48 protein-coding genes, 1 rRNA gene and 1 other annotated feature (1 of these 50 running past the window's edge) are annotated in these 57,671 nt (G+C 36.4%); of the genes, 8 read left to right on the plus strand and 41 right to left on the minus strand.

Annotated elements, in window-relative coordinates:
* Positions 1-173: 173 nt before the first annotated feature.
* Both DW114_RS05050 and DW114_RS05055 read right to left on the minus strand, forming a co-directional pair.
* Positions 174-1,713: ribosomal RNA gene (locus tag DW114_RS05050) — 16S ribosomal RNA — on the minus strand.
* Positions 1,714-1,958: 245 nt separating this feature from the next.
* The gene (locus DW114_RS05055) at positions 1,959-2,405 is read right to left on the minus strand and encodes a Spx/MgsR family RNA polymerase-binding regulatory protein (protein ID WP_117452703.1); all 447 of its coding nucleotides are present in this window, start codon (positions 2,403-2,405) and stop codon (positions 1,959-1,961) included.
* Positions 2,406-2,539: 134 nt separating this feature from the next.
* Positions 2,540-2,737, plus strand: a binding site (T-box leader).
* Between the two features lie 33 nt (positions 2,738-2,770).
* On the opposite strand from DW114_RS05055, the gene trpS reads away from it, so the two are divergent.
* Positions 2,771-3,757, plus strand: a complete 987-nt coding sequence (gene trpS / locus DW114_RS05060; RefSeq protein ID WP_117452704.1) for a tryptophan--tRNA ligase — start codon at positions 2,771-2,773, stop codon at positions 3,755-3,757.
* Between the two features lie 62 nt (positions 3,758-3,819).
* Here trpS and DW114_RS05065 read toward each other — a convergent pair whose 3' ends face one another.
* From DW114_RS05065 to DW114_RS05130, 14 genes are all read right to left on the minus strand, one after another.
* Positions 3,820-4,653 carry an undecaprenyl-diphosphate phosphatase gene (locus DW114_RS05065; RefSeq protein WP_117452705.1) on the minus strand — a complete coding sequence of 278 codons (834 nt, stop codon included), beginning with the start codon at positions 4,651-4,653 and terminating at the stop codon, positions 3,820-3,822.
* A 79-nt stretch (positions 4,654-4,732) separates the two neighbouring features.
* Positions 4,733-6,049 carry a UDP-N-acetylmuramoyl-L-alanine--D-glutamate ligase gene (murD, locus tag DW114_RS05070; RefSeq protein WP_117452706.1) on the minus strand — a complete coding sequence of 439 codons (1,317 nt, stop codon included), beginning with the start codon at positions 6,047-6,049 and terminating at the stop codon, positions 4,733-4,735.
* A gap of 1 nt (position 6,050) precedes the next feature.
* Positions 6,051-6,956 (minus strand): phospho-N-acetylmuramoyl-pentapeptide-transferase, encoded by a 906-nt coding sequence (mraY, locus tag DW114_RS05075; protein ID WP_394336419.1) that lies wholly within the window; start codon positions 6,954-6,956, stop codon positions 6,051-6,053.
* Between the two features lie 53 nt (positions 6,957-7,009).
* Entirely contained in the window at positions 7,010-8,428 is a 1,419-nt protein-coding gene (locus DW114_RS05080) for a UDP-N-acetylmuramoyl-L-alanyl-D-glutamate--2,6-diaminopimelate ligase (RefSeq protein WP_117452708.1), read from the minus strand.
* A complete protein-coding gene (locus DW114_RS05085; protein WP_117452709.1) occupies positions 8,412-10,328 on the minus strand; it encodes a penicillin-binding transpeptidase domain-containing protein in 1,917 nt (638 codons plus the stop codon). The genes DW114_RS05080 and DW114_RS05085 overlap by 17 nt, the downstream gene beginning before the upstream one ends.
* A 69-nt stretch (positions 10,329-10,397) precedes the next feature.
* The gene (locus DW114_RS05090; RefSeq protein ID WP_117452710.1) at positions 10,398-12,581 is read right to left on the minus strand and encodes a penicillin-binding protein; all 2,184 of its coding nucleotides are present in this window, start codon (positions 12,579-12,581) and stop codon (positions 10,398-10,400) included.
* A gap of 148 nt (positions 12,582-12,729) precedes the next feature.
* Positions 12,730-13,038 carry a cell division protein FtsL gene (locus DW114_RS05095; protein ID WP_117452711.1) on the minus strand — a complete coding sequence of 103 codons (309 nt, stop codon included), beginning with the start codon at positions 13,036-13,038 and terminating at the stop codon, positions 12,730-12,732.
* A gap of 12 nt (positions 13,039-13,050) precedes the next feature.
* Complete coding sequence (rsmH, locus tag DW114_RS05100) at positions 13,051-13,983, minus strand: 16S rRNA (cytosine(1402)-N(4))-methyltransferase RsmH (protein WP_117452712.1); 933 nt, start codon at positions 13,981-13,983, stop codon at positions 13,051-13,053.
* Between the two features lies 1 nt (position 13,984).
* Complete coding sequence (gene mraZ / locus DW114_RS05105; RefSeq protein WP_117452713.1) at positions 13,985-14,416, minus strand: division/cell wall cluster transcriptional repressor MraZ; 432 nt, start codon at positions 14,414-14,416, stop codon at positions 13,985-13,987.
* A 245-nt stretch (positions 14,417-14,661) separates the two neighbouring features.
* Positions 14,662-16,233, minus strand: a complete 1,572-nt coding sequence (locus tag DW114_RS05110; RefSeq protein ID WP_117452714.1) for a ClC family H(+)/Cl(-) exchange transporter — start codon at positions 16,231-16,233, stop codon at positions 14,662-14,664.
* Positions 16,234-16,338: 105 nt separating this feature from the next.
* A complete protein-coding gene (locus tag DW114_RS05115; protein WP_117452715.1) occupies positions 16,339-20,679 on the minus strand; it encodes a PolC-type DNA polymerase III in 4,341 nt (1,446 codons plus the stop codon).
* Positions 20,680-20,821: 142 nt separating this feature from the next.
* Positions 20,822-21,634: a DUF368 domain-containing protein gene (locus tag DW114_RS05120; RefSeq protein ID WP_117452716.1), complete on the minus strand. Its 813-nt coding sequence runs from the start codon at positions 21,632-21,634 to the stop codon at positions 20,822-20,824.
* A 164-nt stretch (positions 21,635-21,798) separates the two neighbouring features.
* Complete coding sequence (locus tag DW114_RS05125; RefSeq protein WP_117452717.1) at positions 21,799-22,758, minus strand: sodium:calcium antiporter; 960 nt, start codon at positions 22,756-22,758, stop codon at positions 21,799-21,801.
* Between the two features lie 15 nt (positions 22,759-22,773).
* Positions 22,774-23,952, minus strand: coding sequence for a MalY/PatB family protein (locus DW114_RS05130; RefSeq protein ID WP_117452718.1), 1,179 nt, complete (start codon positions 23,950-23,952; stop codon positions 22,774-22,776).
* Positions 23,953-24,126: 174 nt separating this feature from the next.
* Between DW114_RS05130 and DW114_RS05135 the strand changes: the two genes are divergently transcribed.
* Entirely contained in the window at positions 24,127-25,902 is a 1,776-nt protein-coding gene (locus DW114_RS05135; protein WP_117452719.1) for an EAL domain-containing protein, read from the plus strand.
* A 46-nt stretch (positions 25,903-25,948) separates the two neighbouring features.
* Here DW114_RS05135 and DW114_RS05140 read toward each other — a convergent pair whose 3' ends face one another.
* The 3 genes from DW114_RS05140 to recG all read right to left on the minus strand — a co-directional run bounded on the left by DW114_RS05140 (position 25,949) and on the right by recG (position 30,213).
* A complete protein-coding gene (locus DW114_RS05140; protein ID WP_117452720.1) occupies positions 25,949-27,271 on the minus strand; it encodes a 6-phospho-beta-glucosidase in 1,323 nt (440 codons plus the stop codon).
* Between the two features lie 214 nt (positions 27,272-27,485).
* Positions 27,486-28,169, minus strand: a complete 684-nt coding sequence (gene rnc / locus DW114_RS05145) for a ribonuclease III (RefSeq protein ID WP_117452721.1) — start codon at positions 28,167-28,169, stop codon at positions 27,486-27,488.
* Between the two features lie 34 nt (positions 28,170-28,203).
* Entirely contained in the window at positions 28,204-30,213 is a 2,010-nt protein-coding gene (gene recG, locus DW114_RS05150; RefSeq protein WP_117452722.1) for an ATP-dependent DNA helicase RecG, read from the minus strand.
* A gap of 543 nt (positions 30,214-30,756) precedes the next feature.
* Between recG and DW114_RS05155 the strand changes: the two genes are divergently transcribed.
* On the plus strand, positions 30,757-31,527 hold the full coding sequence (locus DW114_RS05155) for a C39 family peptidase (RefSeq protein ID WP_117452723.1): 771 nt from the start codon (positions 30,757-30,759) through the stop codon (positions 31,525-31,527).
* 50 nt (positions 31,528-31,577) lie between these two features.
* On the opposite strand, the gene rbr is transcribed toward DW114_RS05155, so the two are convergent.
* On the minus strand, positions 31,578-32,114 hold the full coding sequence (gene rbr / locus DW114_RS05160; protein ID WP_117452724.1) for a rubrerythrin: 537 nt from the start codon (positions 32,112-32,114) through the stop codon (positions 31,578-31,580).
* A 327-nt stretch (positions 32,115-32,441) separates the two neighbouring features.
* On the opposite strand from rbr, the gene DW114_RS05165 reads away from it, so the two are divergent.
* The 3 genes from DW114_RS05165 to DW114_RS05175 all read left to right on the plus strand — a co-directional run bounded on the left by DW114_RS05165 (position 32,442) and on the right by DW114_RS05175 (position 37,395).
* Positions 32,442-34,535: a glutamine synthetase III gene (locus DW114_RS05165; RefSeq protein ID WP_117452725.1), complete on the plus strand. Its 2,094-nt coding sequence runs from the start codon at positions 32,442-32,444 to the stop codon at positions 34,533-34,535.
* A gap of 174 nt (positions 34,536-34,709) precedes the next feature.
* On the plus strand, positions 34,710-36,383 hold the full coding sequence (locus tag DW114_RS05170) for a Na/Pi cotransporter family protein (RefSeq protein ID WP_117452726.1): 1,674 nt from the start codon (positions 34,710-34,712) through the stop codon (positions 36,381-36,383).
* Positions 36,384-36,450: 67 nt separating this feature from the next.
* Positions 36,451-37,395 carry an AEC family transporter gene (locus tag DW114_RS05175; protein ID WP_117452727.1) on the plus strand — a complete coding sequence of 315 codons (945 nt, stop codon included), beginning with the start codon at positions 36,451-36,453 and terminating at the stop codon, positions 37,393-37,395.
* A gap of 45 nt (positions 37,396-37,440) precedes the next feature.
* On the opposite strand, the gene DW114_RS05180 is transcribed toward DW114_RS05175, so the two are convergent.
* Positions 37,441-38,598 (minus strand): AI-2E family transporter, encoded by a 1,158-nt coding sequence (locus DW114_RS05180; protein WP_117452728.1) that lies wholly within the window; start codon positions 38,596-38,598, stop codon positions 37,441-37,443.
* 65 nt (positions 38,599-38,663) lie between these two features.
* Positions 38,664-40,313, minus strand: coding sequence for an NAD(+) synthase (gene nadE / locus DW114_RS05185; protein WP_117452729.1), 1,650 nt, complete (start codon positions 40,311-40,313; stop codon positions 38,664-38,666).
* 114 nt (positions 40,314-40,427) lie between these two features.
* On the opposite strand from nadE, the gene DW114_RS05190 reads away from it, so the two are divergent.
* Complete coding sequence (locus DW114_RS05190) at positions 40,428-41,162, plus strand: TrmH family RNA methyltransferase (RefSeq protein WP_117452730.1); 735 nt, start codon at positions 40,428-40,430, stop codon at positions 41,160-41,162.
* A gap of 299 nt (positions 41,163-41,461) precedes the next feature.
* Here DW114_RS05190 and DW114_RS05200 read toward each other — a convergent pair whose 3' ends face one another.
* The 8 genes from DW114_RS05200 to DW114_RS05235 all read right to left on the minus strand — a co-directional run bounded on the left by DW114_RS05200 (position 41,462) and on the right by DW114_RS05235 (position 45,400).
* A complete protein-coding gene (locus DW114_RS05200) occupies positions 41,462-41,788 on the minus strand; it encodes a MazG nucleotide pyrophosphohydrolase domain-containing protein (protein WP_053769005.1) in 327 nt (108 codons plus the stop codon).
* Between the two features lie 65 nt (positions 41,789-41,853).
* Positions 41,854-42,003 carry a SatD family protein gene (locus DW114_RS22170; RefSeq protein ID WP_117452731.1) on the minus strand — a complete coding sequence of 50 codons (150 nt, stop codon included), beginning with the start codon at positions 42,001-42,003 and terminating at the stop codon, positions 41,854-41,856.
* Positions 42,004-42,112: 109 nt separating this feature from the next.
* Positions 42,113-42,862: a tyrosine-protein phosphatase gene (locus DW114_RS05210; RefSeq protein ID WP_117452732.1), complete on the minus strand. Its 750-nt coding sequence runs from the start codon at positions 42,860-42,862 to the stop codon at positions 42,113-42,115.
* Positions 42,850-43,266, minus strand: coding sequence for a hypothetical protein (locus DW114_RS05215; protein WP_117452733.1), 417 nt, complete (start codon positions 43,264-43,266; stop codon positions 42,850-42,852). The genes DW114_RS05210 and DW114_RS05215 overlap by 13 nt, the downstream gene beginning before the upstream one ends.
* Complete coding sequence (locus DW114_RS05220) at positions 43,267-43,578, minus strand: rhodanese-like domain-containing protein (RefSeq protein WP_117452734.1); 312 nt, start codon at positions 43,576-43,578, stop codon at positions 43,267-43,269.
* Between the two features lie 9 nt (positions 43,579-43,587).
* Complete coding sequence (locus tag DW114_RS05225; RefSeq protein ID WP_117452735.1) at positions 43,588-43,938, minus strand: amino acid permease; 351 nt, start codon at positions 43,936-43,938, stop codon at positions 43,588-43,590.
* Positions 43,938-44,375, minus strand: coding sequence for a peptidylprolyl isomerase (locus tag DW114_RS05230; RefSeq protein ID WP_117452736.1), 438 nt, complete (start codon positions 44,373-44,375; stop codon positions 43,938-43,940). The genes DW114_RS05225 and DW114_RS05230 overlap by 1 nt, the downstream gene beginning before the upstream one ends.
* Before the next feature lie 62 nt (positions 44,376-44,437).
* Complete coding sequence (locus DW114_RS05235; RefSeq protein WP_117452863.1) at positions 44,438-45,400, minus strand: retropepsin-like aspartic protease; 963 nt, start codon at positions 45,398-45,400, stop codon at positions 44,438-44,440.
* A 94-nt stretch (positions 45,401-45,494) separates the two neighbouring features.
* Here DW114_RS05235 and DW114_RS05240 point away from each other — a divergent pair, with 94 nt between their 5' ends.
* Positions 45,495-46,355 (plus strand): DUF4438 domain-containing protein, encoded by an 861-nt coding sequence (locus DW114_RS05240; RefSeq protein ID WP_117452737.1) that lies wholly within the window; start codon positions 45,495-45,497, stop codon positions 46,353-46,355.
* A 26-nt stretch (positions 46,356-46,381) separates the two neighbouring features.
* Here DW114_RS05240 and DW114_RS05245 read toward each other — a convergent pair whose 3' ends face one another.
* The 11 genes from DW114_RS05245 to DW114_RS05295 form a co-directional block, all read right to left on the minus strand.
* Positions 46,382-47,125 carry a Bax inhibitor-1 family protein gene (locus DW114_RS05245; RefSeq protein WP_233509527.1) on the minus strand — a complete coding sequence of 248 codons (744 nt, stop codon included), beginning with the start codon at positions 47,123-47,125 and terminating at the stop codon, positions 46,382-46,384.
* Between the two features lie 71 nt (positions 47,126-47,196).
* Positions 47,197-47,934 (minus strand): N-acetylmuramoyl-L-alanine amidase family protein, encoded by a 738-nt coding sequence (locus DW114_RS05250; protein ID WP_117452738.1) that lies wholly within the window; start codon positions 47,932-47,934, stop codon positions 47,197-47,199.
* Positions 47,935-47,948: 14 nt separating this feature from the next.
* Complete coding sequence (locus tag DW114_RS05255) at positions 47,949-48,773, minus strand: hypothetical protein (protein WP_117452739.1); 825 nt, start codon at positions 48,771-48,773, stop codon at positions 47,949-47,951.
* 9 nt (positions 48,774-48,782) lie between these two features.
* Complete coding sequence (locus tag DW114_RS05260) at positions 48,783-49,217, minus strand: YaiI/YqxD family protein (RefSeq protein ID WP_117452740.1); 435 nt, start codon at positions 49,215-49,217, stop codon at positions 48,783-48,785.
* Positions 49,210-50,409 carry a threonine ammonia-lyase gene (gene ilvA, locus DW114_RS05265; RefSeq protein ID WP_117452741.1) on the minus strand — a complete coding sequence of 400 codons (1,200 nt, stop codon included), beginning with the start codon at positions 50,407-50,409 and terminating at the stop codon, positions 49,210-49,212. The genes DW114_RS05260 and ilvA overlap by 8 nt, the downstream gene beginning before the upstream one ends.
* Positions 50,410-50,568: 159 nt before the next feature.
* Entirely contained in the window at positions 50,569-51,636 is a 1,068-nt protein-coding gene (locus DW114_RS05270; protein ID WP_117452742.1) for a hypothetical protein, read from the minus strand.
* Positions 51,637-51,692: 56 nt separating this feature from the next.
* Positions 51,693-53,390, minus strand: coding sequence for a hypothetical protein (locus tag DW114_RS05275; protein ID WP_117452743.1), 1,698 nt, complete (start codon positions 53,388-53,390; stop codon positions 51,693-51,695).
* 260 nt (positions 53,391-53,650) lie between these two features.
* Entirely contained in the window at positions 53,651-55,342 is a 1,692-nt protein-coding gene (locus DW114_RS05280) for a proline--tRNA ligase (protein ID WP_117452744.1), read from the minus strand.
* Positions 55,343-55,388: 46 nt separating this feature from the next.
* Positions 55,389-56,615: a peptidase U32 family protein gene (locus DW114_RS05285; RefSeq protein ID WP_117452745.1), complete on the minus strand. Its 1,227-nt coding sequence runs from the start codon at positions 56,613-56,615 to the stop codon at positions 55,389-55,391.
* 1 nt (position 56,616) lies between these two features.
* Positions 56,617-57,516 carry a peptidase U32 family protein gene (locus tag DW114_RS05290; RefSeq protein WP_117452746.1) on the minus strand — a complete coding sequence of 300 codons (900 nt, stop codon included), beginning with the start codon at positions 57,514-57,516 and terminating at the stop codon, positions 56,617-56,619.
* Positions 57,517-57,622: 106 nt separating this feature from the next.
* Positions 57,623-57,671, minus strand: partial view of a hypothetical protein gene (locus tag DW114_RS05295; RefSeq protein ID WP_117452747.1) — the final stretch only. The gene runs 368 nt beyond the window's last position; only the last 49 of its 417 coding nucleotides appear in the window; its start codon lies off the right edge, out of view; it ends in the stop codon at positions 57,623-57,625.

The raw sequence follows: 57,671 nt of genomic DNA on the forward strand, positions 1-57,671 counted from the left end.
TTTTATTTAACTTTACTCGTGAATATCTATGTTTTTCTTACAACTTTCGTTATAGACCTTACATATGTCTTCTGTTATTCAGTTTTCAAAGATCGACTTCTCGGAAATCCTTCTCAGACTTCCAAAACTAAACAGGAAATATCTCTTACTTCTTTTTTGTACTTTCTCCTTAGAAAGGAGGTGATCCATCCCCACGTTCCCGTAGGGATACCTTGTTACGACTTAACCCCAGTCATCGGTCCTACCTTCGACGGCTCACTCCTTGCGGTTATGCCACCGGCTTCGGGTATTACCAACTCCCATGGTTTGACGGGCGGTGTGTACAAGGCCCGAGAACGTATTCACCGCAGCATGCTGATCTGCGATTACTAGCGATTCCGACTTCATGAAGTCGAGTTGCAGACTTCAATCCGAACTGAGACGTCCTTTATGAGATTTGCTTCACATCACTGTGTCGCTCCTCTTTGTAGACGCCATTGTAGTACGTGTGTAGCCCAGGCCATAAGGGGCATGATGATTTGACGTCATCCCCACCTTCCTCCGGTTTGTCACCGGCAGTCTCACATGAGTCCCCAACTGAATGCTGGTAACATGCGACAAGGGTTGCGCTCGTTGCGGGACTTAACCCAACATCTCACGACACGAGCTGACGACAACCATGCACCACCTGTGTGATATATAGCTATCTTTCTATCTCTAGAACATTTATATCCATGTCAAGGCCTGGTAAGGTTCTTCGCGTTGCTTCGAATTAAACCACATACTCCACCGCTTGTGCGGGCCCCCGTCAATTCCTTTGAGTTTCACACTTGCGTGCATACTCCCCAGGCGGAGAACTTATTGCGTTAACTGCAGCACTGAATCTCTCCAACACTTAGTTCTCATCGTTTACGGCGTGGACTACTAGGGTATCTAATCCTATTTGCTCCCCACGCTTTCGTGCCTCAGTGTCAGTTACAGGCCAGGCGACCGCCTTCGCCACTGGTGTTCCTCCATATATCTACGCATTTTACCGCTACACATGGAATTCCATCGCCCTCTCCTGCACTCTAGTACACCAGTTTCCAAAGCTTACAGCAGTTGAGCTGCTGGCTTTTACTTCAGACTTAATGCACCACCTACGCACCCTTTACGCCCAATCATTCCGGATAACGCTTGCCACCTACGTATTACCGCGGCTGCTGGCACGTAGTTAGCCGTGGCTTTCTGGTAAGATACCATCACTTGGACATCATTTCCTATATCCACCGTTTTTCTCTTACAACAGAGCTTTACGATCCGAAGACCTTCTTCACTCACGCGGCATTGCTCGTTCAGAGTTCCCTCCATTGACGAAAATTCCCTACTGCTGCCTCCCGTAGGAGTTTGGGCCGTGTCTCAGTCCCAATGTGGCCGTTCACCCTCTCAGGTCGGCTACGCATCGTTGCCTTGGTGGGCCGTTACCCCGCCAACTAGCTAATGCGCCGCAGGTCCATCCATGTTCAGAGCTAGCGCTCTTTTAATATGAGGCTCATGCGATCCTCATACCTATCCGGTTTTAGCAGACGTTTCCATCTGTTATCCCAGGCACATGGGCAGGTTCCCTACGTGTTACTCACCCGTTCGCCACTAAGTCTTTTTGAAAAGCAAGCTTTTCTAAAGACTTCGTTCGACTTGCATGTATTAGGCATGCCGCCAGCGTTCATCCTGAGCCAGGATCAAACTCTCCATTTGATATGACTCAAAACGTTACTAACGTTATGATTTTTGTTTTTCTGGTTCGTTTTATTTCTTTCGAAATTGACGTTTCCTGTTTAGTTTTCAAAGACCGAAATGTTTTTCGTTTCCTGCGCCTCGTTCAGCGCTCGTATATAATACCAAACATCCTTTCTCCTGTCAACGCTTTTTTTATCTTTTTTTCGTTTTTTTTCATAAAATTTTATGTAAATGCTTACATTGCCTTTTATAAAAAATGCAGCTTAGTTTGCTGCATTTTCACTATTTTCTCTTACTTTGCCACAGATTGGATAATTTGCACAGGATGGATTACATGCCTTAGCCGCAACAACTCTCAACTGTGGTGGTACCAAAGTTGTAATTTCGTCATCATCATATCCAACAACAAAGCTTTTTTCACTAATCATAATTGGTCGTTTCAGAATACTAGGATTTTTCTGAATCAATTCCACCAACTCTTTGATTGAGAAATCATCTAAACTGCGATTCAGTTCCTGGAATGCTTTAGAACGTGTACTGATTAAATCCTCAGTACCATTTTCACTTCGCTGTAAAAGATATTTGATTTCGTCTTCTTTTAATAAAGTTGTAAAAATATTCTTTTCAATGAATTTCATATCATTGTCTTTCAACCATTGTTTCGCCTTGCGACAGCTAGCACAACCCGGAGATGTATATAAAATGATCATATGAGAACCTCCTTCATTTCATCTATGTATATTATATAGGATAGTGGTATTGATTGAAAGTATTTTTTTTGGATTGGATGAATTTTCTTGAAAATGACTTGTCAATTGAAATTTGAAATAGTATGATAATAAAGGAAACCACGAGGATAAAGATTTAGTAGAAATATAAATGCTGGTATAGAGAGCTGATGGTTGGTGTAAATCAGTACGGTTTATATTTTGAATTGGGACTTTGGAGTGGATCGTATGATCGGTTACTCGCCGTTATCGAGAAGTGACTTTCTAAGGAAAGTAAGTTGGGTGGTACCACGTAAGAGAAAAGCGTCCCTTCGTTGGTGCTTTTTTTATTTATAAGGAGGAATACAATGAAACGTATGTTGAGCGGCATTAAGCCGACTGGTCGATTGACACTTGGTAATTATATCGGTGCAATTCGAAATTTTGTGAATTATCAGAATGATTATGAAATGTATATTTTTATCGCAAATATGCATGCCATCACAGTCCCACAGGAGAAAGCGGAATTAAAACGCAATACAAAAGATTTAATTGCTTTATACATCGCTTGTGGTTTAGATCCTGAACGTGTGACGATTTTCTTACAGAGTGATGTGCATGAACATGCAGAACTTGGATGGATCATGACATGTAATTCTTATATGGGAGAATTACAGCGTATGACGCAATATAAGGATAAAACTGCCAAAGGTGAAACGGGTATTACTGCCGGCTTGTTTACTTATCCTTCTTTAATGGCTGCGGATATTTTATTATATGATGCAGATTATGTACCTGTTGGTGTGGATCAGAAGCAGCATGTGGAATTAACACGTAATCTAGCTGAACGTTTTAATAATCGTTATGGAGATACCTTTGTGGTTCCTGAACCATTGGTTGAAAAAGTTGGTGCTAAGGTTTATTCTTTACAGGATCCTACTAAGAAAATGAGTAAATCTGACGCCAATCCTAAAGGAACGATTGATTTGTTAGACGAGCCTAGTGTAGCGCGTAAGAAAATCATGTCTGCTGTAACTGATTCCATTGGTATTATCCAATATGATCCTGAAAATCAGCCAGGTATTTCTAATCTTCTAACAATTTTATCAAGTTTAAGTGGTGAATCTATCGAAAGTATTGTTGCTCGTTATGATGGAAAAGGTTATGGCGACTTCAAAAAAGAAGTTGGACAGTGTGTATTTGATTTCTTAACAGAGCTTCAAAATAAGTATAAAGAAATCATTTCCAGTGGTCTGATTGAAAAAGTAATCAAAGAAGGCGATGAAAAAGCCAGATATATCGCTAGGAAAAAAGTAAATAAAGTAAAGAAAAAAGTTGGATTAGAAATTTTCTGATTTACGTATACAAAAAGCTTTCTGTCATATTGAAATAAATACAGAAAGCTTTTTTATAATCATTAAATAACATGAAAGAAGAAACAGCCAAGTACGATAATACCTAATACAATACGATACCATCCAAATACCTTGAAATCGTGTTTTTTAATATAGCTCATTAAGAAACGAATCACAAGAATAGAAACGATAAATGCTACGATCATACCTGTCAAAAGAATTGCAATTTCAGATCCTTTGAATGCCAATCCAAATTTTACTATTTTCAATAAACTAGCGCCAAACATTACTGGAATTGCCAAGAAGAATGTAAATTCTGCAGCGATTGTACGGCTGACACCAATCATCAATCCGCCTAAAATTGTAGCGCCACTTCTTGATGTTCCAGGAAATATCGCCGCAATCAATTGGAATGCGCCGATAATAATCGCATCTTTATAACTTAAATCCTGTAATGTCATAACTCTGGCACGCTTGTGCTTGTTTTTATTTTCGATAAACAAGAAGGCGATACCTACAAGTACCAGCATTGTTGCCACGGTAATCGAGTTATATAAATATTTTTCTAAAATATCGTCGAATAATATACCAACAATCGCAGCTGGTACACATGCGACAATGATTTTTCCCCATAAATTCATGATATCATAACGAATCAATGGACGATTTTTATTTTTGAAATTGAATGGAAATATTTTATTCCAGTATAATAAGACAACGGCCAAAATGGCACCTAATTGAATTACTACTAGAAATACATTCCAGAATTCCGGTGATACCTTCATAGGTAAAATTTCTTCAAATAAAATCATATGTCCTGTGGAGCTGACGGGCAGCCATTCTGTCACACCTTCCACAACACCATATAAGATAGCTTTTATAATTTCAAATAACATAATAGACTCCTTTTTTTGTTTTCTATACTATTCTATCCCAAAACTATACAAAGTACAATGCTAATTTCTAACGAATTCCTTACATTTTATCTAAGTATTCATGGACCATATCCTTAAACATGCGTCCCCTTACTTCATAATTTGGGAATTGGTCATAACTTGAACATGCCGGAGATAACAGGATAACATCGCCTTCCTGGGATAAGCGAATAGCTTCATCCAGTGCTTCTTTCATCGTTTCCTGTGTTATGACATGTTGAAATATTTCCTTGAATTTTTCTTTTGTTTCTCCAAAAGCAACACAGTATTTGACGCGTTCATCAAATTGTTTTAAATCATCAAAACTGATACCTTTATCATGCCCACCAGCTAGCAGGATAATATTTTTTTCAAAGGATGATAACGCTGCTGTTACTGCATGGGTATTAGTGGCTTTACTATCATTATAGAATCGGACACCATTTTTTTCTCCAATATATTCTAAACGATGCTCCACTGGCTGAAACTCACGAATCGTTTTTCTGATATTTTCAATGGATACACCCAGTTTATAAGCCATACAGCTGGCGACCATAGCATTGCTCAGGTTATAATCTCCAACGATTTTAAATTCTTTTTCTTCAAACAGCATTTCATCTTTCAAATAGACTTTTCCATCTTTTCGATATAAATCTACATCTTGTCTTGTTAATGAAAAATCAATCATGGTACAAAGAATATTTTGTGCATATTCCATTACTGTTGGATCATCTACATTGCGCAAAAACCAGTCATCTGCTTTACAATTTTCATAAATCCTCATTTTTGAAGCATAATAGGATTCTACACTTGGCATATAATCTAAATGATCTGGTGCCAGGTTACAGACAACACTTACTGTAGGCGCAAAGGTTTCTATACCTAATAACTGAAAATTACTCAATTCTAATGCGACATCTTTTTCTTCATCTTCATATTCATAAGCCAGTTCACTAAGTGGCCAGCCAATATTTCCTGCTACTATCGCCTTTTTATTATGCTGCAGCATTTCATACAGCATCGTCGTAATCGTTGTTTTTCCATTGGTGCCAGTTACAGCTCCATAATGGAATTTTTTTGCGTAACGATAGCCGATTTCTACTTCTGTCAGTATTTTAATCTTATGGTCCACAAAATATTTCACAAAAGGTACTGTATATTTGATTCCTGGGTTTTTTACTACAAACGCCCATTCTTCATTTTTCAAAGTATCCGGATGTCCATTCTCCCATACACTCATTCCCAATGCTTCTAATTCTTCTTTAGCCTCTATTTTTGACATATCTGTAATGGTTACATCATATCCATGGCGATGCAATAGTTTTGCGACTGCGACACCACTTTTTGCTGCACCAATGACAAGTACTTTTTCACTCATCTTAAATCACTCCCAACCATAATCCAATACATGCAAATATAAAACCAATACACCAAAACATCAAAACAACCTGTGTTTCTTTCATACCACACATCTCAAAATGATGATGAATAGGCGCCATTTTAAATACACGTTTTCTGGTCAATTTATAACTGGTAACCTGTATGACAACAGATAATACCTCCATTAAGAACACTCCGCCGATAATAATCAAAAGTAATTCTTCTTTTAATATCATGGCAGTTGCGGCCAACAGCCCACCAATTGCTAAAGAACCTGTATCTCCCATAAAGATTTTTGCAGGATGCAGATTGAATTTCAGATATCCAATCAGTGATCCGCATACCGCAAGTAAAAACATTGCTAAATCACTTTCTTTTTGCATTAGCGCAAAGATGATATAAGGTGCCATTGCGATCAAAGACGTTCCTGCACATAAGCCATCTAATCCATCGGTTAAATTCACTGCATTGCTTTCAGCCGTAAACATAATAAATATCAACACAAAGTATAAAAAGCCCAATTCAATACTTATATGCAAAACCGGTATATTTACACTTGTTTGGGCAATGCTTTGATAAATAAAATAAAATACCACTGCTAATACAGATTGCATTAGAAATTTTACAGATGGTTTTAACCCATCATTATTTTTCTTTACCACAATCAAAAAATCATCGATAAATCCAATGACTGCATAACCAAGATACGCAAATATTACAATCAGCATTTCCATAGAAGTGAATGCTTTCGGATTTAAAATCAGCATAATCAGAATTGGTACCAATACAAATACCATTCCACCCATCGTTGGTGTTCCACCTTTTGCTTTATGGCTGGCTAAGCCTTCTTCTCGTTCCACTTGTCCAAATTTGATCTTATGTAGAAACGGGATCAGCTTTGGCATCACCAGTAAGGTAACGATCAAAGAACACCCGAATGCCAGTATATAATTCAAGTTCAATGGTTTTCCTCCTCACATAATCGTTTCTTAACGATATCTCTATCCGAAAAAGGGTAGTAATGATGTTGTATCATTTGATAATCTTCGTTTCCTTTTCCAGCGATTATTATTATATCACTATTTCGTGCACATTTAACAGCATGTTTTATCGCAAAGCTACGATTTTCAAATATTTCTACATGTTCTCCTGCATTTGTGCACATATCGTACAGGATTTCATGTATTTCCTCTCCTCTTGGATTATCAGAAGTAAAGATTGCTATATCACTATACGTTCTTGCGATATCTGCCATAAATGCGCGTTTGGTTTTATCCCGGTCGCCGCCACATCCAATGATTGTGATGATATTTCTTCGCTTTACCGATTGAGCAAATTGTAAAAGATTCAATAATGCATCTGGTGTATGCGCAAAATCTATCCAGATATGATAGCCTTTTCCCTTTAATACTTCCATTCTTCCTGCAACTGCCTTTATTTGTTCACAGGCTTTCTGCATTAATGATACTTCGATATTTAGTCTTCTTCCTGCCGCAATGACACTTGCGATATTATATACATTAAACATTCCCAGCAGGTGGGTATGATAGGGTATATGATCAAAGATAAAAGCGGCATCATGATCACTTAACTGAATATTTTCTAACACCATATGTGCATCACGCATGCCAATGGTCAAACTGGCACCATGGTATAAATATGCGAAATCACGCATTTCTTTTAAATCCTTCTGATAGATAATCAAACCATCCGTTTTTAAATATCTCCTTAATTTGAACTTTGTGAAACGATAATGGGTTTTTGTCAGATGATAATCTAAATGGTCCTGTGTGATATTGGTATAGATAATGATATCATATTGAATGAAGTTAATCCGATTTTGATCTATCGCATGCGAGCTGACTTCCATAACGACTCCATCTAATCCTAACATGTTCGCGGTATGAAATAATTGTGCCAGTTCAAAACAATCAGGTGTTGTGTTTGAAATAGGAATGATCTGATCCAGAAAAGTTACCTGTCCCGTTCCAATACGCATAACTTCTTTTCCACAGATATGAAGCATTTGTGACAAGTAAGATGTGACACTGGTTTTCCCATTGGTACCACTGACGCCTGCCACAAAGATGTCTTTGCATAAATCACCATAATACAGCTCGATCAAAGCCTGTGCGATATCTTCAACACATTCACATACATAAATATCCTTACCTGGTTTTTCTTTATCACATAAAACTACCGCCCCTTTGGATAAGGCCTGTTTGATATAGGATTGTTTTTTTTCTTCCAACACACGCCAGCATACATAGATTTCATCTTTTTTCACATGTCCACTGTGATCACATATTCCAAGAATTTCTCGTTCATCTTCACAATCGATATGCAACATTCCCATAAGCTCACTTAATTTTGTCATTTCCAAGATAAATCCAGACCTCCCCTTGTTCACCCAGTGTGGTGCCGGCTTCCGGCATCTGTTCCATAACGGTATCACCTTCTCCAATAAAGGTGAAAGTAACACCTTCCTGTGTTACATCTTTCTTTTTCTTTCCCACAAAATCCTGAACTTTAATATTTTCTGTTTCTGGCCAAATCAGTTTCTTTGGTATCTGATCTTTGGTTTTCTTTACCCCCAGATAAGGAAGTATATCTTCGTAACATGCTTTCGCAATAGGCGCAATGACGGTACCACCATACAAAACATCATTTTTGGGACTGTCTGCGGCGATATATAATACGATTTTAGGATTATCAATTGGGGCAGCACTTAAAAAGGACAAGACATAATTGGTACTGGAATATACTCCGTTTTCTGCCTTTTGTGCTGTACCGGTTTTACCACCGATTTTATACCCTTCCATATAAGCTGGTTTACCTCCCCCATTGGCAACAACGCTTTCTAGTGCATAACGCATCTTCTTGCTGGTATCCTCACTGATAACACGCCGATTAACGGTTGGTTTTTGTTCCATGATGACTTCATTGGTGATGGGATCATTCACACTTTTTGTGATATATGGTTTATATAAGGTTCCCCCATTAACAATTGCAGAGAAGGCTGTAACCAGCTGGATGGGCGTCACACTTAACCCCTGTCCAAAGGCCACTGTTGCCTGTTCTACTTCTCCCATAGCTTCTTTTTTAAACATGATCCCACTGCTTTCCCCTGGTAAATCAATACCTGTTTTTTCCCCAAAGCCAAACTTTTTCACATATGCATACTCATTATCTAATCCCATTCTGCGTGATATTTCCACAAATCCCGGATTACTGGAATTCTCCAATACCTGAAGAAATGTCTGTAGCCCATGGCCGCCAGCTTTCCATGATTTGATTCGTGCACCGCCAACCATTTCATATCCTTTATCCATATACGTATCTTTATACATATCAAACAGATTCAGCTCTAATGCAGAAGAAAATATAACGGATTTAAAAGTAGAACCTGGCTCATAACTCATCCAGATTGGTAGATTTCGATTATATACATCACTGGAATAGTCCTGATAATGATTAGGATCAAAATCCGGTTTACTGACCATCGCAAGCACTTCTCCAGTATTCGGATCCATCGCTAGTGCCAATGCACTTTTTGGACTGTATTTTTTTACTAGATTATTAATTTCACGTTCTAATACATCCTGTATGTTAGAATCAATTGTTAATTTTACATTCATGCCTCTGCCAGGTGCTTCATAGTTTTCCTGATATAAGTCTACATTATGACCTTTGGCATCAAAAGGAATATGCAATGCCCCACTTTTTGCGGTCAAGATATCATTATATTGTAATTCTAAACCTGCAAGTCCCTGATTATCGATACCGGTAAATCCCAGCACCTGCGCCAAATAGTTATTGTTGGGGTAATTACGTAAACTATCCTGTACCAGATATACACCATCCAGATCCATCGCTTCCAGTTTTTTTGCTTTATCATCACTGATGAGTCGTCCTTCCGGCTGAATTTTCTGCGTAGATACATGCTTGCTAATCGTTGCCTTGATTTTAGCCTTATCCGCACCCAGAATTTCACTTAATTTTTCAGCTGTTGCATCTGGATCTTTGATCTGTGCAGGGACCACCATGACACTGGTACTTGGAATATCATGTGCCAAAACATTGCCATTCTTATCAAGAATAGAACCTCTTAATCCTGCAATTGTAAATTCACGTTCCCATAAAGATAATGCTTTTTCCATAATATCTTCATGATGGAATATTTGTTCATAGCCTAATTTTCCCAAGATACAACAAAAAATCATGATTGTACAAAGAAATATCAAACTGATTCTTTTCTTTACTTTTCCACGCAGCACATTATACACCTCATCCACATTGTATGTAGCATATCGAAAAAAAAGAAGTCATCCACAATAAGATGACCTCTATTTCAATTGTACTTTGATTTCACTATCGGCATTGATTGCCTGACCTTTTTTCACACTTTGTTTATATACACTGCCACTACCCTCCATCTGGATTTCAATACCTGTTAATTTCCAGAATGCGGTGATATCCTTCATAGTCCAACCACTCATATCCGGCATGGTAATTTTAGTGCCATCACTCATCAAAAAGATATTTTGATTACTGATGATTGATTCCCCACCATCTGGATATTGTGAAATAATATTGTCGCCATTGCCAATAATTACCTTTTCTACCTTCATACCTGATAATTTATTCTTCGCATAATCCAAACTATGATTTACCAAAGAAGGCATCGTATATTCTGCGTAATTATTTGTTTTCTTCGTGCTATTGGCATCATTAGAACTACCAGTAATACCCTGTGCAATCAATGCTTCACGCATAGCATCTTTAAAATATTCACGACTAAAGTTAGTGTAATCCCCACCTTCAAATGCATAATACATCATGATTTTTGGATCATCTGCAGGTGCTGCCGCCATTACAGACATTATCCATCTTCCATCCATATATCCTGTGGAAGTTGAGATTTGTCCTGTACCTGTTTTGGCGATGACATCCACATCATCCATCTTAAATACCTGACCTGTTCCATCAGGATCATTGACAACCAAACCCATCAATTTCTTTACATAATCGCTGGTTTCTTTTTTGATTGGCGTACCTACACTTTGTGGCTCATATTGTTCAATGACTTTATGAGAATTTCCATCTTCAATACGATCCACTACATATGGCCGCATCATTTTTCCATCATTAAATATGGCAGTATACGCCTGAACCATTTGTAAAGCCGTTACGTTGATACTTTGACCAAAACCGGTTGATAATTTTTCAATCGGATAATTAAAATTGATATTTCCCGCTTCATTTTTTACAAATGGGGTATCCACAGGTTTTAAAAATCCGAATTTATCAATGTATTCACGATAGATTTCTGGTGTAATATGATTGGTTAACAGCTCACAGATTGCGATATTACTAGATCTTGCGAATCCTTTATCAAAAGTAAGCGTACCCATTGAATGATGTTCAGCATCCCATATTGTCCCCAACGCATTTTCGGCTGAATTTACACGCACAATTTTTCCATCCTGTGTCGTTGAAAAATAGAATACATTGGCTGTATATTTCTGATTATATGGATATTTTCCTACATCCAAAACAGAGGAATAGGTGACACCCTTCATTACGGAACCTGGTTCATAAATGAATGTACTGTTATTGTCTATATATTGTTTTAAATCATTACGCGTATTTAAATCAAAGGAAGGATAACTTGACCATCCTAAAATCTTACCGGTTTCTACCTCCACTGCTAGTACCCACGCTTTATTTACTTTACCAGAGAATTTCATTGTCTTTTTCATCAGACTCTCTAATGCCAGCTGTACATTTTGATCAATGGTCAGATATACATCATTACCATCCTCTTTATAGGCTTCCACAAATGTGGTACCTGGCAACGTGTTTCCATTTTTATCTTTTTGACTCGTGGTTTTCCCATCCTTGCCAGTTAGATATTTATTTAATGTTTCTTCTAATCCCATGCGACCGGTAATCGCTTTTTGTTCCTCATCATATTGTGCATATCCAATGAGTGTACTAGCAAAATAACTGTTTGGATATTTTCGTTCTACCGTTTGTGTAAATTCAATACCTGGCAGCTGTAGCGCTTCAATACTTTCTTTGACACTGGCACTTAAATTTTTTCCTTTGGTGCCAAGTTCTGTTTGATAGGCACCTTTCGCCTTGGCATTTTCTAAGATTGTCTTGATATCTTCAGCTTTCATTCCCAGCTTTTCACTTAATAATTTTGATGTTTTATCAAAATCACTGACATAAGCTGGTGTTTCATTTAATCCTTTACGATCTTCATTCAGATATACGATGATAGAATAAGTATTTTCATCTGTGGCAATCACTTCTCCATTACGATCATAAATGGTTCCTCTACTTGCCTTTACCGTTGTTTCCTTTGTGCCATCATCGCCTTTATATGCCAGAATATCTTGACCACTTCTAAAATGGTTGTGGGTGATCATTGTATAGAACACATTCATGATAATGATTGTTGCCACAACCCCCATAATCATCGCAATGATCGTTAACGTACGATTACTTCTTCTTGTATTCATGTATCATCCCACCTTTACTGATCTTCGTAAAATTTGTTTATGCACTGTAAGAACATATATGTTTCATTATATCCCAAACATAGTAAAAAGGACATTGGTCACGATATCTACCGCAACAAGTCCCTCATGATCTATTTTGCCCTCTGTATTACTCTTTAGAATCCCCAATCAATGTAACGTTTTTTTGATTTGTTTTGATATTATCTTTTTCCGCTACACTTAAAACATGTTCACGGCTTTGTAAGTTGGTTACTTCAGATTGCAAATCTGCGACAGCCTGAGATAGTTCTTTGTTTTTCGCTTCAATCTGCGTTTTTTTCAAAGACAGAGAATAGTTATAACTTTGTAAACCATATTTTGCGCCTAAAAACAAACAGATTGCTAGCACCATCATCATGGATGCCAAACGATCAATACGTAATCTTTTTTTTCTTTTTACAAGTTTTGCCTTCGCCATTTTCTCATCACCCTATCTGACCCTTTCTATAATTCTAAGTTTTGCACTATGACTGCGATTATTTTCTTCCAGTTCTTCTTCACTTGCCAGAATTGGCTTGCGATTTACCAAACGATATGGTGCCTCTTCAATTTCATTTGGCAGTAAAGGAATTCGTTTATCAATTTTTGGTCCTTTGCTTCTTGAAGCAAAGGTATCTTTTACAATACGATCCTCTAATGATTGAAAACTGATGACTGCAAGTCTGCCACCAACTTCCAACATATCAAGTGCATCATCCAATACAATCTGTAGTTCCCTTAATTCATCATTTACCGCAATACGGATAGCCTGAAATATTTTTTTCGCAGGATGTCCTTTTTTATTTAAAACCTTTGCCGGTAATGCTGACTTGATGATGTCAACCAGTTCAAATGTTGTATCAATTGGCTTTTGTTCTCTTGCTTGTTCAATTTTTCTTGCAATTTGTTTAGAAAAAGAATCCTCACCATATTGATAGAAGATTCTGACCAATTCATGATAATCCCATGTATTGACGATCGTCCATGCATCCAGCGCCTGTGTCTGGTCCATACGCATGTCGAGTGGCGCATCAAATCGATAAGAGAATCCTCGCTTCGCTTCATCAAACTGTGGACTGGAAACGCCTAAATCAAGTACCATACCCGAAATAGCCGTTATATCATACTGTGCCAGTTCGTTTTTCATCTGGGAAAAACGATTATGTATTAATGTGAAGTTATCTGATATTTCAGATAATCTTGTCCTGGATTCTTCAATTGCACTTGCATCACGGTCAAACGCATACAAATGTCCTTTTGGAATCCGTTTTAGTATTTCTGAACTATGACCGCCTCTACCAAGCGTACCATCGACATAAATACCATCTTCTCTGATTTTTAAACCTTCAATGCTTTCCATTAATAATACGCTATAGTGTTTCATATCACATCAAGAACTCCGTTAAATTTTCTGCGATTTCTTCAAAGGATTCGCTTCCTTCTTCTTCCATAGGCTCCCATGATTCTTTTGCCCATATTTCTACATGATTTGCAGCACCAATGATGCAGCATTCTTTTTGTATAGAGGCAATTTTGATTAATGAGGCCGGTAATAGTATTCTGCCCTGATTGTCAATATCACATTCAGCGGCCTTGCTCGTCATCATACGTACAAATACACGAGCATCCTTCTTAGTAGATGGCAGTTTCATCAGCTGTTCATAGATAATTTCCCATTGCTTGGTTGTATAAAGTGCAAGGCATCCATCTAAGCCGCGTGTTACGATGACATGTTCTCCAAGTTCTTCCCGAAATTTTGCAGGAATGATGATACGCCCTTTTTTATCAATATTATGTGCGTACTCACCAATGAACATGTTAATCGCCCCACTTTCTACCACTTTCCGCTACTAACTGCCACTATTATACCTCTTTTACCTATCTTTGTACATGGAAAAAGTGAAATTTTTGATTTCACATATTTCATCAAAATACCCTACATTAATCTGTTTTCGCCCTAAAAAAGCGAAGATTCCACATTCTTCGCCTTTTCATTTTATGATATCATCTTATTTCCCAGTTTTTACCTATATAAAAAGCGAAGACATTTGACATCTTCGTTTTAATCCCAATTATGGGTACAGCATTTTTCTAATTCATGTTGGATATATGGTGCATCTTCATCATTTAATAACGCAATTAATGTATCACCAGTATGCAAAATCGTATTACCTCGCGGTATGATTTCTTTTCCTTGACGATCAATGCTGATAATCAAACACTTGCTTGGCCATTTGATATCCTTGATTGCCTGATCACACACAGGAGAACCAAGCTCCACAACTACCTGTACAATATGTTTTTCCCCACCAAATGCAGAAAGATCCACACCGTTTTTCACAAGCAGATTATGCAGTAAACTTTCATAAATCGGTTCACAGTTTAATAAAGAAGCACACAGATAAGCCACCAAAGAAACTAGTGCCAATGGTAATAAATGTGTTAATGTTCCTGACATTTCCGCAATCAGTATGATACCTGTAATCGGTGCACGAACAATCGCCGCAAAGGTGCCTGCCATTGCCATAATAATAAAATTGGATAAATACATATCTGGAAAATCAAACATCTGAATCGCGATACTGCCAAAAATTGCGCCGACAAAGCTTCCAAGAACCAGTAATGGGAAGAAAATACCACCAGGTGCTCCAGAACCAAAGCTGATTAATGAAAATGCAAATTTACATACCAGCAGCATCAGCAATGTCTGAATTACAAAAGTATGATTATTGCTTAGCATTTCGATCATGCGATGTCCACTGCCTAATACATCTGGTAAAACAAGTGCCAGTACCCCTGCGACAAGTAATGGCACAATGACACCATAAGCTGAAAAACGACTGTTTGAAAATAACTGCTGCACCTTCATGGTTGATTTATTATAAAGCACACCACCAATTCCACATAAGATGCCTAGTAATAAGATCATTCCATAATATTGAAGTGGCAGGGTTTCTTCTACCACGAAATGGAAAGCTGGAGATAAACCAAATACATTACGCGAAATAAAATCCCCTGTAACGGATGCACACATCACAGAAATCAAAACGGATACATTAAAGTTTTTATGAATTTCTTCTAAAGCAAACATAACTCCCGCAAGTGGTGCATTGAATGCCGCAGATAAGCCGGCTGCCGCCCCACATGTTAAAAGCAGGCGTTCTTCCATTTTCACTTTATGAAATATTTTAGATATACCCTTTCCTGCCATGGCACCTAATTGAATACTTGGACCTTCTCGGCCTAAAGAAAGACCACCAAATGCACATAAAACACCACCTGTGATTTTTGCCAATAATACTTTATACCACTTTTGATCGATGAAAGACATCATTTCTCCTTCCACCTGTGGAATTCCACTGCCACTGATGAGTGGTTCGTATTTTAATAGTCTGGATACGATTACACCTATTATAATCAATACCACAAACCAGCCTAAGATATAAATCGCATGCTGTTGCAGTGTATTTGATACAAAACTGACAAATTCTTCTGCATAACCCAATATGATACGATAAATTACCGCAATGACCCCAGCAACAAGACCTGTCGCTAATCCCTCCAGTATCAACATATATTTAAAATTACTGGCGGAATCAATCACATGAATCGTTGAACCTTTTTTTGCTTTCATAATATCCCTCTTTCATTTGCAGTAAAATTATAGCACAGCTATACATAATCTCAAATCTTCAAAAAAATACCATTCTCTGATTTATTCAGAAAATGGTATGTTTGCTTAGAATAAAGACATTTGGTTTTCATCCTGCAGGCCATCTAATACACCCATGGCTTCCAGCTTTTTAATTAGCGTTCCACTTAAAGATGTACGACGTTGTAAATCCTCTTTGGATAAGAAAGGTCCACTTTTTCTAGCTTCTATTACGGTATCCGCAACACTTTCTCCAAGACCATCAATACTGGTAAATGGTGGAATAATGCGGTTTGGTTCATCAGGATCCACAATAAATTCTTTTGATGATGATTTCATCAGGTTGATATTTTCAAAATAATAACCACGTAATACCATTTCCAAGGCTAGTTCTAAGGTATTGTAGGTATCTTTATCTTTCTTTGTGACCTGATTTTTGTAATCGTTGTTTTTCATCATTTCATTGATCTGTGACATACGCTGGCGAATAGCATTTTCCCCTTTGATCATCGTTTCAATATCATAAGCATCACAACGAATGGAAAAGAACATGCAATAGTAGTATAGAGGCTGATGTACCTTAAACCACGCAATACGAATCGCCATCATAACATAGGCAACGGCATGGGCTTTTGGGAACATATATTTGATCTTCTTACAAGATTCGATATACCAGTCTTCTACCCCATTGGCTTTCATCTCTGGTATCCATTCATCCTTTAAGCCTTTTCCTTTACGTACAGATTCCATGATGGTAAAGGCAAGTTTTGGACGAAGGCCTTTATGAAGCAGATATACCATGATGTCGTCACGACATCCGATAACACTTTTTAAAGTACAAATGCCTTCATCAATCAGGTCCTTGGCATTTCCTAACCATACATCTGTACCATGACTCAATCCAGAAATCTTTAATAATTCATCAAAGGTCGTTGGTCTAGTTAGTTCTAGTATGCCACGTACAAATGGTGTACCAAACTCTGGCAGACCAGCAGCACCTGTCACTTCATCATAACGGGATGTATCAATATGCAAGGCATCCACACTGGAGAATAAACTCATGGTTGCTGGATCATTCATTGGAATTGTACGAACATCGATGCCACTCATTCGCTCTAGCATTTTCATTGCTGTAGGATCAACATGTCCTAAAATATCAAATTTCAGGATATTATCATGAATCTGATGGAAATCGAAGTGGGTGGTTTTCCATTCTGCATAAGGGTTGTTGGCAGGAAATTGTACCGGCGTAAAATCATGTACATCCATATCTAGTGGTACCACGACAATACCGCCAGGATGCTGTCCGGTTGTACGTTTGACCCCTTCACAGCCTTTTGCTAAACGTAAGACCTGGGCATTTCGCATGCTGCCTTCAATACCCATTTCTTCTTCATAACCTTTGACATAACCAAAGGCTGTCTGTGTCGCAACAGTACCAATGGTTCCTGCACGATATACATGGCTTTCACCGAAAACTTCTTTGGTATAGGCGTGAGCGTTAGGCTGATAATCACCGGAGAAGTTCAAGTCGATATCGGGAACTTTATCTCCCTCGAATCCAAGGAAGGTTTCAAATGGGATATCATGACCATCCCCACGGATGATTTCTCCACAATTTGGACATTCAATATCTGGTAAGTCATATCCATTTAATACACTGCCATCTGTAAAGAAATTTACATAATGACATTTTGGACATACATAGTGAGGAGATAATGGATTAACCTCTGTGATTTCCGACATGGTCGCAACAAAACTGGAACCAACGGAGCCTCGACTTCCTACCAGATATCCATCATTTAATGATTTTTTTACTAGCAGATGGGAGATATAGTAGACTACGTAATATCCTGCGCCAATGATACTGTCTAATTCTCTTACTAGTCGTTTTTCAACGATTTCTGGTAATACCGGACCATATTTTTTATGTGCATTTTCAAAACAGATTTCTCTTAGTTTTTGATCAGAGCCTTCGATATCCGGTGGATACAAAGCATCTTTAACTGGGCGTATAATCGCAATCTGATCCGCAATTGCACGCGTATTTTTTACCACGAATTCATAAGCGCGCTGTCTTCCCAGCCATTCAAATTCATCCAGCATTTCTTTTGTGGTACGAAGATGCTGATCCGGGCTTTTAAAACGACGGCGTTTTTCCTGATCATATAGATACAATGGATGACGTCCACCACCAATCGCCTGTGAATTGATATAGATATCCCGTGTCATCTTTTCCTGAGGATCTACATAGTGGGCATCACTGGTTGCGACGATTGGTTTTCCTAGTTTATCTGCCATATCCACGATTGCCTGTACGACTTCCTTTAATCGTTCTTCACTCTCAATAGAGTTTTGATCAATTAGGAAGCGATAGTTAGCAAGTGGCTGTAATTCGATATAATCATAGAACTGCATCACACGCTCTAAATCATCTTCACTACCGGTTCTCGCCATATCAAACACTTCACCATTGACACAACTAGAACCAATCAACAAGTTACCATTCACTCTGCGTTTTTCAATTTCCTTACGTATGATTCTAGGCTCTGCGACAACATTCGCCGTACTTTTATGGTTATAGCTTAAATATTCTGTATGGGATAAGGTAATCAACTCAAACAGCTCTTTTAACCCTGCCATATTTTTAACCAATATCGTCACATGTTTATCTCTTACTTTATTAAAGCACTGTTCATCCTGCATATCCTGTAAATCTTTTAAGGTAGCGATGTGTTTTAATTCATTCATCATATGCATGAAAACCTGTGCTAGAACATTGGCATCATAATCTGCGCGGTGCGCTCCACCGCCTTCTTCATATGGAATACCATACTGTCGGGCTAAATTACCCAATCGATATGCTTTACGATCTAACATACTACGTGCCAAATCCAGCGTATCCACAACCGGATTCATAAGCGGCTTGCGTCCAATTCGTTTTAATGATTCATTCAAGAAGCCATAGTCGAATGTCGCATTATGTGCAACCAAGATACGATCGCCGATAAAATCTAAAATCTCATCTACACACTCTTCAAATGGTTTGGCATTTCGTACATTATCTTCTGTGATACTGGTTAGTTCTGTTGTAAATGCACTTAACTGTACAGGTGGTTTGATAAACAGCTGTAAAGACTTGATACATTCACGGTTCTTTACAATCTGTCCACCAAATTCTATGATATGATCAAATCTAGGTGATAACCCTGTGGTTTCCAAGTCGAATACACAATATTCTCCTTCCTCTAGTTTGGTATCATCTGCATTACGAACGATTCGCAGAATTGGATCGACCATATTCATTTCTACACCATATAAAATCTTCATTGGATGTTCTGGATCTCGTTTTTTATTGATGCCATCCACACACGTTTGTGCGGTAGGAAATGCCTGTACTACACGATGATCAGTCAAAGCTATGGCATCCATTCCCCATTCATCTGCAGTTTTGATATATTCTGTAATATCACATACCCCATCCATTTCGGATAGTTTGGTATGCACGTGTAACTCTACACGTTTTTCTTCTTCCTCATCACAGCGTTTTACTTCAGCGATTTTATCAATCACATGTGGCATAAAAACAAGTTCACGAGAATATGTATCGTATTCTACATTACCATATGCAATGACGCAATCTCCTACTTTGATTTCTCCTAATACTTCTTTGGTAACTGCCCCACGCTCAAAACGTTTCATAATAATTGCATCGTCATCATCCGCAATCCAAAGCGTCTGTATGTCTTTTCCATTACGAAGCGTTCGTGTTTCTGTTTCAAAGATCTTTCCTCTGATTTTTACACCATGGCATTCTTCATTGATATCATGAATCGTAAAAGGCACATAACTGTCTAATCCTTTTTTGCCTTTTGGTTTAAAGTTATAATTTTTCTTTTCTTCAAATGTTTGTACCGGTTTTGGATGATCATCTTTTACCTTGATGGTAGGAATGCTTTGATTCAAAACCATTTCTTCTACATGTATCTCTAATTGTAGACCAACACTTTCCAAAAACTCCTGAACCAGATGTTTATTTTGAATTGCGATATCACGTTGCGCTTCATCAGCGATATGATAAATCAAATATGTTTTTTCAAGAGATGGCAGACTATCTGAAAAAATACGAAGGCCTGGATGGCGTTCTACATAATTACGGATATAATCCGCAATATTTACTAAGTCACTGGTTTTATCTTCTGCACTGATCATTACTTCTACCTGACATCTTGTTATTTTGGCAAGACGCATACAAAAAACATTCCATACATCAAACGGCAGTACAGAAGGCAAAGAAAGTTCCATATGAATACGATGTGTTTGTTTATAATACACCGGTTTCATCACAAAAGAACCTTTTTCAAAATATTGTAAATCAGGATTGTCCTGTTCCATTTTTCTTACTAAATCCACAAGTTTTAGTTCCATAAGATTCCTCATTTCCACTCACAATATGATACCATTTTTCAAGGATAAAAAAAAGGATAAAACTAAGTTTTTTCATATCCTTCTCTCATCATTTATACATGCAGGAAATTAATTACACAGTGGTGAAAAAAAGAAGGAACGCTTAACATTCCTCCTTATCGAATTTTAAAATCATCATGATGATACAAAAGCCTGCCAATAACGCAAATGCACAAATCCAAAGTTCTTGTATGGATGGAAAGCCTGGAAGTATCTCAAATACAGAGCCTGCCACAAATCCTAAAATCACCAGATACGTACTTTGTGTATAACGATTCATCAAAGTTTCCAACAGCTTCGTTGTGGATATAATTCCCAAGATCACACCAATCCCTAAAGGAATCAGATATGGAAGATATAACCTAGATATCGCCTGCATGGTGGTATCATACATCCCAAGCAGCAATAACATATAAGAAACACTGATACCTGGTAATACAAGTGCTATTGCACTGATAAAACCTGCCACAAGCAGCAAACATATATGCAGAATATCATTTTGTGAAGATGTAACATCCATCCCCGGCAGCATTCCTAATAACACGACGACAACAATGCCAATGATAAAATATATAATATAAGTAAACTGGAATGTTTTCAGCTGGGCTTTTTTCACCATTAAGGGAATCCCACCTGCGACAATACCAATAAAGAAATACAGCATAGGTTTTTCCCAGCGATTGATTGCGGCAAGAATCGGTCTTGCGAATGCTACCATACCAATGATTGCGCCTATGGAAAAGATAAGCAAAAATAATAAGCTGGCTTTTTTCTGTTTACGAAAACTGCTTACTGCATGAATCAAACGATCATATACGCCTAAAATCATCGCCATACTTCCACCACTGACACCTGGCACCAGCATGGTGCTTCCTACAAACAAACCTTTGATCCCTATCATGAAACGATCTTTCATATCATCACTCCACTTCTACTTTATGAAAAAGATGTCTGCATTATACAGGAAGTTGCTGGCAATCACAATAACCTTTCTAAATCGTTAACAATAACTTTACAATCAAATTTTTTAAAATTAAAAAAAAACAGGATTTTGATATCCTGATTTTCGATTATAAATAATTACATACTCAAAGCAATACTGGTAACATAAGATACCAGAATCAATATACCGCAAACTCTTGTAATGGCTGGTTTCTTTTTGAAATAGATCAATCCTAATGTACAAACCATAGAGAAGATGCCAAAACATAACAAATTCATAACCTGTGATTCATTCACATAGATGCCGCCTTTGACATACAATACATCCGCAAAGCATAGAATGATGAAGTTAAATAGATTACTACCAACAATATTTCCAAAAGATGCGTTAAAGTTTCCGATACGTACTAAATTCACGGAAGCACTCAATTCTGGAAGACTTGTTGCTACACCTAAGAAAATAGCACCGGCTACGGTTGCACCTAAATTTAATTCAGTCGCAATTTTATCTGTTACCTGGGTTAACAGGATACTTACGATTACAAGTCCAACACTGAACAGTAGAAAACGAATCATAATCTGTTTCACAGTAAGGGCAATGTACACTTCATCATCTTCTTGTGCGCCTGAAGTATCTTCCCCCATGGTTTTCACATTAAAGATATAAACTAGTAAAATCGCAATTGACATCAGATTCACCTTAAAGAAGCCAGCACCGATTTCTATTGGTTTTAAAATCGCAAACAAAACCAGTAAATACATCACGATACCAAAAATCAATGTGTTTTTATGTGAGTTGGCAATACTTGCGTCTTTATAACGTTTGGCTGTAAATAACACCAATCCACCGATAACACACAAATTGAAAATATTGCTGCCAAGAACATTTCCTTGAACTAAGTCAGGCTGATCTAATGCCAAAACAGCAGTTAAGGAAGTAAATAATTCTGGCAATGAAGTCACAGCTGCCAGCATGACGCCACCAATAAATGCTCCTGATAAATTTGTCTTTTTATCAAGACAATCTACATAGTACGATAAACGTACCGACAAATAAACAACCAATACAGCTAAAATTAAATATTCAAAATAAATCATTTTTCTAATCCTTTCTTATTTATGTAATGCATCGCACAAGCGTTTTACACATGTTTCTACGATACTTCTTGGACAGGCTAAGTTAATTCTTTCAAAGCCTTTTCCTGCTTCACCAAACAGATACCCTTCATCCAGAATCAAACCTTCTTTCAACATGGTTTCTTCCAGTTGTTTTTCATCTTCACAATAAGCACGCACATCTACCCATAACAAATAGGTTCCCTGTCTTGGGGATATAATTGCTTCTGGTAAATATTGTTGGATACATGCTCTTGCAAATGCATCGTTTTCATCTACATAAGCATTGACATCCGCTAACCACTGTTCACTATCTTCTTTGGTATACGCTGCAATGGTAGCCGCAATCGCAAAGCTGTTAGGACCGTTTAATGATAAGCGCTCCATTACATAAGATGTCCATTTTTTCTGCCATTTTTCATTACAGATGATAATATTGCTGTTTTGCAGACCAGCTAAATTAAAGCTTTTTGATGGTGCTGTACAAACCACAATACGATCCTTTGCTTCTGGGGCAAGCTTCAATAATGGCTGATGTTCATAATCTTTTTGTACAAGATCACAATGAATTTCATCGCTGATGATCCATTTATCATATTTTTTCGCAAGTGTTACAATTTTTAACAGTTCTTCCTTTGTCCAGATACGTCCTACTGGATTATGTGGGGAACACAAGATCATTCCTTTCACATCATTTCGTGCCATTTTTGCCTCTAAATCATCAAAATCAATACGATACATGCCATGTTCGTTGATTAATGGATTCTCCACAACCACACGTTTTGTCGCCTCAATCTTTTTACGGAATGGATAATACACTGGTGTAGAGATGATAACACCATCCCCTTCTTCACTCATGATTTCCAAAAGATAGGCAATTGCTGGCACAACGCCGCCTGCATAAAAAATTGTATCAGGATCTATTTCCCAATCAAATCGTTTTGAAAACCATCCACATACCGCCTGACGATATGCTGGTGTAAATCCTGTGTTGTAGCCATAAATCTGCTCGTCAACTTTTTCCTTTAGTGCCTGCTGTATTGCTTCTGCACATGGAAAATCCATATCCGCTACCCAAAGAGGCAGAATATCCTTATCGCATGCAGGAAATGCCTTATCCCATTTCACACATCCTGTATTTTTTCGATTAATCAATTCATCAAAATGATATTTCATACAACACCCTCCTACTCAGCTTAGTTATTATAATACATATGAAAGGAAAATGACAATAAAACTTATAAAAAAGACAGATAAACCATTAAAAGAAAACTTTTTTAAAAACCTTTGTGATATAATTGTGATAAGGGTTTCATTACGTACGATTGAATATCAATCAGGGAGGCATCTATGAAAAAATATAATATCATTGTCCCTGTGCTGACTTGGCTGGTAGCCATTTTGATTTTAATCTTTTCGCTGTTCCAGCTACAGGGTGATGCAAGAACAATAAACTATACTGGTTTTGTTCGTGGAGGTACACAGCGTTTAATAAAAAAAGAATTAGAAGGCCATCCAGATGATGAATTACTGAATCGCATGGATATCGTTCTTTACGAATTAGAAACAGGAAAAGGACCCGATAATTTAAAGAAAAATACTGATCCTTATTTTCAAGAGCATCTGGAAAAGATGCGTAAACAATGGGATGAAATTGTAGAAAACATTTATGAAGTACGGGAAGGAAAAAATAATGATTTGTATGCATTAAGTGAGGATTTTTTTAACTATGCAAATGAAACAGTTGATTTGGCTGAGCGCTTATCTTCTCAAAAGCTTTTGTTGTCGGTGTTCATTCTTGTGGCATATCTGATTATTTCCACCACACTGATCATTTATTTCAGTAAAAAGCGACAGGAAACATATAAAAACCTGTATTATATTGACACTTTAACCGGCATCTACAATCTTGTGGCTTTTAAAGAAAAGCTGATTGTTTTACTGACCCGGGAACTACATTCTTATGCCATCATTTATTTTGATATTGATAATCTGAAATATATTAATGATACATATGGTTATCAATTTGGTGATGAAGTGCTGCAAATCATTGCACAGACACTAGAACAGAATTATTCACTTGCTGCCCATGTGAATGCCGATAACTTCATTCTTGCATGTGAGCCAGGAGATCAGGTTGATCAATTAAGGGCAACCCTGCATAAGAGTATTGAAAATCAGCTTGGAAAAGCAATCGCTGATTGTTTAACCTATTCCGTTGGTATCTATGTGACAAATCCAAGTACTACTTTACAAATCAACAGCATCATTGATAAAGCCAATATTGCTCATAAACAATGCCGTGATATTGGAAAATCTGCCACAGCCTACTATGATCATGACTTAGTCGCAAAACTGGATAGAGAAAATCAGATGCAAAAAGAAATGGATGATGCGATAAAAAACGAAGAATTTAAGGTTTATCTTCAGCCAAAGTTTTATATTCATGATACGACCTTGATGGGTGCTGAAGCACTTGTTCGCTGGCAATCAAAATCTTTAGGTTTTATGCCACCAGACTGCTTTATTCCATTCTTTGAGAAAAACGGACGTATTTTACATTTGGATTTTTATATGCTGAAACATGTCTGTATGTTATTAAAAGATTTATTAAAAGATGATCAGGCTTTTCCAATCGCAGTAAATTTCTCCAGAGTGACCATGAATAATGAACACTTCTATGATGCATTTCATCATATCGTAGACAATTATCAGATTCCTTATCAATATATCGAAATAGAAGTTATAGAAAGTGCCTTCAATGAGATAAGTGAACGTGTCACTGTCATGCTTCAAACATTACGAAAAGAAGGCTTTAAAATCACCATGGATGATTTTGGCTCCGGCTATTCCAGTTTAAATCATTTAAGTTCTTTACCATTAGATGTAATAAAAATTGACAGGGATTTCTTGAATACCGACAAAAAGCTAGATCAGATACGCAATATTATTTTATGTGTTGTGGAATTATCCCATATCATGAATTTAAAAGTTGTTTGTGAAGGTGTAGAAACCCCTGAACATGTGCAATTATTGAAAGAGGTCCATTGTGATTATGCTCAAGGCTATTTCTTTGAAAAGCCTATTCCCGTCGATGCTTTTGTGGAAAAATATTGTAAAAAATAAGAAAAAAATCCCAGAGGACAGCTTGTGTTCCCTGGGATTTTATTTGTTATTTAAAGAACTGTGGTAAATATTCTTTGTGTGCTTCTAATAATTCATCCACTACAACATTGGCAAGTGTATCACTTGGGCATAATGGATTCATATTCAATGCAGTAACTGCCAAATCACGATTTCCTGTCACAGCTGCTTCACATACCAGACGTTCAAATGTTTTAATTGTCTGAATGGTACCATTGATCTGTGGTTTTAATTCCCCAGTTGCGATTGGTTTAGGGCCATCTGCAGTTATGTAACAAGCTACTTCAACAGCACTGTCTTCTGGCAGATTGGTAATTGTACCATTGTTTCTAACATCTACATACTGAATATCACCTTTATTAGCATAGATAGACGCAATCAGATTACAAGCAGCATCGCTGTATTTTGCGCCTCCACGCTGTTCCAATTGTTTTGGCTTTTCCGCAAGTTCTTCATTCTTATATAATTCAAATAATTCTTCTTCCACTTTACTGACAACTTCTCCACGAACGGTACCTGTCTTAAACTGTTCCAGTTCTTCTTCAAGCTGTTCTTTTGTAAAGAAGTAATAGTTATGATAAGGACAAGGAATCGCATGTAGCCCACGAATAAAGCTTGGAGAATAAGGCAATGATACAAAGTTTTTCATTGCGATCGTATCTTCTGCGTCAATATTCGCATAACGTTCCACAACTTCATCAATCACACTCACACCGTCCACAAATGCATCTGTCGCAAAGATGTGGTGGTTAACACCCTGCAATTCCATTGTAACACGTTCTTCTTCTACACCCATGATTTTTGCGATACCTGCGACCATATTCACAGGAACATTGCATAAACCAATGACTTTCTTGAAATCTGTATAACGAAGTACTGCTTCTGTTACCATACCTGCTGGATTTGTAAAGTTGATCATCCATGCATCAGGGCATAATTCCTGCATATCTTTTACGATATCTAAAATTACTGGAATGGTACGAAATGCTTTAAACATGCCACCTGCACCATTTGTTTCCTGTCCAATCATTCCATGTGATAAAGGAATTCTTTCATCCAATACACGAGCTGGCAAACGACCAATACGCATCTGTGTAGTGACAAAATCTGCATCTTTCAAAGCTTCTCTTCTATCATATGACAAAATCACCTTCATTGGTAATCCTGCTTTTTTTACCATTCGTTGCGCCAATGCACCAACAATTTCTAATTTTTCTCTACCTGCTTCAATATCAACTAACCATAATTCAGAAACTGGCAATTCCTCATAACGTTTGATAAACCCTTCTACAAGTTCAGGAGTATAAGATGAACCTCCACCAATTGTCACGATTTTTACACTTTTTTTCATGTTGTTCCTCCCGTGGTATATACCACCATACACATTCATTATACCGGCTTCTTTTTGAAAAAGCAACCATAATGTTAAGGGTTTCAAAAAACGGTTACATTTTCGTGTGACAAAAAAGGGATGGAGTTTTTACATTCCATCCCATGTGTTATTTCGTTACTTTCTGTTTCTGACACTTTCCATATGTCCATAAAAATAAGCTGGACATACCAGCTTACTTCACCATCTTTTCAAATGCATCTTTTGCGGCCATCTGTTCCGCACGTTTTTTAGAATAACCTTTGCCTTTACCAAGCACGATTTCATCTAATAACACAACGACCTCAAACTCAGGTTTATTACTTGGACCACTGACATTCACGGTCTGATAATGAACTGTCTTTCGAGAATCACTTTGTATGTATTCCTGAAGCTTTGTCTTATAATCAATTACCTTTTCACTCTTTGGCTGGGTAATGGCTGGTGTTAACACCTGATCCAATATAATATCTACAGCGTGCATTCCCTGATCTAAAAAGACTGCGCCAAGTAGTGCTTCAAACATATCCGCTAAAATTGAATCACGTTCTCTGCCACCTGTTTTTTCCTCGCCAACACCAAGCTTTAAATATTTACCTAAGCCAAGCTTACGATTATATTGTGCCAAAGCCTCCTCACAGACAAGCTGTGCACGAAGGGTTGTCATCTGACCTTCACTTAATGGAGGGTTCAGACGAAATAATTTGTTTGTGGACCATAACTGTAATACCGCATCACCCATAAACTCCAATCGTTCATTATCATGTGGATAGCTTTTATGCTCATTCACATAGGAAGAATGAACCAGTGCAGTTTCAATCAACGTTTTGTCGTGATATGCGATATGCATACGATCTAACCAATCAAAAATAGTATCCATATATCATTTTCTCCTTAATGTTTCTATTATACCACTAATCCAGATAAGTTCCACTGGATAATGTATCATTTATATAACTTTTGAGTGATGTATATCTATCTTCCTCCATATGTTTTAACACATAGGCAGCATCATCTCTTGCGACTTCTAAAATATTGGCATCCTGAATCACATCTCCCAAGATAAATCCAGGCACCCCACTTTGTCTAGTTCCTAATATATCTCCAGGACCTCTCAGCTTTAAATCTTCTCTGGCGATTTCAAAACCATCACTTGTTTTTTCACAGATTTTTAATCGTTTCATCGTATCAGGATCACTTGTATTACTCAACAGGTAACAATATCCAGGTTTTTGTCCACGTCCAACCCGACCTCTTAGCTGATGAATCTGACTTAAGCCAAAACGATTGGCATCGTAAATCACCATAATATTGGCATTCTTTACATCGACACCTACTTCTATTACAGTAGTAGAAATCAGAATCTGAATCTTGCCATCCACAAAATCCTGCATCACAGCATCTTTTTCCTGTGTATTCATCTTGCCATGTAGTAAACCAATGGAATACATTCTGCCTATTGTTTTTTTCATGCCATCATAGATATCATTCACATTTTTGATATCATAATCTTCATTTTTTTCTATGGCAGGACATACAACATAGCACTGGTTTCCTTCATCTATTTTTTCCAGCACTTCTTCAAGTATGGGACCCATAGATCTGCTTTTCACAAGTTTTGTGGTAATTGGCATTCTTCCCTTTGGCAGATGTTGAATCGTGGAAACATCCATATCTCCATATAAACTTATCGCTAAAGTTCTGGGAATCGGTGTGGCGCTCATAAACAAAAAGTCTACCTTATCACCTTTTTCTAACATCTTTCTTCGTTGTGATACCCCAAAACGATGCTGCTCATCCGCAACCACCATACCTAAATCATGAAAATCCACATCATCCTGAAATAATGCGTGGGTTCCTACAAGGATATCAGTTTCATTATTTTTTAATCGTTGTAAAACAGCTTTTTTATCCGCTGGTTTTAAGGAAGAATATAATACATCTATCTGTACATCCACATCTTTAAATGTTTCTAACAGATTCTTATAATGTTGTTTTGCTAAGATTTCCGTAGGTGCTAGAAATGCTGCCTGTTTATGCGATAAAACACATGCATAAAGCCCAAATGCCGCAACCAGTGTCTTTCCACATCCAACATCTCCCTGCACCATACGATACATCACTTTTTCACTTGCTAAATCTTCTAATATCTCCTCAATAACTTTCTCCTGATCATCTGTTAAAGAGAACGTTAATGAGTTTTTTAATTCCATGACATCTTCTACATCAAAGTGTTTTTCACATCCCTTGACGACCTCTTTTTCCTGCGATTTAATTGCCTGCATGGCTAATTGAAACTTGAAGAATTCTTCATATTTTAAATGGCGCAGACTTTGTCGCAATGCTTCACTTTTACCTGGATGATGGATAAAGTATAGAGCTTGTTTTTTAGGAATCAATCGATATTTTTCTAGGATATCCTTTGGCAAGAAATCTTCTACCTGATCTTGAAGTACATTCCATGCCTTTTCAATATACTTAATAATATCTTTTTGGGTAATCCCCTCTCTTATATTATAGACTGGAAAAATACCCAGTTGTTCCTTTAATGGTTTAAAATTATAAGTCATGGCTGTAATACGGCTGCCACCTTCATATTTTCCAAAGATACTGATTGTTTTTCCAACTTCAAAAGCTGATACCCATGGCCGATTAAATATTGACACGTCAAACTCTTCTTCTTCAAATACTACTTTAAATCGTGTAATACTTTGTTTTCCACGAAAGCGAATAACTTTCGCATGTGTTATGATCATTGCCTCCATGCTGATTTTCATATCCTTCTGCCAATCTTTTCGTGGTATAAATTCGCTTACCTCATAACGAAAAGGATAATATGTCAATAAATCCTCTGCCTGAAAGATATTCATATTATTTAAAATTTCAATTTTTTTATCTGATATCCGTAATGCTTTCAGTTCCATATCATCCCAACTTTCTTACCTGTCTATTATACCTTAGCTGAAATAGTTTCTCAAATTTTCTTATGAAATCAACCTATGTATAAGAAAGTTCTGACTTATCTTCATACTGGTGTTTCTTACATGTGTAGTCTTACCTCTTTATCTCTTCATTTAGAATGTATAATATCTATCTAATTAACCTATTTATAACATTGTACTTTTTATAAACATTCTTTATAATACCTCTTAAGAAAAGGAGGGATGTGTCTAAGTTTATAAACATATACACAGGTAACTGTGATTTGACCCTAGAAAAAAGGCCATACGGACAGCCAGGTCAAATGCCGAAGATATAGACAATATCTGTCTTATTGTGGTTAGAAGCCAAGTTTTATAAGCAAGTGTGCTTGTGAGATCAGTAAGAGTAGTAAAGGCATTTTATGTTGTATAGACTCAAGACAATATCCTGATAATCATATTTTATGGGAGTAAACTATCAAAATTAAATAATGAAACGATCATAAGCAAGTACCCTTTGCGATTATTTTGTAAAGGAGAGAAAAAATGAAAAAATTATGTTGTTTTTTATGTATTGCAGTATTATTAACGGGTTGTGCCAAAAATGAAAAAAAAGCGAATTATCAAGATGATATGAAAATCGAACATACTGTGGATTTGTCAAAAGAGGATGGTGCTGATAGTGTAGAACGTGATGGTGATCATCAGGATTCTATATATTTTGCACATCCTAATGTATATCATATGAAATCTAATGATACCCTTACAATTTTAGAGCATTTTCCTACGATTCAACAAAGTAGTGAATGGAGTTGTGGTGTAGATGCTGCCCTCATGGTTTTAAAATATTACGACGCATTAGGCGATTATGATGAAAAAAGCCTTGCTGAATTTCGTACAAATAAATTAGAACCAGAAGCAACCTCATTGAAATCAATGATTCAGATTTTTCAAGGTGTTGGCGGTTTTTCTATAAAATCAACTTATGATTATAAGGAAAGTGAATATGATCAAATTTCTTTAGAAATGATTCAGGATTATCTAAAGAAAGGCATTCCAGTGATGGTTGCATGGAATGATTGGGGCGGACACTGGCAGGTCATTATCGGCTATGATACCATGGGCACTGAAACTACACAGGATGATGTCATCATTGTAGCTGATTCATATGATACAACAGATCATAATCAGGATGGCTATGGCATTTATGGAGCTGAACGTTTTTTCTATAATTGGACAATGTATGATTTCTTTGAAAAAAATTATGGACTTCCTGAACGTGATAAGCTATTTATTGCGGTAGAACCTTTAAAATAATAAGGAAAAGCTAAAAAAAACCTATCAATTCTGATAGGTTTTTCAACTTTTTAGTAGTTTTCTTCGCGAACTTCAAAGTAAGCTCTTGGATGATTACATACAGGGCAAACTTCTGGAGCTGTTTTACCACGGTGTAAGTGTCCACAGTTTAAGCATTCCCAAACAGTTTCTTCGCTCTTTTCAAATACTGTACCATCTTCAATGTTGTTTAATAAAGCAACATAGCGTTCTTCATGTGTTTTTTCAATAGCAAGTACGCCTTCCATTGTTTCAGCAATATCATCAAAGCCTTCTTCACGAGCTTCTTTTGCCATACGAGCATACATGTCTGTCCATTCAAAGTTTTCACCAGCTGCAGCATCTTTTAAGTTCGTTACTGTATCAGGCATACCATCATGCAATAATTTAAACCAAAGTTTTGCATGTTCTTTTTCGTTGTTAGCAGTCTGTTCAAAGATATTGGCAATCTGTACATAGCCATCTTTCTTTGCTTTGCTAGCATAGTAGGTATATTTGTTTCTAGCCATGGATTCTCCGGCAAATGCTTCATTCAAATTCTTTTCTGTTTTTGTTCCTTTTAAGTTCATGTTAAATTCCTCCTTATAAAGTATATGAACATTACTTTTTCATATATACATTGTACCTCATAATTTTATAAAAATCATCTCTTTTGCGCATAAATTTTAAAATTTGTAAGCGTTTAATGATTTTTGTAACGAATTTGTGACGAATATATAACATCTAACTCATTATATAATCAGGCAAGTTTTTAACTATCTTGCTATTTTTCTGTTTTTTTATTCAGATTTTTCAAAATATTTTTTAATTTTTATAGATTTTTTTAATTTTTATTTGAGATTTCCTATACTTTTTTTGTGAAATAAGGTAAAATCTTGATAAAGGAGGATTTTAAAATGACAAACAAACACCCTTTTGATGATTTTGGCATCAATTTATTTAGTGAAAACGTAATGAAAGAATGCCTTCCTCATCCTGTTTATCAGAAATGGAAAACAGCAACACGTAAAGAAGATGCATTGGATCGCCCAACAGCGGATGCGATTGCACATGCGATGAAGATATGGGCTATGGAAAAAGGTGCAACACATTTTACGCACTGGTTTCAGCCATTGACCGGATCAACTGCCGAAAAGCATGACAGCTTTATTGAGCCAGGTGATCACAATCAGGCAATATCCCGTTTTAGTGGTAAAAGCCTGATCAAAGGTGAAGGCGATGCTTCCAGCTTTCCAAGTGGAGGACTTCGTGCTACTTTCGAGGCAAGAGGATATACCTATTGGGATTGTACCTCTCCTGCATTTATCCGTGACAATGTTTTATGTATTCCAACGATCTTTGTTTCCTATAATGGAGAAACACTGGATAAGAAAGCTCCTTTATTGAAATCTGCAGAAGCAATCAGTAAACAGGCAACCAGAATCGTTAACTTATTTAAAGATAAAGATATCAAGCATGTCAATGCCATGGTAGGCTTAGAACAGGAATATTTTTTGGTGGATAAAGAAATGTACCTGAAACGTAAAGACTTAGTACATACTGGTAGAACATTATTTGGCTCTATGCCTCCTAAATCAATGGATCTGCGAGGACATTATTTTGGTAGTATTCCTGCCCGTGTACAGGCTTTTATGGAGGAAGTCGATGAAGAATTATGGAAGCTTGGTATTTATGCCAAAACAGAACATAATGAAGTCGCACCATGTCAATTTGAAATCGCACCATTATTTATTGATGCGAATGTCGCAGTTGATCAAAACCTGATCATCATGGACGTATTAAAGAAAAAAGCCGATAAGCATGGACTTGCCTGCCTGCTTCATGAAAAACCTTTCCAGGGAGTGAACGGCAGTGGCAAACACAATAACTGGAGTCTTGTGACTGATGATGGACAAAACCTGTTAGAACCAGGAGATCGCCCACACGAAAACATTCGTTTCCTTTTATTTGTATGTGCAATCATTGAGGCTGTGGATACGTATCCGGAAATGCTTCGTATGGCAGCAAGCAGTTATGGAAATGATTATCGATTAGGTGCAGATGAGGCACCTCCAGCTGTTGTATCGATCTGTATGGGTGAAGATTTGGAAATCGTTTTAGAAAAGATTCGTTTAGGTGAAAATGAAATTGATGATGTTGTAGAACCAAAAGCATATGCGATTGCCAATCTAAGCTATGTGCCAAAAGATACTAGTGATCGTAATCGTACATCTCCATTTGCTTTTACCGGAAATAAATTTGAATTCCGTATGGTTGGCAGCAGCCGCAGCGCTTCCACAACCAATATTATATTGAATTCTATCGTAGCTGATAGTTTATGTAAAATCGCTGATAAATTACAGGGTATCAAATATATTGATGAAGTGCGTAAGAAATCTTTGGATATCTGTCGTGATATCCTGCAGAAACACCACCGCATTCTTTTCTCAGGTGATGGCTATTCTTCTGACTGGCTGGATGAAGCAGAAAAACGTGGCTTGCCAAATATCAAATGTTACTTAGACTCTATTTCTTCTTTATCTTCTGAAAAAGCTGTTGCGATGTTTGATCGTATGAAGGTTTATAATCGTGCTGAGCTGGAAGCACGTGTGGATATCTTGACAGAAGAATATCGTAAGAGTGTAAAAGTAGAAGTTTTAACATTATTAGATATGAGCAAGAAAGAAATCCTTCCTGCCCTGGTACGTGAAATCAAGTTCTATAGTGATGCGCAAAATTCACTGGGCTTTGAAAATAGTTATTATCAGCGCAAGATCAAACATCTGGTATCTTTACTGGATAACTTTGATAAACAGTATCATGATTTAAAACAAAAAATGGAAAATCGCCAGCAATATCCTGATAATATGGCGAAAGCACAATATTTAAATACTGTGGTTGTGCCTGCAATGACTGATTTACGTTCTGTCATTGATCAAATTGAAGATGCTATTTCTTCTGATAATTATCCATATCCAACTTATGATGATATGTTTGTCAGTATGCAATAATATCCTAAGTGACCCTTAAGGTCACTTTTTTACATATCTTTTACATTCCCCTGATTGTAAGCGGTTTTCATCAATACATTGTGAATTATTAACAGAATTTTTACAATAGCTTTACAATTATTTTGTATACTTGAGATGTAATAAAGAATGACTTTTTTCAGGAGGATATAAAGGATGACATTTGAAAACATTTTGGCGTTGCTGGGAGGTTTGGCGCTATTTCTATACGGCATGCATATGATGAGTGATGGGCTGGAAGCTGCTGCCGGAGATCGAATGAAAACGATTTTAGAAAAATTAACAAGCAATCGTTTTTTAGGCATACTGGTAGGCGCATTGATTACTGCGGTCATACAAAGCTCTAGTGCGACGACTGTTATGGTCGTTGGATTTGTAAATTCACAGCTGATGACATTAAATCAGGCTGTATGGATTATCATGGGTGCCAATATTGGTACAACGATCACTGGTCAGTTAATTGCATTAGATGCCAGTAAGATTGCCCCATTGGTCGCAATTATTGGTGTTGTGTTTGTAACATTCTTCAAGAATAAAAAATTAAATGCTATTGGAGAAATCATGGCAGGTCTGGGTATTTTGTTCATTGGTATGGATATGATGAAAAATGCGATGGTGCCACTACAGAGTAGTGAAGCATTTATTTCCGCAATGACAACAATCAAAAATCCATTATTAGCAATTTTACTAGGTGCTGGTTTCACCGCTTTAATTCAAAGTTCTTCAGCATCTGTTGGTATTTTGCAGGCACTTGCATTAAGTGGTCTTGTTGGACTAGATACTTCCATTTATATTATTTTTGGTCAGAATATTGGTACATGTATCACTGCAGTACTTGCATCTCTTGGTGCAAATCGAAATGCAAAACGTACAACCATTATTCACTTGTCCTTTAATATTATTGGTACAGCCATCTTCTTTATCGTAGTACATTTAATACCATTTGTGGGCTGGATGGAAGCCATCACATCCAATCCTGCTGCACAGATTGCCAATGCACATACGATTTTCAATATTGCGACAACCTTGTTGCTGATTCCATTTGGTAATAAACTGGCAAAACTGGCACAGATCATTATGCCAATCAAACCAGAAGAAATCGAAGAAAACAAAGGATACAACATTCCACTTACATTTGTGGATACGGATAACATTGGTACAGTAACAATTGCAGTTTCCTCTTTACGTAAGGAAGCGGTGGCAATGTTACAATTAGCACAACAGAATCTAAGTGATTCTATCAAGGGTATCACAACCAAAGAATGTGATGCTGAAAAAATCAACAAGCGTGAAAAACGTATCGATTATATCAATTATGAAATTACCAATTATATGACGAAAGTTTCTTCTTTACATATGAGTGAAAAAGAAAGTACAACTGTCAATGCCTTATTCAAGTGCTTTGCGGACATTGAACGCATTGGCGATCATGCCATTAACATCTTGCAATATACAAAGCATAATGAATTATCATTAGATGATTCTCACATGGTCACAGAGGAATTAACTACCCTGCACGATCTATTGATGAAAAGCTTCTCCTTATTATTCGCTTATGATTTCGATAGTGATAATGATTGTTACGAAAAGATTGAGCGCATTGAAGATCGCATTGATGAGTTAACTGAAAATTATCGACAGCTTCAAATCAACCGTATGAAAGACAAGAGTGTTGACGCAAAAGATTGTGTCATCTATTCTGAAATCCTTACTGATATTGAACGTGTAAGCGATCATATCATGAATATCATTCAGGAATGCCGCCGCTGCAGTTTTACACTTACAGAGGATGCATTTAACGAAAATATACAGTTGAATCCTGCAATTTAAAACATATCCATAGTGATATGTTTTTTTGTGGTATAATGGAATGCGAATAAAATGAAAGGTGGATTTTATGAATGATTTAATTTTTTGTTTAAATGTTACCATACCGGTATTTTTAACGATGATCTTAGGGATGATCTTTCGTTATTTGCATATATTTACAGATGAATTTGTTAAACGAATGAATGCATTTGTATTCTCCTGTGCCCTGCCCGTCTTGTTATTTAATGATTTATCAAGAGTAGATTTCTTTTCTGTCTGGGATACCCGCTTTGTCTTATTTTGTTTCTTTGCTACCTTGATTTCCATTATCTTTTCCTATCTGGTTTCAACTCGACTACACAATAAAGCAATACAGGGAGAATTTGTACAAGCAAGTTATCGCAGTTCTGCGGCTATCCTGGGTATCGCTTTAATTGAGAATATCTATGGACACTCCACGATTGCACCATTAATGATTTTCGCCAGTGTTCCTTTATATAATGTCATGGCTGTCATCGTACTTTCTGTATTAAAAAGAGAACGTACCAAAATGGGAAAGGAAGTTCTCATCAAAACAATCAAAGGAATTGCAAGCAATCCAATCATTTTAGGAATTATAGCTGGTTTTCTTTGGTCAATATCCGGAATCAAGCAGCCTGTAATCATGCAGAAAACATTAAACAATCTTTCTGTGCTGGCAACACCTCTTGGTCTTATGGCCATGGGAGCATCCTTCCAATTACAGAATGCCAAAGGATTATGGAAGCCGGCAATCCTTTGTACCTTTATCAAATTAATTGTCTTTGTGGCAATATTTCTGCCCATCGCCATATGGATGGGATTCACATCAGAAAAACTGGTTGCCATCCTGATTATGTTAGGCAGTGCCACAACTGTCAGCTGTTTCATCATGGCCAAGAATATGGGACATGATGGAACACTATCTAGTACCGTTGTCATGCTAACGACCCTGTGTAGTGCGTTTACCTTAACCATGTGGCTATTCATCTTAAAAACTTTATCTTATATCTAAAAACAAGCGTTAGACTTATGGAATACACCAAAGCCTAACGCTTTTTTACTCATCTTTATATGTTAAATCTTTTAGCTCCAGTTCTTTCTTATGTAAACGATAATTCACAAATTCACGAACCGCTGTATAGAATACCGCAAAGCATGGGACTCCAATAAACATACCAATGACGCCAAATAATCCACCGCCAACAACAACGGAGAACAAGATACCAATACTTGGCAAACCCAGTTTATCTCCCAGAATCAATGGTCCTAAAATATTTCCATCAAACTGTTGAAGTACAAAGATAAACAAAGCAAAGTATAACGCTGTAATTGGATGAATAATAAATAGAATGAATATACCTGGCACAGCACCAATAAAAGGTCCAAATACCGGAATCATGTTTGTCACACCAACAAATACCGATAAAAGTAATGCATATGGAAACTGAAAAATCAATGAACCAATATAACATAGGGTTCCAATGATCAAGGAATCAATCGCTTTACCTACAATAAAATTATTGAAAATATCTGCACTGGCGATTGCCATACGATGTAAATATTCACTTGCTTGTGTTGGGAAAATCGCATAATTTATTTTCTTAACATATCTCATCAAACGTTCTTTATCCATCAACATATAAATCGCTGACATGATACCTAAAAGCACATCCAGCAGGGTACTGCCAAATTGAAAAGTCATCTTCAACATCTGAGGCAATGCCGTGGTGACCATATTCGTAATTTTATTAAAGAAATCACTTTTCTGTATATAATCACTCACATGTTCTGCATTGATTGCATGTTCTGACATATAACTTTCCGCAAACTTTTGGAATTCTTCAACATATCCAGGGAATGCCTTTACAAGTGAAAATACACTGTCCACAAGCTGTGGTATCAATAAAGCCATAAAGCATCCTACAATGATGATTGCTAAAACCATCGTGATAATCGTAGAAAGATTTCGTTTTGTCTGTTTTTTTAATCTTGTTTTCCCTAAAACCTTCGTTTCTATCAATTCCATTGGTCGATTCAATAAGAATGCAATCGCAAACCCCAAAATAAATGGCATCATCAAACTGGTAACTGTATTAAAAACCCCCACCAATACATCAATTTTATAATATGCGAAATAGATTGTAATCCCCACTGCAACAACAATGATTGCCGCAATGATCTTATGACGCATATCTTCACTTACTTTAAACTTCATGCATTTACCTCCATTACCGCTATTGTACCATGACTTCGACTAAGAAAACGAAAAGTTACAAAATTTTAAGAAATCTTCATGATTTTCTTAAGCATGCCCTCATCATCCTTGCCATATCCACCCTGTGTACTGATACGTCCAGTAATGGTTTTCGCATGTAAAGTGATACAAGGAGGCAGTTGCAGACGTTTGAAGGCATTGCGTTTCATTGTGGACAATAGCCAGTCTAAATCCTGTAAGAACGTTTCTTCTGTATCAATTTGATAATACTGCATCCATTCTCCCAGCTCATTTTGAAGTGTTTTTTTGCGATACTCCAATAGTAAAGAAGCTTTTGTTGCACCTAATCGAATTTTATTCAATAATGCATCATGATAAAACCATTTCATTGGATCCTTTTGTGCATCTTTTAATTCAGCACTTGGCATCATATCCCAAATCATTTCGCCGTCTTTAAATTTTGGCAGCAGATTTTCAGGGACAACTTCTTTTCCCATACGAGCGTTGATTTCATGTGCGATTTCAAACAGTGTTACCTTATCCAAATCACCAATTAAAGAAAGTGCACCAATACTATCACCATATAATGTACAATATCCAAGACTTGCTTCTACCATATTGGCATTATTCACTACAACACCACCCAGCATACTGGATATTCCATTTAACACAAAACCACGAATCCTTGCCTGTAAATTCTCCTGTACAAGAGATGGCATGCCATTTACATCAAATCCAAATGATTCCATGAACTGATCTTTCATATCATCTACCATCTTTTGAATACTGCCTTTATGATAAGCAATTTTCAAAGCAGTTGCTTCTTTTTCCGCATTATCAATGGTTTTCGTACTGTTATAGCCAGTTGGCATATTATAGCCATAAATCCGCTTATTCCCCAGTGCCATTGTTAATAATGCAGCTGTGACACTACTATCAAGTCCTCCACTCAATCCAACAACCCAAGGCATGGAAGATGGAAATACAGATGCATCAAAAGATTTGATCCCCATTAATAAGGCATCTAATATATGTTTTTCTTTAGGTATATCTTTTGTATCATGTATATCCACAATGTCCATCGTATCAGTGAAATACGCTGCCTGATAAACTAATTCATGATTGCGATAGATATAACTTCCACCTTCCATCACCTTTACCTGTTTTCCACTGTTTTGTGCGCCACAAACATTGGCGTATATAATATTTCCATGATAAGTGCTTTCTTCATCCATATCATAAGGATGTGCATCCAGATTGATATTCATATCCGCTAATTGAAGTTCCTTCCCAAAATTAAGCGCAAACACCATATCTTTAAATTCAATAGCACTATTGATGTCACTTTCTTCAAAATACATAGCATCATCTACATATTCTGTCGTTTCATTTTTCTTTACACGCATATGCGTATTGCCCTGATACGCAAAAAAAGCGGCATTGAAACGTCGTTTATTGCGATAACGAATATTTCCCCATACAATAGCGATATCATCGCTCATTGCGATTAATTGCTCGTTAAAGCTGTCCACATAGCGACACCATGCATCATCCATCCAGTCTTCACTTAACAGATATCCACTGATGGCATTCTGTCCAAATACGATCATATCTGCCTGTGCTTTTTTGGCTTCTTCAATTCTTTGCTTCATATAAACAAAATTTTCTTCACATTTTTTTGGTTTGACCATCATGGTCACGATTGCTATCTTCATATCAAAACCTCACTTTTTCCTATAGTTTACCACAGAACACGTATAATGAAAACAAAAGTATTTCTAAATTTTCCTAAGGCATGCTATAATACCTTTGATTGAGAGGTAACCGAAATGGAAGACTATATTTTAGAAGGTAATATCAGCGTTAAAGCTGCCCTTTTGGCGAATAAACGCTGCATTCATAAGATTTATGTAGATAAAAAGAAAAAAGACCGCGACACGGCTTTTATCATCCGTAAAGCAAAAGAAAAAAAGATACCGATAGAAACACACACACGAGAAGAAATAGATGAATATGCGCAAGGCAAAACCCATGGGGGTATGATTGCATTTTGTGGAGAACGAAGTTATCAAAAACTATCCGATTGTATCATGAATGATGATTGCTTCTTATGTATCCTGGAAGGCATTGAAGATCCATTTAATTTTGGTCATGTCCTTCGTTCCCTGTATGCTGCAGGCTGTGATGGTGTCATCATTCCACCAAGAAACTGGACAACTGCCGCAGGTGTTGTCGCAAAATCCAGTGCTGGTGCCAGTGAATATTTATCCATGATCATCGCTGATGATATGGAAGCATTACTTACTGAAATGAAAAACAACGATATACATTTAATCGCCGCAGAGCGAAAAGATGCAGTGAATCTTTATGAATATACATTTCCAAAACGTGTCTGTATCGCCATTGGTGGTGAAATGCGTGGCTTAAGTAAAATCGTAGCACAGGCTTGTGATCAAAATGTCTTCATACCTTATGCGAATGATTTTAAAAATGCAATGAGTGCCAGCAGCAGTGCTACCATATTCGCTTTTGAATTATTAAGACAGCGGATGATCAAAAAATAGTAAAAGGCTTCAAAATAAGCCTTTTTTCTTTTAGTTATAATTGATAGTTATTTCAATATTTTTCTGCCTCTCTCACATTATCTTTTTTACAGAACACATGTCTTAGGCTGCGGGGCGTTATCTTCGGTAATGGCGTTTTCTCATGGCTCTTGTTATATTTCTTTATAACACCGTTCAACACCGATTTATAACAGCCCTCCTGCATAGGGTGTTAATTACGCCATCTTTTTTATATACATAACATCAATAATTGAAAGCATTAGAAGCACTATATAACAATTCATCAAACATATTCTTATTTACCAACGCTTCATATTCTTTTCAAACTTATTAACATATGCAGATTTTAATTCTTCGGATGAAATATCGTAACATAATAAAACATCATTGTAATACATCAGAACATCTGCTAATTCTTCAATCAAATCCTTTCTCAAATCTTCATCTTGACTGGCTTTTAATCCGCTATGTTTTTTTACAATATCAATTACTTCGCCAATTTCTCCAACCATCCATAGTAATTTGTTTTGCCCTACTTCAGCAGAAATACCTTCCCATTTATCTTTGTATTTTTCTTGTAGTATTTTTTGCATTTCTTTCATTTCATTTATTGTAAATTCACTCATATAAATATCTCCTATAAATTTCAATTTGTCTTTACCTGCATTATACCATGCAGTTATAAGCATTGTCATTTCTTTTCTGCTTTTGAAAAGCTATTAATTAGCCTATACTTTAAGTCCTGTACTAATCCTTGAAATTCATCTCCTAGACTTATTTGAAATTTTGCGGCTAACGATTTTTTATAAATAGAATTGATTTTTTCTAAAACTTGTTTCAACTGATACTATTATATCATCAATTTGATTCCTTATATAAGGAATCACTCCCCTTTTTCTATATAAAAAAACAGAAATCATATTAGATTTTCTGTTTCTTGATATATTTATTTAGCGAGAAGTGATGAAATGCTCTTTGATGATTTCCAGACTTTCTTTAGAAACACCTATGGATAACAGATATGCTTCACAACCACCACTTGTTTCCAGTTTATCTAAAAGAGGTTCCATCATATCCGGCGTACTTTCAAATAAAGCACGAATTTGTGGTACCTGCATAAGTTCCTTTGGTAACATTTGATTGACACCTAATGTGTTATACGTTGCACTTACCTGATAATCCGCAAGGATATCATAACGGTCAACCCCAATTAAAGACAATAACAAGACACTCAACATGCCTGTACGATCTTTTCCAGCAGTACAATGAAACAATACTGCTTCATGACGTGATAAAGCATTAGCAATCACATCAAATACTTTTATAATTTGTTCAGGCACATCTTCAATCATCTCATCATATTTTAATTTCATGCTTTCCATAAACTGTTCTCTGGCTTCATCATCCAGCAGTTCTTTAGGACTTTTGTCCTCTTTCATGAATGGTAATGAAACTTTCGTCATGCCATGAGCAGCTGCATCATAACCCATTTGCTGTTGTTCACTGTCACTACGTAAATCGATGATCCATTTAATATTGCAATTTGCCAGATATTGCCAGTCATGTTCATCCAGTTTTTCCAAAGAATCACTGCGATACAGCATATGCCAGCTGCTCATACAATGTTCATCTATGGCATAGCCACCTAAATCTCTTACATTGCAAGCATGATGTAATGGTAATCTTCTTACTTTTTGCATTTCTTCTTTTTCCCCCTGGCTTTACTTTCCTGCAGTTCTTTACGCATTTTTTCAATTCGTTCCCGTTCTTCCAGTTCCTGTGTTCTACTTCTTACTTTATATAAAAAACCATCACCAAAAATAAATCGCAGCAACATTGTTAAAAAAATGCATATGGCAGACAACACAATAAATACAATCAGATAACGTAAAAAGCCTTGTAGATTGATCTGATCAAAATATACAAAAATCGTATCTGTCACAAATAATAAAACGATAGCAATGATCAAGTATGGAAATATCTTATTTTCTATATATAAAGATTCCTTACAGTGATCGCATTGTACACGTGGTGAAAATTTATTTTTCATATAATGAAAAGAAAATTCCTGCCCGCACTTTGGACAAATCAGTTTCTTTTTCATTTACGCACCAGTTTCTACTTCATAAGGCCAGCTGATAATTCCACCAACGTTATATACTTCTTCAAAACCCATTTCTAATAATTTACGTTTTGCGGTAGTACTACGCTGTCCACTACGACAGTATACATACAGTTTTTTATCCTTTGGCAACATGATTTCTGCACTTTGGTCTAATTCACTCAAAGGTACATTGATTGCATCTGGAATGTGACCATTCGCAAATTCATCAATCTCTCTTACATCGACAAGCAGGACATCGTCATCCTGCATATCCGCTCGTACTTCTTCCATTGTTTTATCAAAATTGAACATAGTTCCTCCTTAATCGACAAACAGATATCCACAAAAGATATACAGCATATTAATATAAAAAGCACCCATTCCAAGATAAGCCATCCAGTCACTGACATATGGGATACGAAAATATCCAAGCTGTGTAAACAGCAGCAGGACTACGACAACAACCGCAAATACCTTACGGAAAATTGCATTGCTTTTCTTTTTTCTGTTTCTATTCAGAGATACCCCAAACATAAATAATGCGGATACCGTGACGATAATCAGCAATGTAGAAACAAAAGCACCTGTTAAATAGGTTTCAATCAGTTTTGTTAATACCGCTGAAACAACAATGACCAATACAGGAAAGCCTAAACGCTTTACATCATCCATTATGCTTCCTCAATTTCAACCATATCCATAACATCGCCATTACGCATAGATGTTACAGCTTTCATGTTATCCGTTACTTTTCCAAATACGGTATGAACACCATCCAAATGTGGCTGTGGTTCATGACAGATAAAGAACTGACAACATCCTGTATCTTTCCCACGATGTGCCATAGATAAGCTTCCAGTTACATGACGATTTGGGTTATGCATGGTTTCACATGGAATTGTATAACCTAAATCTCCAGCACCTGTTCCATAAGGGCATCCACCCTGTGATACGAAGTGTGGAATTACACGATGGAATGTTTTGCCATTGTAGTAGCCTTCCTTGATTAATTTCACAAAATTTTCTACTGTGATTGGGGCATCATCCGGATATAATTCAAATGGGATGACTTCCCCATTGTGCATTGTAATTTTACCTTTGATAATCATAATTGATACCATCCTTTCGCTTTTACCTTATATACTATACACGAAATTGAAAGAAAAAACAATCATGCAATCAGAACCATTGCTTTACTGTTCACAAATCTTATTCTTCTTCCTTTAAATATTTCATTTCCTAAAACACCATCAAAACAAAATTCAGGAAATAGCTGTACTCTACCTGTTCCTACATGTTTCAAATGGATATGTGCCTTATATAAATATAATTCTACTGATGATAATACTTTCACATCCAATTCTTCCAAGCCATGCACGCCAAATCCTAATGTCTTTCCTTCATCTGCGATCTGATATTGAAATTTATCAATCGCATGTTCTCCTATCCAGCTGATTTTTGATCCACTGTCAAATCCAAAGATACCGGTTTTCTTATCTGGTGTCTTTACGATAAAAAAAGGAAAACTTCCCATCACCATATTGGGATGATCAAAGCGAAAACGATTTTTTAATACCTTCATCTGCTTTGCGATATCATCTAGTTCAAAATCAATCGTACTTAAGATATCCCATCCTAAGATACCATCAAACATAAATAAGTCAATATTTCCAAATTTCAAAGAAAAGTCTTGTTCCTTTAAAGCAATCATCGGAAAATTATGATATTCGATTGCGCCAAATTGTAAAGTATCTGCACGCATGCCTTTCATTGCTTTTTCTTTTCCACCAACACTGCCCACAGACAATGTCCTGCCTGTTTCTTTCAACTGCAGTTCTTTTATTTTAGATTCCTTCATCCCACTGATCTGTGCACCTGTATCAATGATAAAGGTACAGCGTACATGGTTGATATAAACAGGGATGGTTAATAAGCCAAATACATTTCGTTTCATAGGAAGTGTAAATTCATCCTGGTATTGATTCATTTCTACCTCATGACTTCCATTTACGCTTTCTCTTGCCTGTTGTAAAGCTGTTAAAAAGCTTCCATGGGCATATTTTTCTATGATACGATCTCTTTCTGTTTTTTCTATGATGACTTCTTCTTTTGTGGTTGTTACACATTTGTGCATGATCATTGCCTCACCTCGATGGTATTATAACATTGTTTCTCGTGTGTTTCCATGTGTTTTGCGGTATAATAAAAAACAGATGGAGGTGTGTGTTATGAAAACGAATAAAAACTGTTTGCCAATCATGAGTGTACAAGGCTGTGTAGATCATCCTGGGTTAAAAGGGGATGGCTATTGGGTTGGATATGATGGCTGGGGAAGAATTTCCATGTCTGTTGGAGGTATCACCTATAATTATAAAATTGGTGATTGCTGTATGGGTATTGCTGGTGATCATATTGAACCAGGTGTTAGTATCAAGCATCCAGGAAGTAAAGAGAATAATGCATTAATGGCATTTGCATGTATTGGTAATAAAGCGAAAGTTATTTCTGGTGATGCAAAAGGTAGTATTGGATATGTGACTGGAAAACATGGTGGCATTGATCATGTAATGATTTATTTTGATGATGATACTTTGGATAAAATGACATGTGATGATCGTATTTTGATTAAAGCATGTGGTCAGGGATTAAAATTAGATGATCATGAAGATATACAGGTGATGAATCTTGATCCTGAGCTACTGGATAAATTAAACATCCAGGAAACAGCTAATGGTTTAAGGATTCCTGTAAAAACTATCATTCCTGCATATCTGATGGGAAGTGGTTTAGGCAGTACGAGTATGATGAATGGGGATTATGATATCATGACACAGGATAAACAGGCAAATCAAAAATTCCATTTAAATGAGCTTTGTTTTGGCGATCTTGTGGCAATTGAAGATCATGACAATCATCATGGACCTCATTATCTAAAAGGTGCAATTTCCATTGGTGTTGTCGTACACAGTGATTCCTTTACCAGTGGACATGGCCCAGGACTTACCATCATTCTAACAAGTGAATCTCAACAACTACTGCCGGTCATTGATCAGCATGCAAATATCGCAGAGTACTTAGGCGTAAAATAAAAACACAGATTAATTTCTGTGTTTTTTTAAGATTTACGATTTCCCATGATTCTTAAGATATACAGGAAGATATTAACGAAATCCAGATATAACTGGAAAGCACTATAGATAGAGATACGATTCATCATATCTGTATCCTCCATGCACTGTTCAGATAACTTACGCATTTTTTGTGTATCATAAGCAGTAATACCAGTGAATAATGCTAAGCCGATACCTGCAAATAACATTGTATAAATATCCTGTCCTAAAAACATCATTACGACTTCAATTACAACCATGATCATTAAACCGATATATAAAACAGGTCCAATTTTCATTAAATTCATTTTTGTTGTATAGCCAATCACACCTAAAGCACCAAAATACGCAACAGATAAGCCAAATGCAATCGCAATGGATTCTCCTGTATAAATCATTGCTAATGAAGAGCAGGTAACACCAAGTAGTGCAGCATATACTAAGAATAGAATTCTTGTTGTTGCGACTTTCATTTTAAATAAACGTGCTGAGAATACAACCGCAATACCTAATTGAGCAACCAGTAATACCATTGGTGTCATTGGTTTTGTATATAATAAGAACCAAAAATCGATACTATTATATAAGATTGCGGATACAATTGCAGTTACACCAACACCTGCTGCCATCCATAAGAATGTTTTCGCAACCTGTTTACGCATGATATCTGACTCGGATGAATAATCATTCGTGCCATCAAACATGCTTCTTTCTTCTTTATCTAATACATCATCATGTTTTCCAAACATTGATAAAACCTCCTTTATTTCATTAGTATACACTATTTTGAATTATATTTCATTAAATTTACAAGTTTTCATTATTTTTCATTCACATAAGCAATAATTCCATTCGCAATCGCTTCCGAAATCTTAGAAGCCCCATCCTCACTTTCGATAAATGCAGAATCTTCTTCATTACTGATAAAACCAACTTCTACCAAAACGGATGGAATATGATTAAACGTCAATAAAGATAATGGACTGATTGCTTGATCTTTAATACCTCGATCTGTGCTTTCACTCACAGCTTTAAACTTTGAGATAATATTTTCTGCCAATTTCACATTTTCATTATTATCGTAATTAACCCAGACTTCATGTCCGCGTATTTCATCTGCGTATTCTTCAGAGAAATTCATGTGAATGGACACAAAACATTTTGCATTACTTTCATTTGCGATTTCAGAACGTGCTAATAAGTCTTCAACGTTATCATCACTCCATGTGACATTATCATCTGTTCTTGTATAAATTACTTCTATATTGTTTTTCTCTAATATTGCGCCAACTTTTTTTGAAATATTCAAATTCAGGTTTTTCTCTAATTTTCCATTGGTGCTTTCACTTCCGCTGTCATATCCTCCATGACCTGGATCAATCACAACCTTGATTTTTTCTTCTTTTTTCTCATCTGTGGGAATACTTTGTTTACTCACTTCATTTTCATGCTCTTTATCCAATGCATAGCCTTTTTCACGCATACCGGGAATTACTGTAAAGCATAAAAGAATCAACGATATCCAAATAATGTTTCTCTGTATAAAATTTTTCTTCATATGGTTCCTCGCTTTTATTTTTGTTCTTCGATCAATTGCTGGATGACCTCAAAAGCTTCGCTTTTTTCATCCCATAAGTTTCGATACTTCTTTAAAATACGAATTGCACGCTGTTCATCTTCATCCAGATAAGCAAGTGCATAATGTAAAAGTGCATCACATGGATCTAAATGATTTTTTAACAGTGTCTGAAATATCTGTTCACCTTTTTTAGATTTCATTTTTATGTAGGCAGTTGCCTGTTCATATTGCATACTTGCTCTTAGAAATGGATGACTTTGTGGAAATGTCTTTAACATCTTGTCGCATAAATCCACAATTTCACGATATATTTGGCGCTGTTTCATGCCTTCCTGCATCATCATATCTAATAGACTCATAAAATAAGCATATAGATCAACACCATCATTTACCTGATACTGCATCGTTTCTATAGCTTTAATGCCAAACTTCTGCGCTGTTTGACATAATTTGCGATAACATCCTGCCACTTGTTTGATTTTCTCAACTTGTGCAAGATTCTCTTCCATTATATCACGAATTTGACTAGATAAAATACCATAATGCATAAATCCATAATTTTCTCGGATTGCAATCTCTAAAACTACTTCATCAATAAATTCTTTTGGATATTTTGCAGGATGAATATCGTAAGTATCAAAGATCATATCCGCAATGGAAAGTTCATTATATGTATGAACAAGCTGCTCTTTTATTTGATCATAACGTAAAGCACAGCCCATTGATTTTAGCTGTGCATTTATTTCTTCTAAAGACATGGAGGAAAGCTCCTGAACCATCGTTTGATAAGCGAGTGTTTTTAAAATTGTTTCTGACATAATTACCTCTTACATGGATGACAATACATCCTCTAACAGTTCACAAAATGCTTCATCTTCTTTGTGTGTCCGTTTTTTCGCATGTGCATAATGTCCATGCTTTCGCTGGTGATAGGATTGATGACGCTGTGCCAGCAGGTTGTCAATATTGTCTTTGGTATAGGCAAATCCCATTTGTGACAAGACGATAGCACCTTTTGCCAGTGCTAATGCCGCAAGTCCATAATCCTGAGTAATTATGATATCATTGTTTTCTGTATTTCGCAAGAGTGTAAAATCCGCAACATCTTTTCCCTTATCCACCACGATTACCTTAACATCATCATAAGAAAAGAAATGAGAGGTGTCACATACAATGACCACCTCTGTTTCATACGCTCTCGCAATTTCAATTGTTTCTTCTACGACCGGACATCCATCTCCATCAATCAATATTTTAGGCATGATCGATTAAATGTGGTGTATAGCCATTAATTTCCAGAATATCCATGACCTGCTGGATATGTGCCTGATTATTTGTTTCAATCACAAGTCCTACACGGCATTTATTAAATAAGATACCATTTTGGATACGGTTATGATTGACAGATATGATATTGGCACCTGTCTGGGAAATCAGTTCAATCATTCTTGACAAGTTACCTGGTTTATCTACAACATCCATGTTGATCACTGCTTTTCTTCCAGTCTTAATCAAACCTAGATCAATGATTTTGCTTAACAGATTAACATCAATATTTCCACCACTTAATACACATACGACTTTATGGTTTTCTAAATCAACTTTATGGAACATTGCCGCTGCTACACTGGTTGCGCCTGCACCTTCCGCTACCATCTTCATTTTTTCAAGCAATACAAGAATTGCGGCTGCGATTTCTTCTTCATTTACCGTAACGACTTCATCTACATATTGTTTACAGATTTCATAAGTCAATGTACCTGGTGTTTTCACTGCGATACCATCCGCAATCGTATTCACACTGTCCAGCTGAATAATTTTTCCTTCTTCAAGCGAACGTTTCATACTTGGTGCATTTTCTGATTGTACACCAATCACTTTACAGCTTGGTTTAATGCTTTTAATTGCCGTCGCAATACCACTGATCAATCCACCACCGCCAATTGGCACAATGACAGTATCTACATCCAGCATTTTTTCCAGAATTTCTAATCCAATGGTCCCCTGTCCTGCGATGACATCTTCATCATTGAATGGTTCAATAAAAACGGCACCAGTAATTTCCTGTAGATTCTTTGCATATTCATATGCATCATTGAAAGTATCTCCCTGTAATTCTACATTCACGCCATAACTTCTAGTTGCTTCAATTTTAGATAATGGGGCAGTTTTTGGCATAACGATGGTTCCCTTGATTCCCATTTTCATACAAGAATAAGCAACTCCCTGTGCATGATTTCCTGCACTTGCGGCAATGACACCCTTCTTTTTTTCTTCTTCACTTAGATTAGAAAGTTTAAAGTATGCGCCACGTAACTTAAAAGCTCCTGTTCCCTGCAGATTTTCTGATTTGATATAAAGATTTTCATGAATCTTTCCAGCGTGTACAATTGGTGTTTTACTAATGATTGGCTCCAAAACTTCTTTTGCCTTTTGAATACGATCTAATTTCATGTTTGATTTCCTCCCAAAACTAACTAACTTCATTGTACACCGTTTTCATTTACTTGAAAAGATACTTTTTCTACTTTTTGAATACAAATTTATATTTTTGTATACATTTCGTGAACATCTATTTTCCAATCATGAATTCTTACATAATAACAGAATACTTTATATATTATCGCAAAGTATTTGATATAAATCATCATCGATATTATCATATTGGATGATATATTCTAAGAAGATTTTTTGTATTTCTTCATTCACATTTTTGCTTAGGATTTCAATTAATTCCGCATGATAGATATGAAAAAAATCATCAAATAAATAACACTTCACATATGGTAAAAGACGTTGATCTGCATCCGCATAAAGCCTCAATGCTATGCTATAGATATCATATGACTTTATTTCTTTTACATTCTGATTGATTGTTGCATCCGCAATCTGCTGGGCTGTTTTTAAATCGATATCCTCGATATGAATGGCATCGATTACTGTCATATACTTTTTACAATTCTGTACGATATCCTGATCCCATTTCCTTGATTGTATGCTATCGGTTTTATGTGGAAGGGGGGTACGCATATGCGTTGTCCTTACAGGAACAATGACAGCCGTTTTTAACTTTCTTCCACATTTCGCTGCTGCACAGGCTTTATGATGTCCATCCAAAAGCACACATCCAAATCCACCGATATAATAAGCAATAGCATACGCTTCTGAATGCTTCTCATAATATTCCATCTGTCTTGGATTATATCGTTTCACACTTTGTGACGGATATAAAAATAATGGTCTTCCTTCTATATATTTCATATCATCAAAAGTACAGCTTGCTGATGCATAACCAGCCTCACTATTCCAGAAGAATGAATGATCACCTTTTGTAGGAATACATTCACATAACATTAAGCGATATTCTCCATTCATCAATGATTGAAATAATGGCTGTAGTTTATGAAATGCATCCTGTAAAGATGTATAAGTTGTGTCCCATGTATACGGCAATACTTCATCATCCTGTAATCCACATCGTAAAAATGCTTCATGTGTTGAAATGAAATAACATTCATCCTCAAGCTCAACTAATGGTTTGTTTCCAGCACATAGTTGTATATATTGATGTTCATCTTCATCATAATAGACCTCATAAAGAAATCCACTTCCATTATTTACCTGAAATGAAAGCACCTCAGTATGATAAGCAGGATCAAAATATATATCTTTGATTTCCATATTATCACATCCTTTCTATTAACAAAAGACTATCCTTATGGATAGCCTTGTTTTCATTAATCTTTTTCGATGAAGTTTAATAATTCTTTTGCGGCAACATTGATACCTTCACGGTTTTCTTTATCCAGACCTAAGTGTGTATAAATTTCACCTACGAAGATACCATTTTTCTGCATTGCGTCAAACATCTCATGAATCAATGGTTCACAGATTTCTTCCTGCTGCATTGGTCCAAATGGGTTTGCAAAGTAAGTTGTGGAAATACCAACCTCCTGTGTTGTTCCCTTTGCCATACGTTTTCCTTCTTTACATGTTGCGATAGCATCTGCCATATCATCAAAACGGTGTAAACCATTCTTATCATCATAGTTGTTTGCATATGCGAACAAGTCAATACGGTGATTTGTCGCAACGATTTCATAAGGAGCTGCTGGTGTGATAACACGGGCATTGTTGCTTGATTCAGGGTTCATGAAGATAGAACGGTCCATATCACGATAAGGAGTACCTGGATCCAAGTCATCCAAACGGATGAATGCACCAATTTCAGTACCCTGTCCAAATGGAACACCATCTTCTAAGTGAATAGTTCCCATATCATCAAATACAACAACGATATCCTTAATGATATCTTTACCAACATTCTTCAATGCTTCAATAGATTCAGACTTACCTGCGCCAGAATCACCCATTAGCATGATATTCTTGCGTTTACCATTCTTCAATGTGATTTCTACGAAAGCACCATGGATTGGCAGCCAGCCCTTCTGCATTTTTCTTACATTGTGCAATGTCAATGACATTTTCTTCAGATATCCAAAGTATTCAACACGCTCATTATAGCTAACGCATCCTACCCATACATCTTCTTCTTTATCATAGTGGAATGTAGTCTGGTCTTTTCCATCTTCATTACCAAACAATACGATCATATCTGGTTTCTTTGAACATTCATCTTCATTTGCTAATTCAAACAAGTTTGCAAGTGATACTGCTGAAGAAATGAAATCACGGTGGAAATAGATAAATGCCAGCAATGTTCCAATTTTACATGGATAACAGAACCATTCATCTGGTGTTCCTGTGAATTCTTCAATTGGGTTTGTATCAATTTCTTCAAACATACCTGTACGTTTATTTGATTTTGGGTGTAACAGCATAGGTGTACGCAACATAACTGAATTGATAAATTCAATATCCTTCAGCTTATCATATTTTGCTGATAGCTTTGTTTTGTTTTTACGTACAGAAATTGCTGCATTGGTACCTGATTGTAACTGACGGTATACTTTATTTTTTCTACCCATGATCTGTTCTTCAATAGAACGATACAGGCTTAGAATCAATAAGTTGAAACTAGAGTCCGCAGATACAAAGCTCATATCCTGTAATGCATTACCTTCCCCAACGCTGATCACAGCGAACCTTTGGTGTTTCTTCCAGAAGTTATACATTTCTTCTACGAATTCCAATAATCTTTTCTTATCATTTAAATATTGTGATTCAATTTCATCCACCTTAAATACTCGCATCATACGGAACAGTCTTAAGATTTCGGTAGTCGCTTCTCTCGGTGTTTTACCGTTTAATGCAAAATAGTATAAATCTTCGTGTGTGTCTTTTAAATAGTCAATATAATTATGAACATAGTTGCTGAAGGTAGTGGAATTTAATAACATATCTCCATTTTGTGCATACCCTGCACTATAGTTCACGATTGCTAAGTCATTTGTTAAATACAATGTTTCCTTCATAAATCTACTCCTTTCACTCTCTTTTTTGTCCTTTATCATAAGGTGAAATAACCCTATCGTCATATATTATACAATAAAAAGAAAAAGAAAGAAAGACATTTTTGTAATATTTTCATTTTATGTAAAAATTTTCACTAGAGTCATTTGTAATACCGTTTACATTACTATGAAAATGGTGTTTTTTATGATTTTTGTTTTCAAAATTTTCATAACTATTTCATAACTATAAAGAAAACCAGCGGAATAATTTCCGCTGATTCTTATTTTACTAAAGCTGTTACTTTTTCTACGATTGCATCTAATGCTACTTCTTCATTCGCATCTGCTGTTCTTGCGCGGAATTCAACTTTTCCTTCTTTGATTCCTCTACCAACCGTAATACGATAAGGGATACCGACAAGTTCCATATCTTTGAATTTTACTCCTGGACGTTCATTACGATCATCCAATACCACATCTACACCCTGTGCTTTTAAAGTATCATATAATTCATTTGCGATACGTACCTGTTCTTCATCTTTCATAGATACGATGACGATTGCCACAACATATGGCGCAACATTTACTGGCCAGATAATTCCCTGTTCATCGTTGTGCTGTTCAACGATACTTGCCATACAACGTTCTAATCCAAAGCCATAACATCCCATTTCTACTGGATGTAATTTATTTTCTTTATCCAGATATTCCAAGCCAAGTGCTTTTGCATATTTCGTACCTAGTTTAAAGGTATTTCCTACTTCAATTCCTTTACAGAATTTTAGTGGTTTTCCACAGTTTGGACAAATATCACCTTCGTGTACCTGTGCGATATCCGCAATCGTTTCAACTGTGAAATCTTTTAGGTTAACATTTGCGATGTGGTGGTCTGTTTTGTTTGCGCCAACGATAAAGTTTTTCATTTTCGCAACTTCACGATCCATAATGATTGGACATTCTAATCCAACAGGACCTGCAAAACCAACCTTTGCATGTGTAACACGTTCTACTTCATCAAAGCTTGCTAGTTCAATTTCATTTGCCTTCAACAGTTTTAATACTTTTGTTTCATTTAATTCACGGTTTCCCTTTAACAGGAATGCATATGTTTTACCATCTACAGAATAGATTAGTGTTTTCACAAAATCATCAGCTGTACGGTTAAAGAAAGCAGCTACTTCATCAATCGTTTTCGCATTTGGTGTTTCTACGACCTCCATGGCTTTTTCTTCTTCATTGCTTTCCATTGCTGTATCAACAACTTCTGTAATTTCTAAATTACTTGAAAAATCACAAGCATCACATGTCACAACAACATCTTCACCAATTTCTGTAATGGCCTGGAATTCTTCACTTAGACTTCCTCCCATTGCACCAGTATCCGCTTTTACAATTTTATATTCCAGATCACAGCGTTCCATAATATTTTTATATGCATTAAACATTTTCATATAAGATTCATGTAATCCTGCTTCATCAATATCAAAGGAATAAGCATCCTTCATAATAAATTCACGTACACGGATCAATCCATAACGAGGTCTTGTTTCATCACGGAATTTGGTTTGAATCTGATATAGATTATATGGGAAATCTTTATAAGATTTTCCTTTCATCATCGCTGCCATCGTGAATAATTCTTCATGTGTTGGTCCTAATACATAGTTTTTCTGATAACGGTCTTTTAGCGCAAACATATTAGATCCAAATGCTGCTCTACGACCGCTTTTTTCATAAATTTCTTCTGGAATCAGCGCAGGCATTAATAATTCCTGTGCCCCTGCATGATCCATTTCTTCACGTACAATTTCTTCAATCTTCTTTAATACTCGTTTCCCCATTGGCATGATCATATAAATTCCACTACTGCTTTTTTTGATCATTCCTGCTCTAACCAGCAGATTTCCACTGGTACTGTCTTCATCTTTTGCATTTTCTCTTATCGTATAAAAGAAACTATTACTTAATTTCATGTAATCTCTCCTCACAATCTTTTTTATTTTAACACGTTTTTCATGCTTAATAAATATCTGAACGATCTTTTTTCATGACTTTCCGTATCATAGCATCTTTTTCCATTGGCAGCTTTGATTTCATTTTTAATATCTGCATAGGTTTATTCGCAACTTCCACAAGATTACCATCAACATCATATAAATCCTCGATCATAAATTTTGTCATTGGGATATGCGGTCCAAATACTTCAGCTTCCATATGCGGCAAAAAATGATTACGAACTTCCAAGGTAGCAATTTGTTCTTTTTCATCATAATCTAGCACGTAAGCAATGTATTCCTGTGTGACACCTGCACCATTGATACCATATAAATGATCCTGTGGCTTTGGCTGTCCCAAATAGAATCCTATCGCGGTCGGTCGGTTTTCCGCCTTGGATAATTCTTCATAATAATATTGTAAACGTGCTTCACTTAAACATCCTTTTTCATATACTTCATCAATCAGCATGCGATATGTCTTAATCAGTGTCGCAATGTAATAAGCACTTTTCATTCTTCCTTCGATTTTTAAACTGGCGATTCCTGCTTCTATCAAATCAGGGATAAACCGTGCTGCCATCAAATCTTTGCTGGACATGGAAAATAAGTCATGATCATCATGTAACTGACGCTCACCATCATATAAACGATATTTCCAGCGACAGCTTTGTGCACAACCTCCACGATTGGCATCTCTTCCTGTCATATGATTGCTTAATACACATCTGCCTGAATAAGATATACACATTCCTCCATGAATAAATACTTCTAATGGTACTTTGGCATGTTTGGCTGTTTCTTTTATTTGATCAAGTGTCAGCTCTCTTGCTAATACCACACGATCCATTCCTTTATCTTTCCAATAATTTGCGGCTGAGGAATTGGTAGAGGAATGCTGGGTACTCACATGTACCTCCAGTTTAGGTGCATATTGCTTGGCACATTTCATAATGGCAGGAGATGCAGCAATGATTGCAGTAACACCGATTCGTTCTAATTCCATCAGATATTCTTTTAATCCATGCATATCTTCTTCATGAGGCAGCATATTGACTGTCACATGAATGTGCGCACCATGGGCTTTCGCAAATTTTACACCTTCTGCAATATCTTCAATAGAAAAATTACTTGCACGGGAACGTAATGAAAACTGTTTTCCTCCCAGATAAATAGCGTCTGCGCCATATAATACCGCAATCTTTAAACGTTCTAAATCACCTGCTGGTGCCAACAATTCAATTTTCTTCACGCTATTCACCTACCTTCACTTTACTTGTTTTGGTATAATAAAAACCACTTGTGACATGATCTTCTTTATATTTTTCACGATACATTTCATCGATTTGTTTTGCGTCTTTTCCATCCAGAATTTCATGGTATAAACGTAATGCTTCACATACATAATCAATATTATGAAAAATTCCATCAATACGCATATGGCGAACACCTGCATCCACAAAATCTTTTATTTCCATAAAGCTTGCCAGTGTATAGCCACTAAATACATGTGTACCAAATTCGTCTTCCATAATCGGCATATGCTCATCACGGGTTTCTTCCATAATAAATAACGAACGTTTTCCTTTGATATCTTCTTCTCTGCCAATAAATTTCAAATAATTAGAAATCAGATTTCGCTTACTATGCATCATATTGACACGACCATGTATGATGATTTCAATATCGCCTTTTACCTGATGGGCAATTTCACAAACTTCATCTTTTGTGATTTCTTTAGAAATACTAACCATGGAAATACCTTCATCTAAATAGAATTGTACATCCGCATGATTGGTAATCAAAGTATCTGGATTATAAATCAGTTTATCTTTCATATCCAGTAGATCCGCTTCATATAAAACACATTCATCACCATAGTAGATACCATCTACTTCTATGACTTTTAATTCTTTTAAGAATTCACGAAGCTTAGGCAGTTCTTCTTCTGTAAAAAAACGATTCACCATGACTAACATCGCTAATCCCAGATTCTCACATTGTTTTTTCACACACGGCAGTGCTTCTCTTTCAAAATAGCCAGCACCACGTACAGAAAAAAACGGTGTTGAAATGACAACACTACCTGCACCTGCTTCTTTTAATTTATGTAAGTCCTCCATTTCAAATGGAGTTGCGATAAAATCTAACATATCATCACCTATTTTCTATTTGCTTTCCTATTATAAACTATTTCTATCTAAATGGGTAGTAAAATTATTTCCTAAAAAATAAAAAGCGTCTATTTGACGCAATCTATCATTTATCAACTGATAATACAATTGTCTTGTCTAGAGTTATTGTCCGG

It is taken from the genome of Absiella sp. AM09-50 (assembly GCF_003433845.1).
In the GTDB taxonomy this organism is placed as follows: Bacteria; Bacillota_I; Bacilli_A; order Erysipelotrichales; family Erysipelotrichaceae; genus Hoskinsella; species Hoskinsella hominis.

What these genes read in the sequence shown, in the direction of transcription:
- DW114_RS05275 (WP_117452743.1), bottom strand. Translation starts at nt 53,390, where the DNA reads ATGAAGGAAACATTGTATTTAACAAATGACTTAGCAATCGTGAACTAT.
- DW114_RS05110 (WP_117452714.1), bottom strand. Translation starts at nt 16,233, where the DNA reads ATGAAAGCAAAAAAAGGTTCAACGATTCATGTGATTGATTCCGCCAGT.
- DW114_RS05130 (WP_117452718.1), bottom strand. Translation starts at nt 23,952, where the DNA reads ATGAAATATCATTTTGATGAATTGATTAATCGAAAAAATACAGGATGT.
- trpS (WP_117452704.1), top strand. Translation starts at nt 2,771, where the DNA reads ATGAAACGTATGTTGAGCGGCATTAAGCCGACTGGTCGATTGACACTT.
- mraZ (WP_117452713.1), bottom strand. Translation starts at nt 14,416, where the DNA reads ATGTTCATTGGTGAGTACGCACATAATATTGATAAAAAAGGGCGTATC.
- rbr (WP_117452724.1), bottom strand. Translation starts at nt 32,114, where the DNA reads ATGAACTTAAAAGGAACAAAAACAGAAAAGAATTTGAATGAAGCATTT.
- DW114_RS05235 (WP_117452863.1), bottom strand. Translation starts at nt 45,400, where the DNA reads ATGCACAAATGTGTAACAACCACAAAAGAAGAAGTCATCATAGAAAAA.
- mraY (WP_394336419.1), bottom strand. Translation starts at nt 6,956, where the DNA reads ATGCCAAAGCTGATCCCGTTTCTACATAAGATCAAATTTGGACAAGTG.
- DW114_RS05165 (WP_117452725.1), top strand. Translation starts at nt 32,442, where the DNA reads ATGACAAACAAACACCCTTTTGATGATTTTGGCATCAATTTATTTAGT.
- DW114_RS05215 (WP_117452733.1), bottom strand. Translation starts at nt 43,266, where the DNA reads ATGAAAAAGAAACTGATTTGTCCAAAGTGCGGGCAGGAATTTTCTTTT.
- DW114_RS05055 (WP_117452703.1), bottom strand. Translation starts at nt 2,405, where the DNA reads ATGATCATTTTATATACATCTCCGGGTTGTGCTAGCTGTCGCAAGGCG.
- DW114_RS05270 (WP_117452742.1), bottom strand. Translation starts at nt 51,636, where the DNA reads ATGGAAATCAAAGATATATATTTTGATCCTGCTTATCATACTGAGGTG.
- DW114_RS05090 (WP_117452710.1), bottom strand. Translation starts at nt 12,581, where the DNA reads ATGAATACAAGAAGAAGTAATCGTACGTTAACGATCATTGCGATGATT.
- nadE (WP_117452729.1), bottom strand. Translation starts at nt 40,313, where the DNA reads ATGAAGATAGCAATCGTGACCATGATGGTCAAACCAAAAAAATGTGAA.
- DW114_RS05280 (WP_117452744.1), bottom strand. Translation starts at nt 55,342, where the DNA reads ATGAAATTAAGTAATAGTTTCTTTTATACGATAAGAGAAAATGCAAAA.
- DW114_RS05155 (WP_117452723.1), top strand. Translation starts at nt 30,757, where the DNA reads ATGAAAAAATTATGTTGTTTTTTATGTATTGCAGTATTATTAACGGGT.
- DW114_RS05240 (WP_117452737.1), top strand. Translation starts at nt 45,495, where the DNA reads ATGAAAACGAATAAAAACTGTTTGCCAATCATGAGTGTACAAGGCTGT.
- murD (WP_117452706.1), bottom strand. Translation starts at nt 6,049, where the DNA reads ATGAGTGAAAAAGTACTTGTCATTGGTGCAGCAAAAAGTGGTGTCGCA.
- DW114_RS05255 (WP_117452739.1), bottom strand. Translation starts at nt 48,773, where the DNA reads ATGTCAGAAACAATTTTAAAAACACTCGCTTATCAAACGATGGTTCAG.
- DW114_RS05200 (WP_053769005.1), bottom strand. Translation starts at nt 41,788, where the DNA reads ATGAGTGAATTTACAATAAATGAAATGAAAGAAATGCAAAAAATACTA.
- DW114_RS05260 (WP_117452740.1), bottom strand. Translation starts at nt 49,217, where the DNA reads ATGCCTAAAATATTGATTGATGGAGATGGATGTCCGGTCGTAGAAGAA.
- DW114_RS05210 (WP_117452732.1), bottom strand. Translation starts at nt 42,862, where the DNA reads ATGCAAAAAGTAAGAAGATTACCATTACATCATGCTTGCAATGTAAGA.
- DW114_RS05250 (WP_117452738.1), bottom strand. Translation starts at nt 47,934, where the DNA reads ATGAAGAAAAATTTTATACAGAGAAACATTATTTGGATATCGTTGATT.
- rnc (WP_117452721.1), bottom strand. Translation starts at nt 28,169, where the DNA reads ATGGATACTATTTTTGATTGGTTAGATCGTATGCATATCGCATATCAC.
- DW114_RS05125 (WP_117452717.1), bottom strand. Translation starts at nt 22,758, where the DNA reads ATGATTTATTTTGAATATTTAATTTTAGCTGTATTGGTTGTTTATTTG.
- DW114_RS05220 (WP_117452734.1), bottom strand. Translation starts at nt 43,578, where the DNA reads ATGTTCAATTTTGATAAAACAATGGAAGAAGTACGAGCGGATATGCAG.
- DW114_RS05230 (WP_117452736.1), bottom strand. Translation starts at nt 44,375, where the DNA reads ATGATTATCAAAGGTAAAATTACAATGCACAATGGGGAAGTCATCCCA.
- DW114_RS05290 (WP_117452746.1), bottom strand. Translation starts at nt 57,516, where the DNA reads ATGTTAGATTTTATCGCAACTCCATTTGAAATGGAGGACTTACATAAA.
- rsmH (WP_117452712.1), bottom strand. Translation starts at nt 13,983, where the DNA reads ATGAAACACTATAGCGTATTATTAATGGAAAGCATTGAAGGTTTAAAA.
- DW114_RS05175 (WP_117452727.1), top strand. Translation starts at nt 36,451, where the DNA reads ATGAATGATTTAATTTTTTGTTTAAATGTTACCATACCGGTATTTTTA.
- DW114_RS05170 (WP_117452726.1), top strand. Translation starts at nt 34,710, where the DNA reads ATGACATTTGAAAACATTTTGGCGTTGCTGGGAGGTTTGGCGCTATTT.
- recG (WP_117452722.1), bottom strand. Translation starts at nt 30,213, where the DNA reads ATGGAACTGAAAGCATTACGGATATCAGATAAAAAAATTGAAATTTTA.
- DW114_RS05065 (WP_117452705.1), bottom strand. Translation starts at nt 4,653, where the DNA reads ATGTTATTTGAAATTATAAAAGCTATCTTATATGGTGTTGTGGAAGGT.
- DW114_RS05095 (WP_117452711.1), bottom strand. Translation starts at nt 13,038, where the DNA reads ATGGCGAAGGCAAAACTTGTAAAAAGAAAAAAAAGATTACGTATTGAT.
- DW114_RS05120 (WP_117452716.1), bottom strand. Translation starts at nt 21,634, where the DNA reads ATGAAAGATCGTTTCATGATAGGGATCAAAGGTTTGTTTGTAGGAAGC.
- DW114_RS05080 (WP_117452708.1), bottom strand. Translation starts at nt 8,428, where the DNA reads ATGACAAAATTAAGTGAGCTTATGGGAATGTTGCATATCGATTGTGAA.
- DW114_RS05180 (WP_117452728.1), bottom strand. Translation starts at nt 38,598, where the DNA reads ATGAAGTTTAAAGTAAGTGAAGATATGCGTCATAAGATCATTGCGGCA.
- DW114_RS05190 (WP_117452730.1), top strand. Translation starts at nt 40,428, where the DNA reads ATGGAAGACTATATTTTAGAAGGTAATATCAGCGTTAAAGCTGCCCTT.
- DW114_RS05135 (WP_117452719.1), top strand. Translation starts at nt 24,127, where the DNA reads ATGAAAAAATATAATATCATTGTCCCTGTGCTGACTTGGCTGGTAGCC.
- DW114_RS05140 (WP_117452720.1), bottom strand. Translation starts at nt 27,271, where the DNA reads ATGAAAAAAAGTGTAAAAATCGTGACAATTGGTGGAGGTTCATCTTAT.
- DW114_RS05245 (WP_233509527.1), bottom strand. Translation starts at nt 47,125, where the DNA reads ATGTTTGGAAAACATGATGATGTATTAGATAAAGAAGAAAGAAGCATG.
- DW114_RS05115 (WP_117452715.1), bottom strand. Translation starts at nt 20,679, where the DNA reads ATGGAACTAAAACTTGTGGATTTAGTAAGAAAAATGGAACAGGACAAT.
- ilvA (WP_117452741.1), bottom strand. Translation starts at nt 50,409, where the DNA reads ATGAAATTAGATCGTATTCAAAAGGCAAAAGAAGTTTTGGAGCCAATC.
- DW114_RS05225 (WP_117452735.1), bottom strand. Translation starts at nt 43,938, where the DNA reads ATGGATGATGTAAAGCGTTTAGGCTTTCCTGTATTGGTCATTGTTGTT.